Annotated in this window: 56 protein-coding genes (1 of these 56 only partly in view); 34 read left to right on the top strand and 22 right to left on the bottom strand. The window is 38.3% G+C overall.

Annotation, left to right across the window (positions count from 1 at the left end; all coding sequences use genetic code 11):
- Positions 1-54 precede the first annotated feature (54 nt).
- Positions 55-390 (top strand): hypothetical protein, encoded by a 336-nt coding sequence (locus MCBB_RS08675; protein WP_071907393.1) that lies wholly within the window; start codon positions 55-57, stop codon positions 388-390.
- Positions 391-995: 605 nt separating this feature from the next.
- Positions 996-1,541 carry a trypco2 family protein gene (locus MCBB_RS08670; RefSeq protein ID WP_071907392.1) on the top strand — a complete coding sequence of 182 codons (546 nt, stop codon included), beginning with the start codon at positions 996-998 and terminating at the stop codon, positions 1,539-1,541.
- Positions 1,542-1,567: 26 nt separating this feature from the next.
- Here the strand turns inward: MCBB_RS08670 and MCBB_RS08665 are convergent, their stop codons facing one another.
- Complete coding sequence (locus tag MCBB_RS08665; RefSeq protein WP_071907391.1) at positions 1,568-1,930, bottom strand: DUF5518 domain-containing protein; 363 nt, start codon at positions 1,928-1,930, stop codon at positions 1,568-1,570.
- A 147-nt stretch (positions 1,931-2,077) separates the two neighbouring features.
- Between MCBB_RS08665 and MCBB_RS08660 the strand changes: the two genes are divergently transcribed.
- Complete coding sequence (locus tag MCBB_RS08660) at positions 2,078-2,611, top strand: PRC-barrel domain-containing protein (protein ID WP_331709807.1); 534 nt, start codon at positions 2,078-2,080, stop codon at positions 2,609-2,611.
- 191 nt (positions 2,612-2,802) lie between these two features.
- On the opposite strand, the gene MCBB_RS08655 is transcribed toward MCBB_RS08660, so the two are convergent.
- The 3 genes from MCBB_RS08655 to MCBB_RS08650 form a co-directional block, all read right to left on the bottom strand.
- A complete protein-coding gene (locus MCBB_RS08655; RefSeq protein ID WP_197668938.1) occupies positions 2,803-3,147 on the bottom strand; it encodes a VOC family protein in 345 nt (114 codons plus the stop codon).
- A 143-nt stretch (positions 3,148-3,290) separates the two neighbouring features.
- The gene (locus tag MCBB_RS12145) at positions 3,291-3,446 is read right to left on the bottom strand and encodes a hypothetical protein (protein WP_171899119.1); all 156 of its coding nucleotides are present in this window, start codon (positions 3,444-3,446) and stop codon (positions 3,291-3,293) included.
- A gap of 130 nt (positions 3,447-3,576) precedes the next feature.
- Positions 3,577-5,484, bottom strand: a complete 1,908-nt coding sequence (locus MCBB_RS08650) for a MutS-related protein (protein WP_071907388.1) — start codon at positions 5,482-5,484, stop codon at positions 3,577-3,579.
- Positions 5,485-5,908: 424 nt separating this feature from the next.
- Between MCBB_RS08650 and MCBB_RS08645 the strand changes: the two genes are divergently transcribed.
- On the top strand, positions 5,909-6,745 hold the full coding sequence (locus MCBB_RS08645) for a sulfite exporter TauE/SafE family protein (protein ID WP_071907387.1): 837 nt from the start codon (positions 5,909-5,911) through the stop codon (positions 6,743-6,745).
- Positions 6,746-6,885: 140 nt separating this feature from the next.
- Here MCBB_RS08645 and MCBB_RS08640 read toward each other — a convergent pair whose 3' ends face one another.
- Positions 6,886-9,600, bottom strand: a complete 2,715-nt coding sequence (locus MCBB_RS08640) for a DUF3656 domain-containing U32 family peptidase (protein ID WP_071907386.1) — start codon at positions 9,598-9,600, stop codon at positions 6,886-6,888.
- Between the two features lie 396 nt (positions 9,601-9,996).
- Here MCBB_RS08640 and MCBB_RS08635 point away from each other — a divergent pair, with 396 nt between their 5' ends.
- Positions 9,997-10,839, top strand: a complete 843-nt coding sequence (locus MCBB_RS08635; RefSeq protein WP_071907385.1) for a UbiA family prenyltransferase — start codon at positions 9,997-9,999, stop codon at positions 10,837-10,839.
- 68 nt (positions 10,840-10,907) lie between these two features.
- The gene (locus MCBB_RS08630) at positions 10,908-11,819 is read left to right on the top strand and encodes a 3'-5' exoribonuclease YhaM family protein (protein WP_071907384.1); all 912 of its coding nucleotides are present in this window, start codon (positions 10,908-10,910) and stop codon (positions 11,817-11,819) included.
- Between the two features lie 163 nt (positions 11,820-11,982).
- Here the strand turns inward: MCBB_RS08630 and MCBB_RS08625 are convergent, their stop codons facing one another.
- Positions 11,983-12,282, bottom strand: coding sequence for a PadR family transcriptional regulator (locus tag MCBB_RS08625; RefSeq protein WP_071907383.1), 300 nt, complete (start codon positions 12,280-12,282; stop codon positions 11,983-11,985).
- Positions 12,283-12,717: 435 nt separating this feature from the next.
- On the opposite strand from MCBB_RS08625, the gene MCBB_RS08620 reads away from it, so the two are divergent.
- Together MCBB_RS08620 and MCBB_RS08615 are read left to right on the top strand one after the other, a co-directional pair.
- On the top strand, positions 12,718-14,457 hold the full coding sequence (locus MCBB_RS08620) for an MFS transporter (RefSeq protein WP_269454990.1): 1,740 nt from the start codon (positions 12,718-12,720) through the stop codon (positions 14,455-14,457).
- A 458-nt stretch (positions 14,458-14,915) separates the two neighbouring features.
- A complete protein-coding gene (locus MCBB_RS08615; protein ID WP_071907382.1) occupies positions 14,916-17,201 on the top strand; it encodes a CDC48 family AAA ATPase in 2,286 nt (761 codons plus the stop codon).
- A 114-nt stretch (positions 17,202-17,315) separates the two neighbouring features.
- Here MCBB_RS08615 and MCBB_RS08610 read toward each other — a convergent pair whose 3' ends face one another.
- Positions 17,316-18,128, bottom strand: a complete 813-nt coding sequence (locus MCBB_RS08610) for a TrmB family transcriptional regulator (protein ID WP_071907381.1) — start codon at positions 18,126-18,128, stop codon at positions 17,316-17,318.
- A 351-nt stretch (positions 18,129-18,479) separates the two neighbouring features.
- Between MCBB_RS08610 and MCBB_RS08605 the strand changes: the two genes are divergently transcribed.
- Complete coding sequence (locus MCBB_RS08605) at positions 18,480-19,913, top strand: MFS transporter (RefSeq protein WP_071907380.1); 1,434 nt, start codon at positions 18,480-18,482, stop codon at positions 19,911-19,913.
- Here MCBB_RS08605 and MCBB_RS12305 read toward each other — a convergent pair.
- From MCBB_RS12305 to MCBB_RS08585, 4 genes are all read right to left on the bottom strand, one after another.
- Positions 19,881-20,087: a hypothetical protein gene (locus MCBB_RS12305; protein ID WP_071907379.1), complete on the bottom strand. Its 207-nt coding sequence runs from the start codon at positions 20,085-20,087 to the stop codon at positions 19,881-19,883. The two genes, MCBB_RS08605 and MCBB_RS12305, sit on opposite strands and share 33 nt — an antisense overlap.
- 8 nt (positions 20,088-20,095) lie before the next feature.
- Entirely contained in the window at positions 20,096-20,383 is a 288-nt protein-coding gene (locus MCBB_RS12300; protein ID WP_071907378.1) for an MFS transporter, read from the bottom strand.
- Positions 20,384-20,579: 196 nt separating this feature from the next.
- Positions 20,580-21,143, bottom strand: coding sequence for a nucleoside/nucleotide kinase family protein (locus MCBB_RS08590; protein ID WP_071907377.1), 564 nt, complete (start codon positions 21,141-21,143; stop codon positions 20,580-20,582).
- On the bottom strand, positions 21,144-21,797 hold the full coding sequence (locus MCBB_RS08585; RefSeq protein WP_071907376.1) for a diacylglycerol/polyprenol kinase family protein: 654 nt from the start codon (positions 21,795-21,797) through the stop codon (positions 21,144-21,146). It lies immediately after the preceding gene.
- Between the two features lie 300 nt (positions 21,798-22,097).
- Between MCBB_RS08585 and tmk the strand changes: the two genes are divergently transcribed.
- Both tmk and MCBB_RS08575 read left to right on the top strand, forming a co-directional pair.
- Complete coding sequence (tmk, locus tag MCBB_RS08580) at positions 22,098-22,673, top strand: dTMP kinase (RefSeq protein WP_071907375.1); 576 nt, start codon at positions 22,098-22,100, stop codon at positions 22,671-22,673.
- Positions 22,674-22,818: 145 nt separating this feature from the next.
- Positions 22,819-23,166, top strand: a complete 348-nt coding sequence (locus MCBB_RS08575) for a hypothetical protein (protein ID WP_071907374.1) — start codon at positions 22,819-22,821, stop codon at positions 23,164-23,166.
- A 245-nt stretch (positions 23,167-23,411) separates the two neighbouring features.
- Here the strand turns inward: MCBB_RS08575 and MCBB_RS12295 are convergent, their stop codons facing one another.
- From MCBB_RS12295 to mcm, 5 genes are all read right to left on the bottom strand, one after another.
- Positions 23,412-23,759, bottom strand: coding sequence for a hypothetical protein (locus MCBB_RS12295; RefSeq protein ID WP_084789922.1), 348 nt, complete (start codon positions 23,757-23,759; stop codon positions 23,412-23,414).
- Between the two features lie 59 nt (positions 23,760-23,818).
- Positions 23,819-24,781, bottom strand: coding sequence for a tyrosine--tRNA ligase (locus MCBB_RS08565; protein ID WP_071907373.1), 963 nt, complete (start codon positions 24,779-24,781; stop codon positions 23,819-23,821).
- Between the two features lie 206 nt (positions 24,782-24,987).
- On the bottom strand, positions 24,988-26,031 hold the full coding sequence (locus tag MCBB_RS08560) for a 60S ribosomal export protein NMD3 (RefSeq protein WP_084790020.1): 1,044 nt from the start codon (positions 26,029-26,031) through the stop codon (positions 24,988-24,990).
- A gap of 257 nt (positions 26,032-26,288) precedes the next feature.
- Complete coding sequence (locus MCBB_RS08555; protein ID WP_071907371.1) at positions 26,289-26,699, bottom strand: translation initiation factor IF-2 subunit beta; 411 nt, start codon at positions 26,697-26,699, stop codon at positions 26,289-26,291.
- 218 nt (positions 26,700-26,917) lie between these two features.
- The gene (mcm, locus tag MCBB_RS08550) at positions 26,918-28,918 is read right to left on the bottom strand and encodes a minichromosome maintenance protein MCM (RefSeq protein WP_071907370.1); all 2,001 of its coding nucleotides are present in this window, start codon (positions 28,916-28,918) and stop codon (positions 26,918-26,920) included.
- 394 nt (positions 28,919-29,312) lie between these two features.
- On the opposite strand from mcm, the gene MCBB_RS08545 reads away from it, so the two are divergent.
- On the top strand, positions 29,313-29,747 hold the full coding sequence (locus tag MCBB_RS08545) for a hypothetical protein (RefSeq protein ID WP_071907369.1): 435 nt from the start codon (positions 29,313-29,315) through the stop codon (positions 29,745-29,747).
- Between the two features lie 258 nt (positions 29,748-30,005).
- Here MCBB_RS08545 and MCBB_RS08540 read toward each other — a convergent pair whose 3' ends face one another.
- Together MCBB_RS08540 and MCBB_RS08535 are read right to left on the bottom strand one after the other, a co-directional pair.
- On the bottom strand, positions 30,006-30,623 hold the full coding sequence (locus tag MCBB_RS08540) for an RlmE family RNA methyltransferase (RefSeq protein WP_071907368.1): 618 nt from the start codon (positions 30,621-30,623) through the stop codon (positions 30,006-30,008).
- 108 nt (positions 30,624-30,731) lie between these two features.
- Positions 30,732-31,265 carry a metallophosphoesterase gene (locus MCBB_RS08535; RefSeq protein WP_071907367.1) on the bottom strand — a complete coding sequence of 178 codons (534 nt, stop codon included), beginning with the start codon at positions 31,263-31,265 and terminating at the stop codon, positions 30,732-30,734.
- A 403-nt stretch (positions 31,266-31,668) separates the two neighbouring features.
- Here MCBB_RS08535 and topA point away from each other — a divergent pair, with 403 nt between their 5' ends.
- The 5 genes from topA (at position 31,669) to MCBB_RS08505 (ending at position 36,690) form a co-directional block, all read left to right on the top strand.
- The gene (topA, locus tag MCBB_RS08530; protein ID WP_071907366.1) at positions 31,669-33,810 is read left to right on the top strand and encodes a DNA topoisomerase I; all 2,142 of its coding nucleotides are present in this window, start codon (positions 31,669-31,671) and stop codon (positions 33,808-33,810) included.
- 101 nt (positions 33,811-33,911) lie between these two features.
- Positions 33,912-34,235: a hypothetical protein gene (locus tag MCBB_RS08525; RefSeq protein ID WP_071907365.1), complete on the top strand. Its 324-nt coding sequence runs from the start codon at positions 33,912-33,914 to the stop codon at positions 34,233-34,235.
- A 531-nt stretch (positions 34,236-34,766) separates the two neighbouring features.
- Entirely contained in the window at positions 34,767-35,348 is a 582-nt protein-coding gene (locus MCBB_RS11970) for a hypothetical protein (protein ID WP_145976031.1), read from the top strand.
- Between the two features lie 435 nt (positions 35,349-35,783).
- A complete protein-coding gene (locus tag MCBB_RS08510; protein WP_071907362.1) occupies positions 35,784-36,110 on the top strand; it encodes a hypothetical protein in 327 nt (108 codons plus the stop codon).
- Positions 36,111-36,324: 214 nt separating this feature from the next.
- The gene (locus tag MCBB_RS08505) at positions 36,325-36,690 is read left to right on the top strand and encodes a hypothetical protein (RefSeq protein ID WP_071907361.1); all 366 of its coding nucleotides are present in this window, start codon (positions 36,325-36,327) and stop codon (positions 36,688-36,690) included.
- Positions 36,691-36,779: 89 nt separating this feature from the next.
- On the opposite strand, the gene MCBB_RS08500 is transcribed toward MCBB_RS08505, so the two are convergent.
- Both MCBB_RS08500 and MCBB_RS08495 read right to left on the bottom strand, forming a co-directional pair.
- Positions 36,780-36,980 carry a helix-turn-helix transcriptional regulator gene (locus MCBB_RS08500; RefSeq protein ID WP_071907360.1) on the bottom strand — a complete coding sequence of 67 codons (201 nt, stop codon included), beginning with the start codon at positions 36,978-36,980 and terminating at the stop codon, positions 36,780-36,782.
- Positions 36,977-37,540, bottom strand: coding sequence for a hypothetical protein (locus MCBB_RS08495; protein ID WP_071907359.1), 564 nt, complete (start codon positions 37,538-37,540; stop codon positions 36,977-36,979). Before MCBB_RS08495 ends, MCBB_RS08500 begins: the two co-directional genes overlap by 4 nt.
- A gap of 525 nt (positions 37,541-38,065) precedes the next feature.
- Here MCBB_RS08495 and MCBB_RS08490 point away from each other — a divergent pair.
- The 16 genes from MCBB_RS08490 to MCBB_RS08415 all read left to right on the top strand — a co-directional run bounded on the left by MCBB_RS08490 (position 38,066) and on the right by MCBB_RS08415 (position 50,923).
- Positions 38,066-40,642, top strand: a complete 2,577-nt coding sequence (locus tag MCBB_RS08490; protein WP_231916343.1) for an STT3 domain-containing protein — start codon at positions 38,066-38,068, stop codon at positions 40,640-40,642.
- Positions 40,643-40,918: 276 nt separating this feature from the next.
- Positions 40,919-42,013: an OBG GTPase family GTP-binding protein gene (locus MCBB_RS08485; RefSeq protein ID WP_071907358.1), complete on the top strand. Its 1,095-nt coding sequence runs from the start codon at positions 40,919-40,921 to the stop codon at positions 42,011-42,013.
- Positions 42,014-42,139: 126 nt separating this feature from the next.
- Entirely contained in the window at positions 42,140-42,916 is a 777-nt protein-coding gene (locus MCBB_RS08480; RefSeq protein WP_071907357.1) for a sulfide-dependent adenosine diphosphate thiazole synthase, read from the top strand.
- A 190-nt stretch (positions 42,917-43,106) separates the two neighbouring features.
- The gene (locus tag MCBB_RS08475; protein WP_071907356.1) at positions 43,107-43,667 is read left to right on the top strand and encodes an adenylate kinase family protein; all 561 of its coding nucleotides are present in this window, start codon (positions 43,107-43,109) and stop codon (positions 43,665-43,667) included.
- Positions 43,668-43,987: 320 nt separating this feature from the next.
- Complete coding sequence (locus MCBB_RS08470) at positions 43,988-44,329, top strand: ribonuclease P protein component 4 (RefSeq protein ID WP_331709790.1); 342 nt, start codon at positions 43,988-43,990, stop codon at positions 44,327-44,329.
- Positions 44,322-44,555 (top strand): YhbY family RNA-binding protein, encoded by a 234-nt coding sequence (locus MCBB_RS08465; protein WP_071907354.1) that lies wholly within the window; start codon positions 44,322-44,324, stop codon positions 44,553-44,555. The genes MCBB_RS08470 and MCBB_RS08465 overlap by 8 nt, the downstream gene beginning before the upstream one ends.
- Positions 44,556-44,569: 14 nt before the next feature.
- Positions 44,570-45,010, top strand: a complete 441-nt coding sequence (locus tag MCBB_RS08460; protein WP_071907353.1) for a 30S ribosomal protein S19e — start codon at positions 44,570-44,572, stop codon at positions 45,008-45,010.
- Between the two features lie 13 nt (positions 45,011-45,023).
- Positions 45,024-45,371, top strand: a complete 348-nt coding sequence (locus MCBB_RS08455; RefSeq protein WP_071907352.1) for a DNA-binding protein — start codon at positions 45,024-45,026, stop codon at positions 45,369-45,371.
- Entirely contained in the window at positions 45,368-45,964 is a 597-nt protein-coding gene (locus tag MCBB_RS08450; protein WP_071907351.1) for a DUF7411 family protein, read from the top strand. Before MCBB_RS08455 ends, MCBB_RS08450 begins: the two co-directional genes overlap by 4 nt.
- Entirely contained in the window at positions 45,957-46,112 is a 156-nt protein-coding gene (locus MCBB_RS08445) for a 50S ribosomal protein L39e (RefSeq protein ID WP_071907350.1), read from the top strand. Before MCBB_RS08450 ends, MCBB_RS08445 begins: the two co-directional genes overlap by 8 nt.
- Positions 46,113-46,124: 12 nt before the next feature.
- Positions 46,125-46,370 (top strand): 50S ribosomal protein L31e, encoded by a 246-nt coding sequence (locus tag MCBB_RS08440; protein ID WP_071907349.1) that lies wholly within the window; start codon positions 46,125-46,127, stop codon positions 46,368-46,370.
- Between the two features lie 10 nt (positions 46,371-46,380).
- On the top strand, positions 46,381-47,055 hold the full coding sequence (locus tag MCBB_RS08435; protein ID WP_071907348.1) for a translation initiation factor IF-6: 675 nt from the start codon (positions 46,381-46,383) through the stop codon (positions 47,053-47,055).
- Positions 47,052-47,282, top strand: a complete 231-nt coding sequence (gene rpl18a, locus MCBB_RS08430; RefSeq protein ID WP_071907347.1) for a 50S ribosomal protein L18Ae — start codon at positions 47,052-47,054, stop codon at positions 47,280-47,282. The genes MCBB_RS08435 and rpl18a overlap by 4 nt, the downstream gene beginning before the upstream one ends.
- 4 nt (positions 47,283-47,286) lie before the next feature.
- On the top strand, positions 47,287-47,712 hold the full coding sequence (gene pfdA, locus MCBB_RS08425) for a prefoldin subunit alpha (protein WP_071907346.1): 426 nt from the start codon (positions 47,287-47,289) through the stop codon (positions 47,710-47,712).
- A 15-nt stretch (positions 47,713-47,727) separates the two neighbouring features.
- The gene (gene ftsY / locus MCBB_RS08420; RefSeq protein WP_071907345.1) at positions 47,728-49,005 is read left to right on the top strand and encodes a signal recognition particle-docking protein FtsY; all 1,278 of its coding nucleotides are present in this window, start codon (positions 47,728-47,730) and stop codon (positions 49,003-49,005) included.
- Between the two features lie 256 nt (positions 49,006-49,261).
- Positions 49,262-50,923: a PAS domain-containing protein gene (locus MCBB_RS08415; RefSeq protein WP_071907344.1), complete on the top strand. Its 1,662-nt coding sequence runs from the start codon at positions 49,262-49,264 to the stop codon at positions 50,921-50,923.
- Between the two features lie 68 nt (positions 50,924-50,991).
- Here the strand turns inward: MCBB_RS08415 and MCBB_RS08410 are convergent, their stop codons facing one another.
- Positions 50,992-51,672: a class I SAM-dependent methyltransferase gene (locus MCBB_RS08410; protein WP_071907343.1), complete on the bottom strand. Its 681-nt coding sequence runs from the start codon at positions 51,670-51,672 to the stop codon at positions 50,992-50,994.
- Between the two features lie 198 nt (positions 51,673-51,870).
- Here MCBB_RS08410 and MCBB_RS08405 point away from each other — a divergent pair, with 198 nt between their 5' ends.
- The gene (locus tag MCBB_RS08405; protein ID WP_071907342.1) at positions 51,871-52,329 is read left to right on the top strand and encodes a dCTP deaminase; all 459 of its coding nucleotides are present in this window, start codon (positions 51,871-51,873) and stop codon (positions 52,327-52,329) included.
- 147 nt (positions 52,330-52,476) lie between these two features.
- Here the strand turns inward: MCBB_RS08405 and acs are convergent, their stop codons facing one another.
- Positions 52,477-52,600, bottom strand: partial view of an acetate--CoA ligase gene (gene acs / locus MCBB_RS08400; RefSeq protein WP_071907341.1) — the 3' portion only. Its footprint extends 1,829 nt past the window's final position; 124 of the gene's 1,953 nt are visible here — the last part of the coding sequence; the start codon falls outside the window, past its right edge — the gene reads right to left on this strand; the stop codon is at positions 52,477-52,479.

Raw genomic sequence — 52,600 nt, 5'->3', positions numbered from 1 at the left:
TACATCTAATTGAAACCCCATGATCCAGTTAAGGGCATATAAAGGTGATTAAATATGGTTGAAAAGATGAAAAACAAGAAAAAGAATGATTGGGAAGAGGTTAAGGATCCGGAAGAGAGTATCTGGAGACCTGAAGCCGCAGGTGATGAAATCACAGGCAGATACATAGAAAAGGAGCGTGATGTAGGGCCCTACAAAAGCACCAAGTACACCCTTGAAACTGATGAAGGTGAAGTTTATGTTTTTGGTTCAACTGTTCTGGACCGTAAATTCGATGAGGTACCAATTGGATACGAAGTTAAAATAGTTTATCAGGGTGAAAAACCCAGTAAGCCACCAAAAAAGCCCTTCAAATTATTCCAGGTGTTTAAAAGGCCTGTTAAAAGTTGAGATCCCTAGAGAAAATAGAAAATCTTTGAACGTGGATACTTAAAAAATGGTGTATAAATGGGTTAAGGTTATAACCTACGAAGTACTATATCTGAATGTAACATCTTTTCAATGTCATATCTTTACAGACCAGTGCCTACGGTCCTTCCACGAGGTCGGCTGAGCCTTCGATGAATGGGAGAAACCCAGCGCCGGACAGACTGCCCGCTACGAGGGTTGCTAGGGGAGGGAAGGGTGAGCTACCTATGAACCAATGAGTTAGTGAGTGGGCAAAATTCATACTTATCACTGTCATTACTTCTGGTGAATATGACGATTTAAATTCTTCTTTTAAATAAACCCTTTTAAATACAAAATCATTTTATAAACCTAAAACCAGTTTATAAGCATAAAAATTATATGAAAATCATTAATTTCCTTTTTAATATTTAATTTTATAATTTAAACCACTCTTTTTAAGCCAAATAAAGAAAAAAATACAATAACTCCTTTGTTCTCACCATCTGTTCATACTCATCCACAATATTTATTACAAATTTATTTTATATTATGAAACACTGTTAAGTAAGTATGAGTTGATGAAAAGGTGTTGAGGGGAATACTAAATGTGCAGAGGATTCTTTAACGATAATAACAGCATGGTTGTTAAAAATACAGTTCCATTGGGAGAACTTGTGGAAAAGATAAAGAAGGTGATTTTTAAACTCCAGGATGAAATGTACTCATCTGAAATCAAGATAAAAACCGTGAAATTAACCATGAAAACCGTGGCAACTGGAGAACTGGGTGCTGAAGCCAAGTTCCAGATCCCGGTACTGGAGGGGCTGAAGATTGGCTCAAAGATTTCAAAGGAAACATTACAAACCACAGTTTTGAAGTTTAAACCTCCAGAACCTCATGAACCAAAAAAGGGCATTTCTAAAACTTCTTTTGAAGGCATAGAAGAACAGCTTGAAAACAGTATCAAGGCTATAGTGGATGCTGTGAAGGCTGCATCTCTTAATGAACCCCCACTTGAACTTGAAAGTGCATCAACAGAGTTCAACTTCCTCCTTAAAAGCAGCTCTGAAATATCTTTGATATTTAAAACGGATCTGGAATCTGAATTGGGTAACAACGTAAAAATCGACTTTGAAAAAATTAAAAATTAAAAAAGTAGGGGTTTAAAACTTCAGTATCATGTTTTACCCCTTAGCAACCCTCCAATGGCTCCACCAACTCCGCAGAGTATCAAAGAATAGATCAGGGATACTAAAACCATTATTAAACCTGTAGCTGCAGCTGTTATGAATCCAGGTATGCCTGCAATTATTGTACCGAATATTAGGAAAAGAACAGACAGTACAATGGTTCCAAAGGCACCTGCAACTGCTGCATTCCACGCACCATTTAAAACACCATTACCAACCATCAATCCTACGATGAACCCTGCTATGAACAATCCGAGGTTAGGACCCCAGTATGTATTGATGGTTCCAAAAAACCAGGAAAGAAGGATGGTCAATATAAATCCAACGATCACTGCACTCCACTTTACCATACACAAACCTCCAAATTTATATTAATAATTTTATTTCTGTTTAGATATAATATTTTTCAATTAAACTCAGTTTATTCTAGAATGAGGAGGTTATGCGCAAAACACATAATATCTCTTAAAAACATAAAATTAAAATGGTTATTATAAATTGTATTAGAAATTGGTGGTGTTATCATTAAAGCAAGCGATTTGATAGGAAAAACCGTGATAAACAATAAGGCTGTTGAAGTTGGTAAAGTTGCTGAAATAAGCATAGTCCTTAAAAAATGTCTGTTCGATAGGGTGGTTATCTCCACAGGTTCAACCTTGAGTAAAAAATACTTCGAGGTAACAGAATCTGAAATATCAAGTATTGGGGATTACATGCAGGTGGATCTGGATGATGCTGAAATTGAGGAGAAGCTAACCTCAGACAAGATGGACAACCTCATAAAACCAGAGTTCCAGTACAAAAAATTCCTGAGCAAGATTGTTCTATCAGAAGATGCAATGGAAGTTGGAAAAATCGAAGATGTGATGATAGAACCAGAGGGATGTTTGATAAATCAGTTGATAGTCACTGCAGGTCCTGCATTCCGCAAGAAACGGTTCATGCTATCCAAAGATGACCTAAAACACATTGGAGATTACGTTATACTCAAACTCCCTTCAACTAAGATAGGTGAACTTGAGGGTAAATAAAAACTAATTAACCTCTTCCCGAGGTTTTAATCCAATAAAATTCTTTTTTTTATTTAAATTATTTTTATGCAAGTTCAATCAAGTTCAATCAGGTTCATTCCAACATAATTCAAATCTATTCAAATCAAAATAACGTGAACGTACCATAACAATTGAAAATAAACAATTAAACACCTTGAAAGGGAGGATGTTCAAGTCTTAAACTCCACGTACTCAACCACAGTGCCCTCAGGGTGCCGAATCCTCATGTTACTCCCTGTTGGAACGGATTTTATTTCATCAATAACCTCCGCACCTTCAGCCGTGAGATGATCCCGGAATTCCTTTAGAGAATCAACGAGAATGGTTAAACTGGTGTTTTTAAATTTTTCAAGGATTTCATCAGGGCCTGAAATTAAAAGAACAGAACCTATTCCTGCAAGTTCCAACTTGTATTCCTCATACCTGAATCTAACATCACATTTTTCCCCAAAAAGGTTCTCGTAGAAGGAAATGGTGTCTTGGAGGAGTTCAGGTTTCAGAAAGATTCTTGTCATTACTTTGATTACTTTCATTTGAATCCTTGAGTAGTTTGTTTTTTTTAAAAATTATACGAATTATTAAATTTTATGAGTTTTTTTTAATGAGTTTCTGACGATTGAAACTGTTGTTAGTACCTAAAACGGTTGTTAGTATTCCTTCATACTCCTGAGTGAACGTTGAGTTCCTCCAGTATCCTTTTTCTCTCCCTTTTAAGATCCTCTAGGAGTTTAGGGTCACAGTTTCCACTTTTTTCAAGATGTGCTATGGTGTTGGTTACAGCCTCAAGGGTTGTTTCAAGCTGATTAACAGACATTTTAAACCTCCTGGTTTTAAAATCCACTTTCTATGGTATCGATTTTATATTTATGGATTTGAAGCGGATCATCTGATTTTTTACTTGTACCTCAACACTATTATACCTTCCACATGGTGATCGTTGTGATCTAAAACTTCTCAAGAACCTGCCTGTAAATATCCTTCAAACTTCCATCAGACTTCTCGTACATCCTGCGCAGTATCAATTCAGGAGTACTCCTTGCAAAGTAATTCATACGAGGTGTTCTATCAACCATAAGATTGTAATCTTCGTCCAGTCCCTTGGCTTCAATACCATCAACCCTTACATCTGTGTACTTCAGTATCTCCCGGGCCATGTGGGTTACAATAACCGCAAATGAATTTGAATCCCTTACAAAGTCCATGAAGCTTGATATGATCTTAACTGCAGCTTCCAGTTCAGTTATTGCCTCAAGTTCATCCAGGAGTATGAGTTTGTCTGTTTTTCTCGTTACAATTGGCATGAATGTTCTGAGGAATGATTCAAATGCTCCAGCATCAAGTGAATGTTTTTTGGAGAAGAAGTAAACCTCATCAACCAGTTTAACCCTGGCTTCAGTTGCACACACAGGCAGACCCATCTGGGTCATGATGGATATCTGGGCTATGGTTTCAAGGAGAGTGGTTTTACCTCCACTGTTGGCTCCAGTAAGCAGAACAACATTTTCAGGGTAATCCAGTTTGTAATTTATTCTCTGAACATTTTCTTCCAGTGCCAGGTTCAGATGCAAACCATCCCTGAAGGAGAATCCATCACCTATTGTAGGAGGGTTAAGATTGTAGTAGTATGCGAAACAGCCCACTGCAAACTCATAGTCAAAGAGAATGATCCTGTGGACTTCATCTTCAACATCATTTTTAAGCTGTGATAACACCTCTGCAGCTTTAACCTTCTTTTCAAAGGCCTTAACCTCCATTTTTGATGTTTCCTGTTTTTTTATCCTTTCAAGTTCAGTGTAGTCAATTTCAACAGGGTACTTCTGGATGAATGGGTCAAATGCACATCCTGTTTTATTTTTAACATATGCTTTAGCATCCTTCATCACAGCATCAAATATCTTCTGGATCTTCTCGGGCATTCCCTCATTTAAAAGGTCTAAAACTTCATCACCCTTTAGATCAACGTTTTTTATGGCTTCTTTGAGTCTTTTATCCGCTGTTTCTTTGGCAGTTTCAACGGCACCTGTGAAGACGGATTCATCAAAATCATCCATTCCAAGGGAATCCATAGCATCCACAACCCTCGGGAGTACAGATTCTTCACCTAAAATCTCATTTATCTTCAAAACGTTGACCAGTAAATCATGGTTATCCATGAAGTAGGTGAGTGTTGTTTCCGGAACGATCTCAAATATTTCAGAGTCGTTGCTGACCATTGCAACATTGTATGCATCCTCAAGTTCTATTAAACCTTCAGAATACACGTAAACAATGAATTCAAAGTCTTCAAGACTTCCAAGTTCTTCAGAGGTTATTATGGGGCAGTAACTGTTTAAACCCATTTCCATCATTCTGTGGTAATCTTCCCTGGATTCAACCAGAATTGCATGGGATGGATCGTACTCAACCTTTGGATTTTCCATTGGCTGGATTTTCTTGAGGAGTATTGAGATTTCATCTCGTGGAAGATGGCTTACAGTATCCTTGGCCTTCATTACAAAACCAAGGTTTTTCATGATGATCTCTTTGTTCTTTGTTGGGCTCATCAGGAGGATCCTGTTTTTTGCGTAGCTGGTACTGGCGAAGTCAAGGATCTTACGGGTTAAATCTTCATATATCTGAACAGCCCTTTCAGTTTTCAGAAAATCTTCGGTAGGATTTCCAAGAACAGAATTAACTATCTCCACAGCCTTATGCTGGCTTATTCCATCTATACTTGTGATCCTGTCCACTTCAAAGTTTTCAACAGCCCTGGTGAATTCTTCCTCTCCACCGAAGCTGCTGATGATCTTATCTGCCATCCTGTTTCCTATGCCCTTTATATCCTTGAGATCCAATTTACCACCTTTTTTCATGGATTTAGGGGAATTTCATTCTTAAAATGAATTTTGCTATTTCATATCCCTTTTCCATTTCACATCCCTCAAATTTCCCTTTTAACCACTTTCAACAATTTTTAGGATACTATCTACTTTGGAAGTATAAATGGTTTTAGAGACCGTGTGAGAAGTTTTAAGAACTGATCTGAATGTTATTTGTGAGTTTTATGGTCCTTAAACTCATTGTTAATCCTGCAAACAAAGACATGATCACTATGAAAACAACGAATGTTCATTTTTCAGCTTAAAACACCCTGTGGGTCTTGATTGGAAGTTAATTTCAATTTTCATTTAATTTCAATTTTTTATATTCACTGAAGGCCTTGAAAATGGAGGTGCTCAAGAAATGAGATATTTCAATATGCAAAAATTAGATAAATCCCACGGTTAAAATAAAAGCATGGAATTTTTAGTTTACATCACAATACTCATTATCACAGGCCTTTTTGTTGGATTTTTATCTGGACTTTTCGGTGTTGGTGGCGGTTTTATAATGGTACCAGTTCAGTTCTTCCTCCTGACATCCATGGGAGTTGATCCAACCATTGCAATAAGGGTAGCATTCGGAACAAGTTTAGCGGTTATTTTACCAACGGCGTTAAGCGGTGCAATAGGGCACAGTCGCAAAGGATACGTTATGCATCGCCCTGCACTATTCATGGGGATTGCAGGCTTCACAGGGGCGGTTACAGGGGCAATCATATCATCCCATGCACCAGAAACTATTTTAAGATTTTTATTTGGTTTTCTGGCGCTAGGTGCAGCCTTATGGATGTTAGCTTCAAATCCCTCCTCAGATAAACTCAAAACTGAGAAGAATGAAATCAAGTTTTATTCCTACATTTTTTGGGGATTTTTAGCAGGAATATCTTCGGGTCTTCTTGGAATAGGTGGTGGAATACTCATAGTCCCAATATTGATTATCTTAATGGGATTTGGAGCTCATAAAGCTGTTGGAACGTCTTCTGCCGTGATAATATTCACAGCAGTGGGTGGAATATTAACCTACATCTTCACAGGAATGAACACACCTGGTCTTCCCCAGTACTCCGTTGGATACATAAACATGGTTCAGTTTCTTGCCCTTTCAATTACAAGCATTCCAACAGCCCAGTTAGGTGTCAAGGCATCTCATAAAATCCCTGAAAAAGAGTTAAAGTATATATATGCTGCTTTGATGATTTACATTGCACTGAAAATGATTGGTGTGTTCCAATGGTTGAACCTTCCCCTTTAGAAGATCGATAAAACCTTTAGGCCAAAATAAAACTTCAGGATAACTTTAGGATAACTCAACTCTTCTTTTTCATTCTTTTATTTTTTTTATAAATCTTTAAAATGAACTTTTTTATAAATAAAATAATAATATCATCTATTTCAGATTTTAACTCCTCTTATAAAGTTTCCAGTGGTTATACCGCCTGCTGAAAACTTTTTAACATCACTTTTAATCATGTTGAGTTTCTTTTTTAATTCACCTTTACTTTTAGGTTTTTTACAGGATTCAAGTGCATCAACGTATGCTGAAACCATAATTTCTGCATACTCTGGGGGTTTTCCACGTGCATCAATTGCAACGGAGTCCATTCCCATGTTGATGATCTGTGGAAGGTGATCCAAGAGACAGAGTTCAACAGAATTCAGGATATGGGTTTTCAGGCTGCAGTCCCATCTAACTGGAAAAACACGATTCTTAACATCTTTGATACCCAAAAATTCCCTTTGAATTTCTTTAAAATTAGGTGTTTCAATTTTTTTTTCAGGTTTTAGTAAACAGGGGATACAGTCTTCAGTTGTCATAACCTCAAGATTTCCCTGAACCATGAGTTCCAGAGACAGTTTTACCCCTTTGTGTTCTGATTTTCTAAGGGGAGCAAAGCTTCTAACAAGATCAAAGATCTCTTCGCCTGAAAGTTCAGGGGACAAGGTTACAGCATCAAATGTTTCTGAGATTTCTCGTGCGCTGCGATGGTTCCAGAGGTTGATCCCCATGGATCCAAAGATCTTCAGGTCTTCAAACATATTTTTAAGAGATTTTGCAGTCCCGACATCATCAACCATAACTCCTGATAAATTTAACCTTTTATCTGCCGTTAATTCATTGATGATGGGCAGAGCATGGTTAATGTAACCTTCAGGGATGATGTTGGGCCACTTCCAAATCAAATCCACTTCGTAGCTCCTGCAGAGTTTACATGCATCTTTCAGCACATCTGAAACATCTTTGAAATAATTTTCATAATCTTTTTCACTGCAGGTTATTCCTGTGTTGGGTTCCAGGTAAATGCATTTACAACCAGCTTTGCATGCTGCATCAATGGCTTCAGCATTGTTGATGTAAATGGATAAGAAAGGAAAGGATGTATCACCTTCTTCAACCTCAAACCTTTTTTCATCTAAGTTACCAGTTAAATTTGATTTCAGGTTATGGTAACGATTTTTTGCAGCTTCTAAATCCCTTTCTGGGGTTTTAAATGACCCAAGCACTGTTTTCTCTACTTCCGTCAGAACATCCCTTCGTAACTGGTTCAACTTACTTACTGGTGCAAACAGATCTCCAGGATAACTTATGTCCAGTTTTTTGATTTTAAAGGGAGTTCCTCCAGTTTTTCTGAGCTGCTTTTTTATCTGTGAAGTTTCCAGTGGTTTTTTAATGGCTTTTTCAAATTTGAATGGAGAAACATATTCAACACTTCTTTCAATTCCATTAACACGAAATTCGCATGTTAAATGTGCAGCACGATCCTCATCCCAATGGATCTTCATGTCAACTGGAATGGGATGAGGGTAAACCTTGTGGATCAGAGAATCTGCAGAATCCATTAAATCTTTTCTACGGGTTATAAATAGTTTATAACCTTCTTTCAATGGTTTGTTAACATTTAGGGCTATTTTAACCTGTTTTGATTTGCCTTTTTTAGTTTTCCCGTACCTACCTAGAACCTTCACATCCTCATTTAAAACCATTCCATAGTCCCTTTCGCCAGCATATTTTCCCTTAAAAACAATACCATCACCCCTTTGGGGAATCATGACATTCATCACCTTGACTATGGCTTCCCTGCTCTTTGCTTTGTAACCAACCACGTCTCCAATGTAAAGACCTCGGTTACCAGGTTTACTCCGCCCCATAACCGATTTGAAACCTGTATCCATGAGGTAACCCTTTGTAAATCCTCTGTTAAAGGCAAGTTTCAGATTGGAAACATCTTCATCCTGGGGCAACCATTCCCCATCTGCAATGGCATCAAGAGCCCTTCTGTAGATATCCACCACGACTGCAACGTACTCTGGAGACCTCATTCTGCCTTCTATTTTGATGGAGTGAACTCCACTTTCCACCAGTTCATGGAGATGTCTGTAAACTGACAGATCCCTGGTGGAGAGCAGATACTTCTCTTCCAGATTCACTTTACTCAGTTTTGATGGAATTCCATGTTCATCCCTATCTCCATGAACCAGATGGTAAGGTTTTCTGCATGGCTGGGCGCACATGCCCCTGTTACCACTTCTCCCTCCAATGAAGGAGGACATGAGGCACTGTCCTGAGTAGGAGTAGCAGAGAGCGCCATGACCAAAGACCTCAACTTCAATGCTTTCTGCAGTTTTCTTCAGGATTTTTCTTATCTCACGGAGCTTCACCTCCCTTGAGAGTATCACCCTTTTAAATCCAAAGTCTCTGGCCCATTCAACACCCTCAAGACTGTGGATGGTCATTTGGGTTGAGGCGTGCATTTCCAGATCCGGCACCATCTCCATTACAAGGGATGCAACACCAAGATCCTGAATTATAACTGCGTCAACCCCAATCTCGTAGAGCCAGAGGAGGTAAACTGCAACAGAATCAAGTTCGGAGTCCTTTATAAGTGTGTTGACTGTGACGTAAACCTTCACACCATTTAAATGTGCGTAGTCCAATGCTTCCTTTAGTTCAGTATCTTGGAAGTTTGATGCGTAGTGCCTTGCACCAAAACGTCTGCCTGCAAGGTAAACAGCATCTGCACCCGCATTAACTGCTGCCCTAAGAGCATCCATGGAGCCAGCAGGTGCAAGGAGTTCAGGTAAAACAGTTTCAGATGATTTTTGAGCCATAAAAACGTGTCCTTTTCATTGAAGTTAGGGATATTTGAACCAAATCCCGGTATGTCCCTGGGGATTGAAAATATTTATCATAAGTATCGCTTGTTGTAAGTTTCTGTAAAGACTATCTATTATAACTATCAAGGATTATAACTATAAGGATACTACAAAACTTATCAACCGCTGTAACAAAACTTACATCTAACACACAAATACACATGAACCTATGAATTCTTCACGGAATTTTCTCAATTTTTCAAGGTCAATGGATTCATTAGAAGTCAGTGAATTCAGTAGTTATAAGATAGGTAGTTTCATATTCCAATTATTTTATTCAATCAAATTTATTGTTCAATCAAAAATTTAATAAAAAAAAATCATTGAAGTTTAACAGTTAACGGTGAATACATGAATGCGTATTTAGAAATATTAAGACCTGGAAATGCCTTAATGGCAGTTATAGCAATTTTTTTGGTGGCACTTGTTAATGGAGATTTTAACCTTAACGTTCTTTTAGCAGCTTTAGCTGTTTTCATGGCAACAGGGGCAGGAAATGCTGTGAACGATTACTTCGACCACAAAATCGATGCCATAAACAAACCACAGAGGCCCATTCCATCAGGCAGAATATCCCTTAAAAATGCAGGAATATACTCTGCAGCACTTTTCATAGTTGCAACAGCAACAGGATTTTATATAGGTGCTATACCCGGAATAATAGTTCTTTTAAGTTCATTACTCATGATATGGTATGCTTACAGCCTTAAAAGAAAATGTTTAATTGGGAACTTCAGCATATCCTTCCTAACAGGGCTCTGCTTTGTGTTTGGAGGAATTGTTGTGGGACATATCTATGTATCAATAGTTTTAGGGTTCTACGCCTTCTTAATGACCATTGCAAGGGAAATAGTTAAGGACATGGAGGATGTTGAGGGAGACAAGGAGGAAGGAGCAACCACACTACCAATAACCCATGGAAAAAAGGCATCATCCATACTTGCAGCTTTTTTCATGGTATTTGCGAGCTTAACAAGTCCTGTTCTTTACTTCATGGGAATATTCAACTTACTATACTTAATGGTGCTTCTGGTGGCGATAATTGTATTTTTGAGCTGTGCAGTTTCCATATTGAAAGATACTTCAGTTGAAAACACAGCAAAGGTATCCAAAAGGCTTAAAATAGGAATGGGAATAACCTTCCTGGCATTTGCATTGGGTTCACCATTCCTGGCAGGAATTTTAGGATTTTAACAAAGGATTTTAATAAAATTTTAGGATTTTAACTTTTTAATAGTGAAAAATAAGCAGGGGATATTGGTTTGACAAAGAAGTTAGAAAGTGATCTGGTTGAAAATCTGAATGAAATCTGCAGCATCAACTCCATGTTTGTTGTTGTGAATAAGTACCTCAAAAAATCCAGAAACGGACGTTACTACATGAATTTGACATTATCAGATAGAACCGGGCGAATAAAGGCAATGATGTTTGATGAGAATGCTGAAAATATTCTGGAATCAATAGATGTTGGTACCGTCTGCAGAGTGGAGGGAAACGTTAATGAATTTCCAAGGGACTCTAAAAACTTCAACATAATAATCAACAGTATAGTGGGCTTATCCGAGGGAGATTATGACCTTGATGACTTCATTGTGGCATCCCAAAGGGACAAGGAAGAACTCGTGAATGAGGTGCGCAAACTCATAAAGAGCATAGAAAGCCCTGAACTCAAAAAACTTCTAAGATCCTTCTTCTGTGACAAGGATTTTGCAGAAAAATTTTACACAGCCCCTGCAGCCAAATTTCACCACCACAACTACATTGGAGGACTTTTGGACCATACAGTAGAAGTTTTAAAGATTTCAATGACACTTTGCGAACTTTTCCCAGAACTTGACAGGGATATGCTCTGCACTGGTGTCATGCTCCATGACATTGGAAAGATACACACCTACAAATACGATCTGACCCATATAGACTTCTCAGAGAAGGGAAAACTTCTGGATCACATCTTCATATCCTCAGATATGGTGAAGGAGAAGATAAATACCCTTGAAATATCTGAAGATATCTCAGACAGGCTCCTGCACATGATACTGAGCCACCACGGTGATGTTAGCAATGGTTGGGGTTCTACAGTAGACCCAAAAACTCCCGAGGCAGTGGCACTTCACTACGCTGATAACTTGAATGCCAGGGTCAAGGATATACTTCAGAACGGGGCTAAAAGATAATCAAAGATTTAGGATAGGTTATTTTAGGATAAATTATTCTGGGATACGTATGGATTTCTTTGTTGATTTCATCTCACTTAATGAGCAATTGAATTTTAGCATGATCCATTAAAAATCATCACTAAAAATCAGTTGAACCTTCTAAACTGAAAGATGACTTTGATCATTTACAAAAATCGAACATGTCCTCAACATCGTAGAATGTTTGACAGAAGGACTTACACCCTACTTTAAGTCGTTCCTCACCTTCCTCTGTTAAAAAGTAGGTTTTATGTTCATCCACCCTTATCCATCCCCTTTCCCTCAGTTCCTTCAATGCAGGGTAGATAGTTCCGGGACTGGGCTTTTTACCTTTCCTTTTTTCGAACTCTGTTCTGATTTCGGATCCCTTCATTCCTTTCTGGTGTAGAATCCATAGTATTAAAAATGAGAGGTAACCCTTCATGTTGGCGGAACACTTCATGGTTAAATGATATTGGAAAATCGATATATAAAATTATGTTCCACAAGAAACCTCAGTATCGGATCACCGATATATTTAAATAGTGTATCGGATAAACGATAGAATAGAAATGGGAATCATTTCAGATACATAACAGATTCAGATACAAGAACAAGTTCAGAGGGTTTCTGAAGAAATCAGAAAAGAATCTTAAGGGTATATGGTATGTTTTCCGGCTTTAAATCTTTTATTAAAATTTGTTTTTAATAATTAAAGTTTTTTATATCTATTTTAGGATTTAATCGTTAATTGAAAAGTTGCTCTGGACGTTTTTAAATCTCCGGACGTTTTTAAATAGATCCCTATTCTGGATATAAAATATTTTAAAAAAATTATTTAAAAAATTTTAAAAACAAATTTTAAGAGTTTATTTTAACAATCAGAGGTGATTAAAACTTGAGTGTAACTGTTACTGGTCAAAAACAGAATAAAAATCGAGGAATTGACTATAAATGGATAGCATTATTGAACGTTATTATAGCAGCACTTATGGGAAGTATAAACGGTAGTATAACCTTAATATCACTTCCTGCAATCTTCAATGGAATCCACATAGATCCAATGACATCCTTTCAGTACCTTCTGTGGATACTCATGGGATACGGTCTTGTGACTGCCACCCTTCTTTTAAGTTTTGGAAGGCTTTCAGATATTTATGGAAGGGTTAAACTCTTCAGGCTTGGATTTTTGATATTCACGGTAGGATCCGTACTTCTCTATCTGACTCCCTCAACTGGAGATGCTGGTGCCATTGAGATCATAGCCTTCAGGATACTGCAGGCAATTGGAAGTGCCATGTTCATGGCTAACAGCTCCGCAATACTCACAGATGCATTCCCGCCAAATGAACGTGGAAGGGCCCTTGGTATCCACATGGTGGCTTTCATGTCTGGTCAGTTCATAGGGCTCATACTTGGAGGTGTGCTTGCAGTGTACGACTGGAGATATGTATTCCTTGTGAGTGTACCATTTGCAGTCCTTGGAACATTAATGTCCACCTTCAAACTCAAGGAAACATCCATCAGGTCACCAGATGCAAAAATCGATGTTTGGGGAAACCTGACCTTCATACTTGGAATCACACTCCTACTCCTGGGTGTAACATACGGCCTAATGCCCTATGGAAACGATCCAATGGGATGGAACAACCCATGGGTTGTAGTGTCCATGGTACTTGGGGTTGTATTCATGGCACTTTTCCTCTGGGTTGAAACCAAGGTTGAAGATCCAATGTTCCGACTTGACCTTTTTAAGGTGAAAATGTTCACCTACGCAAATGTGGCCGGACTCCTGAACTCACTGGGACGTGGAGGAATGATGTTTATGCTCATACTCTTGCTTCAGGGTATCTGGCTACCTCTCCATGGTTACAGCTATGAATCAACACCGTTCTGGGCAGGAATATATATGCTGCCCCTTACAATTGGGGTCATGATCATGGGGCCCACTGCAGGATGGCTTTCAGACAAGTACGGGCCAAGGTGGATTGCAACTGCAGGTATGCTCATAAACACCGTTGGATTCCTCATCCTTGCATCCATGCCCTACACCTTCAACTACCTTGAATTCGGATTGACCCTGTTCCTCATGGGTCTTGGAAGTGGAATGTTTTCATCACCAAACAGTGCATCCATAATGAACTCTGTACCAGCACAGGAACGTGGAGTGGCATCTGGAATGATGATGACCATGATGAACACAGCTTTCACAGCAAGTATGGCAATATTCTTCACCATAGTTATTGTGGGAATAACACAGCGCTTCCCAGATGCAATGACATCATCACTTGCAAGTATAGGTGCGGTACAGCTTGCACCAGTACTTTCAAACATCCCGCCAACAGGAGCGCTGTTCTCAGCATTCCTTGGATACAACCCAGTCAGTACAATACTGGCAGGATTACCTGCAAGTTTCTCAGCAGCAATACCACACAGCACGCTTGCAACACTCACAGGCACAACATGGTTCCCATCAACCCTTGCAGGAGCATTTGTACCAGCACTCCACATGTCATTTTACATAGGGGCTGTATTCACGGCCACAGCAGCAGTACTATCTGCTTTAAGGGGTGAAACCTATGTCCATGAGCTTGAGGTGCTGAAGGACACGAGATCAAAACCAGGGGAAGAAGATTAAATTGAGATACACAGTTAAAACTGTTTGATGTTAGAATAGTTTAACAGGAATGGTTTTTACCCTCTTTCCTCAACCTTTTTATCTTCCACTTCAGGGTATATTACGGTGAATGGGTTTAAATTTTTAAATTACTTTTTTTATCTATTTAAATTAATCTTAATTAAATCAATTTTAATAAAAGATTCATCGATCTAATATTTATCAATCAATATTTTTACAATCAATATCTTCAATTGAATAGGATGAACAGGACTTCTTTTAATATAATAATGATTTGTTCAATGAAATAAAAGTTATTCTAAGATTTTCAAGATAAAATAGATTAATTTTGACTGTATTTTGTGTTAGTTTTCCTTTAGAACTGAATTTCAATGCTTCTCACAAAATTTTATACCAATTTATAAACATATTTAGTAACAGCACTCTTTTTTTATTTTCATATGCATGGGGGGATTTTAGTGCCTGAAAACGGTGAACTTGAGTTAAAGGTTGCTGAAGCCTTACAGCAAGACGTTGGGAAAGGCATTGTGAGAATTGATAAGATTTTAATGGGTAAAATTGGAGTTGTACCTGGAGGTCTTGTTGAAATAATGGGAAAAAGAGTAACTGGGGCTATAGTTGGAGAAGCATATCTCACAGATGTTGGTCTTGAAATAGTGCGGATGGATGGTCTTACAAGGTCGAATGCAGGAACTTCCATAGGTGAAATGGTAACGGTAAGAAAAACTGAGCTCAAAGAAGCAAAAAAAGTTGTTCTGGCCCCTGCAGTAAAGGGTATACGGATAATGGCCCCTGGGGAGATGCTCAAGAAAAATCTCATTGGAAGGGCTGTTTCTCAGGGAGATGTACTAACCCTGGTATCTCCCAGAAGAACAAGGGAAACCTACAAAGAATTTCCAAGTGTTGAAAGCATATTCAGCGAGTTTTTTGAGGCATCAACACCATTTTCACTGGGAGAAATAAAATTCGTTGTTGTATCAACCAGCCCGGCCGGTATCGTTAGAATCACTGAAATCACTGAAATCGAGGTCAGGCCCGAGTCTGTGGAGATCATCGAAAAAAAGATTCCAGATGTTACTTATGAAGATGTTGGGGGAATGAAAGGAGAAATATCGAGGGTTAGGGAGATGGTGGAACTTCCCCTTCGTCATCCTGAGATATTCGATAGATTGGGTATTGACCCACCTAAGGGTGTTCTTCTACATGGCCCTCCAGGTACAGGAAAAACCTTACTTGCCAAGGCACTTGCTAATGAGAGTGATGCCAATTTCATGGCAATAAACGGTCCAGAAATCATGAGTAAATATGTTGGTGAAGCTGAAAAAAGAATAAGAGATTTTTTCCAGGAAGCAGAGGACAGTGCACCCTCAATAATATTCATAGATGAGATCGATGCCATAGCACCCCGAAGGGAAGAAGTCACAGGAGAAGTGGAAAGGAGGGTTGTAGCCCAGATACTTTCCCTGATGGATGGACTCAAAGAGAGGGGTAAGGTCATAGTTGTGGGGGCAACCAACAGACCAGATGCCCTGGACCCAGCACTCAGAAGACCTGGAAGATTTGACAGGGAAATAGGGCTTCGAGTTCCAGATAAAGATGGTAGATGTGAGATACTGCAGATCCACACCAGGGGCATGCCCCTTGATGATGACGTGCACCTCAGTGAATTCTCTGAGATCACCCATGGATTCGTAGGGGCAGATCTAGCTGCTCTCTGCCGTGAAACTGCCATGAATGCACTTAGGAGGGTTCTGCCAGATATAGACCTTGAAGAACAGACAATTTCCAAGGAAATATTGGAAAAGCTCTTCGTAACCAGGTATGATTTTCTTGACGCCCTGAAATTCATAAATCCTTCAGCGCTTCGTGAGGTTTTCATAGAGGTACCAAACGTTCACTGGAAGGATATAGGGGGATTGAATGAACTCAAACAGTCCCTAAAAGAGGTTGTGGAGTGGCCCCTGAAGTACCCAGATGCCTTCAAAACCATTGGAATCGAACCACCCAAAGGAATACTTCTATTCGGACCTCCAGGCACTGGTAAAACCATGTTATCAAAAGCTGTGGCCACAGAGTCCAAGGCCAACTTCATCAGCGTCAAGGGATCAGAGGTGCTCAGTAAGTGGTTCGGTGAATCAGAGAGAAAGATATCTGAGATATTTAACAAGGCCAAACAGGCATCACCATGTATAGTGTTCTTCGATGAGCTGGATGCCCTTGCAGCCATGAGGGGTACTGGAATTGGAGAACCACGTGTGGTTGAACGTATGGTGAACACATTACTGTCTGAAATGGATGGATTGGAAGAGTTGAAGGGTGTTGTTGTTCTTGGGGCAACTAACAGGCCGGATCTTCTCGATTCCGCACTTTTGCGACCTGGAAGGTTCGATGAAATAATTCTGGTACCTCCACCAGATGAAAGTTCCAGGCTGGAAATATTCAAGGTGCATACGGATGGAATGTCCCTTGATAGTGCGGTGAATATCCAAGAACTGGCTAAAAGGACAAATGGTTACTCTGGCGCAGATATATCTGCTTTGTGTAGGAAAGCAGGCATGCTTGCACTTCATGACAACATAGAAAACAAGGAAGTTTCTCCCAAGCACTTTGAAGAGGCAATGAAAAAGATAGGACCCTCAATAACTCCAGAACTCATGAGGAACTATGAAAACATAACCCAGAAACTTGAAAGGGGCCTGGAACCAAGGAGGGGAAGGGAAGAGTTCCCAAGGGAAGTAGCTTGAATAGGTCACTTTTCTATTTTTATTTCTTACTTTTTCTGTTTAAATTAATTCATAATGGGTAATTCTACTTGTATTGGGGGGAGCTGTGTTTTCATGTTGTTATCTGGATTATTTTCATAACTGCTTTGTAATGTCACTGAGCCCAATTTTCATAAGTATCGTCATTGCCTTATTTTTTGTATTGATGGCTGTGAGTGAGTCTGTAGACATGGGGGGCATGTATAATACCTCTTCATCATCTATGGCTAACATTATCATATTTCTGTATTCAACCATTAACAAAGCTTCTTTATATATTTCGAATTGTTTTTGATCCTTTGTTTTAGATGATGCAACGATGTTAAGCATATCCTCTTCATTTACAACCTTAAAATTGCCTTTTTTATCTTTAAAATGTTCTTTTAACGTTTCAAAGGAGGGTGTCTCTGAGAATAGGACTATGTCAAACTTTAAATTTGTATCTGCATTTTCAAGATATTTAATGTATTTGGGGGAGGATATCATGAATATGCTCTCTTTAGCATTTTGAATCATGTCTTTAATCTTATAATTTATGCTTTCTCCATTGAAAACAGTCCATAATGCCTCAGAAGATTTGGGCACGAATTTTTCTTTATCCATAATTGAAAAAATCTTTTTTGCTTTTTCTTTTGCATCAACATGCGTTTTTAATAAAACTTCCAACCCTATATCTGGAGGTAATGCTTGATATGCCATGGGTCTGGTATTGATTAAAGACACAAGCCCCTTTTCTTCTAGAAGACGAAGACTTTCGTATGTATTTGGTTTTGATAGACCTAAAAATTCTATAAGCGTTTTGACTTCGGAATTATTCATCATTGCGAGGGTTATGTATATTTTTGCCTCAGATTCAAGAAGTCCGAGGTCCATCAATGATTTAATTAGTTCATGAGGAATTTTATCCATATAAGATCTCCTGCCTTTTGTTGTTAGGTAATGAATTACTGTATAAATTTTGTATGAGCTGTGATATTTAAAGTTATTAGTTGTTATATATCTAACAACTAATTCCAAAAAATATAAATAGCAGAAAATATTACCTTAGTTGTAATGTATTTAACAACTAATTGAATTGTTTTTTTGGAAGATTAAAATACACTCAAATTTCAAAATCAAGTCTTGTCTGAGAATTTAAAAAGCATTAAATGGTTTTAATTGATCTATTTTTTACTATTCATATTATAATGGTGATTAAATGGGAAAAACCCTATGCGTAAACTCTCAGGGGCTTTAATTTTGTCATGAAAGGAGATAAAAATGAGCGAAAATATTAACAAAACAATAGAGAATAAAAAGGGTTTAGGGTCATCCACAATTTATGTGATGATAGTCCTTGCTTTAGGTGTATTCATGACAGCCATGGATGCCTATATATTCGTGCCTGCACTACCAACTATAATTGCAGACCTGCACACCTCACTTAATTGGGCAACATGGACTCTAACGATCTACATGTTGTTCATGACAGCAATTATGGCACTGGCAGGCAAATTATCTGATGTATTCGGCCGAAAAAAATTATACATCATTGGTGTGGCCACCTTCGTCATAGGATCAATTACAGCCAGCTTATCATGGGATATATATTCCTTAATAGCTTCCATGGGTTTACAGGGTATAGGTGCAGGTATTGTTCTGCCTTCGGCCTTATCCAGTATGAATGATTCTGCCCCTGAAAATCAAAAAGGAAAAACAATGGGTATACTCATGGCAATGTCATCCATTGCCACCATTGTAGGGCCAAACATAGGTGGTTTCTTGATCCAAAATTTTGGTTGGAGAACGGTATTCTATATCAACATTCCACTGGGAATCATGGCAATCCTCCTAGCTTTCAAGTTCAAAGAAACCTATGGGGATCAAGATCAACATATTGACTACATTGGATCAGCGTTACTTGTAGGAACAATAGCCTCAATGTTGCTAGGTATTATAGGACTGGAAAGCGCACCATTTACAGATGTAACTGTGTTCCCACTACTTATAGCTGCTGCGGTCCTATTCGTTGCACTCATTGCATACGAAAAACGTGTAGTAAAACCAATATTAGATATGGCTGTGTTAAAAAAGCCTAAAATTCTATCACTCAACTTCGCAATTCTGTTATCAGGGATTGGTACGTTTATGGCATTTACATACGTGCCAACATTCGCCCAGACCGTACTAAATCTGAATGTACAGGACAGTGGTACTGTGTTGACCCCACTTTCTGTGGCAGTATGTATAACCGCAATACTAGGTGGATTCCTTTTAGATAAATTTGGATCTAAACGTATGCTATTGTTAGGATCACCCCTCCTAATCGCAGGACTTTTCGGTTTGTCATATTTTGTCACGGATTCAACCGGATTGGCAATCTGCTTAGCAATAATAGGCGTGGGTGTGGGTTTCACATGGAGTGCATTCCAGCTTCTTATGATGTCTTTCATGCCAAAAGAAGAAGAAGCAACAGGTGTTGGAATATTAAATACTTTTAAAGGTGTTGGTTCTACCGTCGCACCAGTAATTGGAGCCTGCTTTTTGGTCAATGCCACAAGCGGAATGGGAAACTTAAGTCAATCCTTTTCTAATTTGTTCCTGTTCGGAGCAGTAACATCAATAATTGCTTTAGTATTGGTGATTATTGTTATAATAAATGATAAGGCAGACCCAACCAACTTAGGGGAATCTGAAGTTGTAAATGGAAAATAGAGTTCTAATTGATAAGAGATAGGTCACTGTAGAAATCATGGCCATTGAGCTCGTTATTCCCAGGGCAAAAACCCTTCTCTCACCTTCGTAGCTTCCAGTTACTATGGAAGTTGAAGCTGGTATCATTAGGGCTGCACCCACACCCTCAAGAACTGACCATCCAATGAAGAGCATTGTGCTGTTTATGCTGAGTGCAGCACAATGGTTCCCAAGCCGTATATCGAAGCCCCGGTTACGAAGGTTCTTCTCCTTCCCAGAACTTTCTGGAGCTTTCCCCCAAAGAGCATGAGTGAAGCCATTATAAGGGCGTAAACAGCAATGATTATTTGTATGGTTCCAATGTTAGTGTGTAGATCCCTTATAAGGGTGCTGATGGCAACGTTCATGAAGGTTTTATCGATAACAATGGTGAAAAGGGATAGAGTTATGATTATAATGGTTAGCCAACCTGTTTGCTCTTTTTCTACCAATTCGTGCACCTTCTGATATGGATAAAACTACTATTGATAAAAAATGATCATTACACTGCAATAAATGAAACTTTATAAAAAATTGTTTTTCGTTTTAATAAAATTTTAGTTAAACGTTAAAAAAAGAAGAGTTAGATAGATGATTTAGATTGGTATCTAGATTAAGATTTTTAGATAGAAAATTCAGTTTTGATTTTTAATCCTCCAAACCCTCAAGCACCCTGTTGATCTTCTCATGAACTTCTTCAATGGTTCCAGACGTATCTATAACGTGCCATCCATTCGTCAGTGATAAAGCTTTCCTTCGGACCTTCATGAGATCCTCCAAGTTTTCGAACATCTCCTCTGCATCCCTGTCCTCCATCCGGTGCAGGGATTCTTCAGGTGTGAGATCCAGGAAGAACATGTAATCCGAGGTGGGGAGGAAGGCAGTTAAAACCCAGTAAAGAATCTTTGCAAGTGGTAGGGGAAGATAGGCCACCCCCATAAGGTACCTGACAAATATGAGGGTTTCAACTCCACCGTAACCTGTTCGCACAGACTTTATAACGTCCATGGCGTAGTAAATAGTGGCTTTGGTTTTGTTCCATTTTCCCCTTCCAAGAAGAGCTTTCTTAGCTTTCTGCCCGTACTTGGTGTCATCCGATGGGTGGCTTCTCAGCACGACCTTTTTGCCCTTTTCAAGGTACTTCCTCTGGATTAGTTCGGCGTGGGTTGTTTTTCCAGAGCCGTCAAGTCCATCAACAACTATGAAGCGCACTCAGATCACTCCCATTAAAAGGTAAACACCAACTGCAGAGAAGCAAGCTGTGAGGTTGTCCAGTCCCTTGGGTGTTATTCCTTCAAAGACTGTTGCAGTAAATGCAACGGCGGCAACAACCATCAAGTTTAATGGTACAGAGTAGTAAACCAGAACAACTGACAGCATGACCATGAGAACAATGAACATGGCAATGGATCCCTCATAGCTCTTTTCATCACCGAAAACATTGTACTTGTGTCTTCCAATTTTCCCACCAACCAGTGAAGCCACACCATCACCGTAGGACATTGCAGCTATACCCACAGCAACGATCCATGGTTGTCCAAAGAAGATGTAGGCAAGAACTGTCCATGATATGGCGTAGTAAACAAGACCCATACCATGGCCAGAATTTGAAACCCTGTTTCTCAGTTTCAACGGGGAGTGTGGGCTTATAAGAAATGTTAAAAGTATGAATGGGGCTGCAGCAAAAAACGTGATTATGTAACGGCTTGTGAAAAGTGGTAAGATGAAGAGTATGTTTCCAACCATGATGTGGAGGAATTTTCTGCTGAAGTTAGGATATCTGTGAAGTACCTTCTCTGATACCACTAGTAAAATGGCCACGTAGCCGTATACAAACAATAAGCCAATTATGTCACTTGCAACCATAAACTTTAGTAGTTACTCTATGTATAAGAGTATTTGCTTTTTAATGTGAGTAATAAGGAATATCTAAACGCTCATCATCGGGTCATGTTCTGGAATTTGAATCCCAATCTTTTTAAATTCCTGAGGGGATATAAAAAGTCAAGACCGTAAACACTTGGAGTTTCAAACTTATTTAAAATTTTTAAAAAATAGTAATTTTTAAAATAATATCTGAGGGATTACCTAAAAAAATTAAAAAAATTAACTATCCCGGGATAAACCTATACATGATTGAGAATACTGTTATTTGGAGAATTCAGAATGTACGTGTGCCTTGAAGGAATAGATGGATCAGGAAAATCAACCCACACAGCAATGATTGAAAAATGGCTTAAAAAATGTGGAATTCAGGTTTTCAGGATATTTGAACCCACAGATTCTAAGGTGGGGCGGCTCATAAGGGAAATGCTCCAGGATCCTGGTGCAACAGATGAAAATTTTCAGAGGACACTCGCCCTGCTCTTTGCAGCAGACAGAACAATACTCATGGAGAAAATAGCCCAAGCAGAATCTGAAGGCAGGGTGGTTGTAAGTGATAGATGTTTCTACTCAAGCATGGTTTACCAGGACGGTCCAGAATGGATCGGGGAGATAAACAAATTTGCAAGAAAACCTGACGTTACATTACTTCTGGATCTCGACCCTGAAACAGCCATGACCCGCTGTAAAGGCAGTGACAGCTTTGAAGACCTGAAGTTTTTAAGTAGAACCCGTACCAGATACCTGGAACTTGCAGAAAAAGAAGGATTCTTCATTGTAAATGCTGATAATGGTATAAATAAGGTTCATGATGATATAAAACATGTTTTAGCCCCTAAACTTGGAATGTGCATCTGATGGATCGTACACCTATCTTTGAAACGTTTATTTTTTTTTGAATAATTTTTTCATGAAGAAACTGTCCCCATGAAACCCTTAAGTATGATTTTAAATAAAATATTAACTGTGATCCATGTGTTGAATCGATCCATGGGGGCCTTTTATGGATTTGGATAAACTCGTAGAGCAGATAATAGACACAGAAATTGAAAAAATTCCAGGAAACGAAGATAAATGGGAAAAACATATCTACATTAAAGAAAACGTTCTCATAGTAGGTTATAAAAAGAACGAAGGATTTTATGATGATGGAGAAGGTGTGGAATCATATGCATGGTACTGGGAACTTCGAAATGCAGATACATGGGATGTTCTGCACGAGAACCATGATGGGGACTTCACATTCTGCACGGATCCAGCCGAGTGCACATGGAGCGACCAGGATCTCATAGAGGACATAGCTGATGAAGTTGCAGAGGAATCCCTTAAATGGCTTGAACTTGAAAATTAGAGGGAAGTTCAAAGGAAAACTAAGCTATTCTTTAATTTAAAGATATTTTTTTCAATCTTTTTATTTATCTACACTCTGTTGGGAAACAATGAAAAAAAGCCTGTTGTTTATAAAAGAATTTTTAGCATGAACTTTTATCATTAAAAAACAGCAGATATGTCCTAGTTATATTTCTTAATCATGTCTGGTTATATCCTTAAAAATAAGAAAAATAGAGGTTAAATTTTCAGTTAAAAAAAGAGCTTTCACTCTTCTTCAAACTTACTTATTCTTTCATTCAGGGAATCCACTATGGATCTGCTTGCCTCATCAAGCTTGACTATGCTACCAATGAGTACAGGTCCGAAGTCCGTGTGTTCCAGTTCAAGTTCGTACTCTGTTATGGCATCTGCGAGTTCTCGCTGGTTTATTCCCAATGGAATTCGCATCCTGGCAGTTTCCTGGCTCAATCTCTCAAGTTTCTCCAGTTCACCCCGCACGATCATTCCTCCTGCAGTGTAGGCAACCTCCACATCGTAACTTGCAATGGTTTCTGAAAGTTCATCAACAATGATTCCCGGGGGAATTCTCAGATCATATTTCTCTTCTGCCATATCATTCACCTTCAAAATGTTTATCCCACTGTTTATCAACGGAATTAAATAATCATTGATTAATTTGATTTAAAATATTCACGTACCGGCTCTAAAACTTCAATCAAACCCTCTGCAACTCCATTTTTAAGGTCCAGGGGGTGAAGTTCGCCTGCGCCGTAAAGTTCTAAAAGCTCTTCATGGTTCAATTCAAGATTTCCACCAAATTTCTCCGGCCTTTTAATAATTAACGTGTCCATTTCAGGGAATATGAAATGTTCAGCTATCTCTATAACAGGGTTGTCCTCAACCTGACCTTGTGGACAGAAGCTTTTCTGTATCTTCTTCATTATAACTTCAGGTTCATCATCCACAGCTATGAAGTTGTTCTTACTCGAGGACATTTTATCCGAACCATCTGTTCCATGAAGAAGAGGAGTGTGTATGCATACAGGTGCTTTGATTCCCATTTTGGGCAGGTTTTCCCTTGCAAGCATGTGGATCTTACGCTGCTCCATACCACCAACTGCAACATCTGTCTCTAGAAAAACCATATCAATGGCCTGCATTATTGGGTAAATAACCTCTGCAACCTTATGATCCTCACTGTCCCTTGTGATCTGAGCCATACTTCTTTTAGCTCGGGCTAAACTTGTTATAATTGCTAGTTCGTATATTTTATGGGTGTAATCCATGTTCCTCCCAAACTCAGAGCCTATGATGAATTCAGTGTCCTCTGAGAGTCCAAGTGCCTTGAAACATTCGATGTTGTACTTGGATATTTCCTTAATTTCTTCCATGGTTCCCTTTCCATTGAGGTAGGCGTGCAGGTCTGCAAGAAGAATTTTAACCTTAAAACCTGCCCTCTGCAGATCTATCATCTTTTTAACGGTAATTGCATGGCCAAGGTGTATCTTACCCGAGGGTTCGTAGCCTATGTACGCTGTTGTTTTTCCAGTTTCAATTTTTTCCCTGAGTTCTTCTTCTGTTATGACTTCGAGTGTTCCCTTCTTTATCATTTCAATCTTTGAATCTGTATCCATCTGTATCACCGAAAGATAAAAAAATTACAATTTCAATTGTAATATCAATTTTAACTCTTAATTATGCTTAATCCTGTTTTTAATGTAATTCCTGAATAATAATCAAATGATCAGATCACTCAACATTTTTATAACAACATCTTTTTTATAAGTAAGTTGGGTCTGATCACATTTAATATCAATACATTTCATTGCACGGGGTGCATTCAATATAATATGTAAAGTTTTCCATTTATCTCAACAACATCCACCTCTACCCCAATCTCAAGGTCTGAGATCCCCTCGTGCAGATCAATATCCACAGGTTCGTAGGTTTCTGGATGTAATATCTGGATTGTTCTTGGAGTTTTAGAGGTTACAGTTGTCTTTTTAACGTCATATTCACCTGCAAGTAGTTCGATTTTATCGTAATCCCTCCAGCTCACAGATGAAGTTTTGTGTGAATCCAAGTCCTTCATGAAAACTTTGTTACCATCAAAACCTGAAACTCTACCGATATTTGTGCCATAACCTATAAAATCGCCCTTCTTAAAGGCTGCAAGACGCAGGGATATCCATATTCTATAGAGATCCTTTCCCGTGGATTTGTTCCGCCCTGCGATCTTAGGGGACTCCTTTACAACACCACCGAAAACATCCTTGATGGCATTTGTAATGCTCCGGGCGGCCTTGTAAGAGCCAACATAATAATCCACTCCCTCCTTCAGGGTCATAACCTCAGCTATGTAGGCCATCCTGTTCTTCTCTGAAAGTTTGCGGGTTCTGTTTCTGACGATATCATCAATGGCATGGATCTCCTCATCACCTGGAACCCTTTTATCCGCCCTTATCTGGATCACAGATTCGTAGTAGCCTGATGCAAATTTACTGCAGTCTGGACACATGGTTCTGTTCCTTTTAACCTCAACAGCATGCTCTTCAACGAGAGTTTCACCTAGAACCTCCCCCTCCACATGGATCATGCAGTCGAATATGGATCCCCTGACTGTGAGGATTTCAGGTATCACTTCCAGATCTTTCACAAGCTCATTTGCATCAATATTTTCAACCAGGGTCTTTTCAACGAGTTCTTCATCTCTTAACTCTGAATCGTACCATTTTCCATGGCTTAAGATTGAACCGCAGTGGGCGCATACTGTGAATTCCATTTCATTGCTTGGCTTCACCATCTGAAATTCCTTAAGAAAACAGGATTTGCACAGGCCCTTAAAAAGATCTTCATCTTCCCTTCCACATTTTGGACAGAACATTTTCATCATTAACTCACTTATTACATCATTAATGCACTGTTATAACTAAAAAACGGATTTAACACTAGATTACATCTAATGAATCTTATTTTAAATGCATTAGGTGAATGCATCTGTATTTTTTAAAAATTATCAGAATATTATTTTAAAAATATAAAATTAAAAATAGAAATTAGATTTCTAATAGATTTCTAAAATATATTAGATTTTAATTCTATTTTTTCAAATTCCACTTTAATTTAAATTATTTTTTTTGTTTAAAGTGTTTTTAATGGGGCTTTTGCACCACATGCCTCACACTTCAGGAGGAAGATCCGGTCTTCCCTTATGATCTTGGTATCTGGTCTGTTGCACTCATGGCACATTACGAATCGTTTAACGTAGTCATCGATCCTGTCGTTTATGAGGTAGTGGGTGAATTTTCCCTGCATAATTGCCCTGGAACCTTCTATGTTTCCTGCTGTACCAAGTTCTCTCAACAGGAACTTCAGAACGTGCTGCGGGTCCCTGTTAAGGGCGTCTGCAACTTCCCCAAAGTTCTGTATTATGGTTCTGTTACCCTGGATCACGGAGTAAGCCCTGGGTACTGTGAACCTTTTAGTTTCAAAGACCTTTTCTGGTAACTGGTCTATTGCCCTATCCAATAATTCATTGTAATCTTCATCCATACTATCTGACCTCCAAAATTCCAAAATTCCATGCATTTGTCGTGAATTGATCCACCTTTAAACATATTTTCAATGTTTACTGGCTTTATTTTTAATTTTTAATAATATTTTTAATAATTCACTTGATTAATAAAAATTTAATTGGTTAACAAAAGTTTAAATGACTGTTGTCCTGTTTTCAATAGTTGTAAAATGATATGAAAAGCAGAGAATTGCTTTCAGGCAACTTTGTAGTATCCCTGCTGTGGTTCGTATATAACGCCCTTTCTCTTGAGTACTCTGAGAATTTCATCTGCCTTCTCTTCACTCATATTATATCTATCTGCAAGTTCGCTTATAAGTATGTTCTTCGGTGTTTTTCCACCGTACTCATCCTCAAGTTCACCTATAACCTCACTCACAACACGAATCTTATCCCTCTCAGATTTAGGTGTACGGCCTTCAACCTTGTCAATATCCACTTTACCCGTTTCTGGGTCGTATCCCACCTGCTTCATACACTTCTGCTGTATAGTTATGGCACGTTTTGCATCGAATTCTGTTACTGTTTCCCCAAGCCTTATCCTAGCACTGGCCTCTGAAAGCCTCACAAGAGCCTCAAGCTGACGTGCAGTTATTGGTACCGGGGAATCCTCATCAACTGCACCACCCCTCATACCAACGTAGAACTCCTGGAGAACTTCACTGGCCTCAGGTGTGAGCTGTGGATGGAAATCACGCCTTGCATATGCAATGTACTTCCTTAGAAGTTCCGGTTCTATCTCGAAGGGTATGGTGTTGTCCTGGTGTATCCTCAGGATGTGGCCTGCAAGTTTTGTATCCCTCTCAACATCAGGTTTGTCTTCTACAACGAATATCAGATCGAACCTTGAGAGAATAGGTGATGGAAGGTCTATCTGTTCTGCTATTGATTTGTAACGGTCGAAACGACCGAATTTTGGGTTTGCTGCTGCAAGCACTGAACAACGGGAGTTGAGTGTTGCCATTATACCTGCCTTTGCAATGGATATTGTCTGCTGTTCAAGGGCCTCGTGTATTGCGGAACGGTCCTCAGAACGCATCTTATCCAGTTCGTCAACACAAACGTTACCACGGTCACCAAGGACGAGTGCACCTGCTTCAAGGCTCCAACCACCGAATTCGTCACGAACAGCTGCAGCTGTAAGTCCAACACCACTGGTACCCTTACCACTTGTGTATATACCCCTTGGTGCAAGTTTTGAAACGTACTTGAGCATCTGGGACTTACCAATACCAGGATCTCCCACAATGAGTATGTGAATGTCTCCCCTCAATCTGGTTTTATCCTCAAGTTCCTTTGAAGAACCCCCGAATAGCTGCAGGGCAATTGCTTCCTTCACTTCCCTGTAACCCTGTATTGAAGGTGCTGTGGAACTTATAATCTTGTCGTAAACGTTGGGGTCTGCTGCAAGCTCCTTTATCTTCTGTTCATCATCTTCACTTATCTGAAGTTCCTCAAATTCCTGTTCAAGGGGTTCTATGTAGTTTCCGTAGATGTAATTTTTGAAGCGTTTGGTTTTATCGTCCCGCACTGTTTTCATGGTTCCGGTTATTCTGACTATATCTCCCGGTGTCAGGGTGTCAACCAGGTCATCTTCAAGGACAACAGATATCTGCCGAGGTTCTTCACCACCAGAGAGGTTTTCAAGTGGCTCCTGGAGCTTGGTTGTTTGGGTATCCATGAATTCAGATTCTTCCTGAAGCAGTCTGAAGGATCTGCCCCCGCACTCCTGACAGAGGGCAGGTTCACTTATGAGGTTACTTGTCTGGGGCACTTCCTGCAGTCTCATACAGCTTCTGCACTCGAAGAGGGCATTCATTATTCTAGGTCGGATTTCATCGGTTTTACGAACGATACCATCCACTGCAACGAACTTTCCAATGTACTTACTTCTGAGGTACTTCAGCTGGATGTTGTTTCGAACGTTCTCGAATCTTATGTTGAGATCAGCATTTTTACCCAGGGGATCGATGTTCTTTATGGCCTTCTGGGATGCCTTAAGAACCTCCTCAGGTTTTTCAATTAGAAGATCTGCAAGGTCCGGGTCGAACATCTCAAGTTCTGTGTAATCCACAACCACAGATCTCACATCAGGATATCTTTCAAGGGCTTCAAAGACCGTGTCTTTGTACTTTGCACTGAAAAACTCTTCAAATTTTGATGTTGATGTTTTCGTTTTGTCTGTTGAAGATGTCATTGTTCAGATATACTCCTTTTGTTATAAAATAATATTCGGCACTTGGATATGTGATTTAAAATTAAGAAATTAAAATCAACAAAATGTATGTTTTAGGTTTGAACCCATCAAAGATATACCTTCCTACAATTCATATTACAATTTATTAAATTTATATTACTTAAATTTTGGTGCAACATATATATTAATACAAAGATCTCTACATGATGTACTGAAACAATTAGATGAACTTATCAATATCAGATAGTATCAAATAGGGGTCATGATGTAATAAAATTTGAACTCACACTCATTTGAGTTGATATTAATTTTGACAGTACCATTCAATAGGAAATTTCTTTATAGATTTATCCAATTTATATTACGAATTCTTCAATTGAATATCGGTGATAAAATGAAAAAATCAAGATTAAACTTATTTAAGGTAACATCCATGAGTATATCAGTCCTTGGAATCCTCATGATAGTTGCAACAATTGCAATATTCGCTTACATAGGTATATCTTCCCTTTCATCCACTATCTCTTCAGATGTGGACAGTGGATCAGCCTATGATAAAATAGCATCTTTAAACTCGGATTACTCCACGTTAAGTGGCCAGTACGATAAAACCAAGACCCAAGTGGATAGTTCAGGAAATGCAAATATAACTGCAGAGTACAATGATGCAAATCTCCAACTTGTGAAGGCTAAAAATGCCATTAACGATGCTCAAAGCGCAGTTTCTGCAGGTAAATCCTCTGATGAGATCAACAGCAGAATAAGTACTGCGGAATCCCAGCTTCAAACAGCTAAAGAAAGTTTGAGCAAGGTTAATGCAATGTTTTAAGGGATTAAAAATCAGATGGCTTTGAATCAGATTGATAAAAATGAATCAATCAAACCATTGAGTTACATCTTCATTCTGATTCACATTTTCTTTTTTTTAACTGAGTACGTGCTTAATTCAAGAGATCTTTCATTTTTTTTAATTAAACCGATTCAAAATCAAATCAATCAACCTTAAAATCAATTCAAGAATCTATTAAACTGGAATTGATTGAAATAAGTTCAGCAGTTCCTTAAAATAAGTTCAACAGTGTTTAAATCAGGATAAATCCTTCTTGAAACCCTTTGCAACCACGTACATCTCAGTACTTGCTTTGCGTGAGGATGCAGGTTTGGTTGTTTTAACGATCTTGAACTTCTGCTTTATTTCCTTGAGAATTCTTTCAAATTCTTCGCCCTGGAAAACCTTCATTATAAGGCAGCCGTTTCTTTCAAGGGTTAGATCACATATTTTAAGCACGGTTTCAGCAAGATCTGCAGAACGGAGATTGTCAATGTCTTTTATCCCTGAAAGCTTGGGTGATGCATCTGAAAGCACGACCTCAGCAGTTCCTTCCATGGCCTTTCTTATCTTGGTGATAGTGTCTTCACTTGTGAAATCACCCTTTATTCCAATGAAATTCTCATTTTCAAAGGGTCTTATGCGCTGCAGATCCACACCAACAACCAATCCATCTTCTCCAATGATCTCAAGGGCAACCTGGGACCATCCACCTGGAGCAGCTCCAAGGTCCAGGACGTAGCTCCCCTTTCTGATTATTTTGAACTTGTTGTTCAATTGTTTGAGTTTGTAGGATGCCCTTGACCTGTAATCATTTTTCTTGGCCATCTTGTAGTAATGTTCGTGTTTACGTTCAGCATTCCATTTTTTAGTCATAATACACTTTCCTTTTATTAATCTAAGCTTTATTACGGGTATATTTCCTTTTTAATTAATTTAAAAAGATTGATATTTTAATTATTATTTTTATGGATCTTAGATGATTCAAACCTTCTCAAGATTTCCCTGAAAGTTCAGAGCCTTGCAGACTGGAGATCCAACTTTGATGATTTCACTGTCGATCTTCTGATTTTCTATTTCAAGGAGCATTACCGAAGGGTCTGAAAGCCTGGGAACAGTTGGACTCCCTGGATTTAAAAGCAGAACACCGCCAACGTCCTTTATAAATGACCAGTGGGTGTGTCCACTGATGAGGATCTTAACACCAAGTTCCATGGCTATGTACTTCAACTGTTGGGTGTCTCCACGTGGATAAACCTCACCATGGTTCAAACCGATTTTAATTCCCTCAACTTCAATAATTTCGCTTTCAGGAAGCTTAGTATGGTACATGCGGTCCATGTTTCCCTGAACACATTTCATGGGTGCTATCTCGCTGAGCACATCAATCACATCGGAGGATACGAGATCTCCTGCGTGTAAAATCATATCAACATTTTCAAAGGTTTTAAAAACTGTTTCAGGAATTTTAGATGCTCTTTCAGGTATGTGGGTGTCTGATATAACTCCTATTAACATTCAATCTCCTTCCTGATCTCTGAATTATCATAATATTTGTTTTTACAGGATTTTAATGCTTTTAATTTCCAATTGAAATCTTTTTCACCTAGCTTTAAAAAACTATAAAAGTCATGTTTTAAGATACAATACCTTTACTATATTATTGATTCCCATCTTATTATATTTCATAGGATGAAATTACAAAGATGAAATTACAAAAGTATTAGTACCCACCTTTCACACACTTGGATGATAATATTTATGAAGTTCATGAACTGAATCTATGAATTTGGTAACATGGATTAAAATATGGATTTCAAACATGGATTAAATCATATTGAATGGAAATCTTAAATGGAGATCTTACACCTATAAAAACAATTTTGAAAATTTGATGAAATAATTCTGATAAAGTGATACAATGCATGAGGTCATAATCTGCGAGAAGCCAAAGGCATCTGAAAAGATATCTGCTGCACTTTCAAAAAATGCAGTAAAAAAAAGTTATAAAAAGGTTCCCTACTATGAATTTGAAGAAAACGGCAAAAAAACAACGGTTTTAACTGCGGTAGGTCATCTTTACTCCCTTTCACCTAAGGACCGGAAGCAAAAAAAACTCTTTGATGTGGAGTGGGTGCCCCTCTACGAGAAGGACAAAAAGAAGAAGTACGTTAAAAACTACGTTGATGCCATAAAGAAGTTATCAAAGAATGCTGATAGATTTGTACATGCATGCGATTACGATATAGAGGGAACACTTATTGGATACAACGCTCTTAAGTACGCCTGTGGTGAGAAGAGCCTGGACAATGCAGTGAGGATGAAATTTTCAACCCTAACAGAAGAAGACCTCATTGAAGCCTACGAACATCCATTGGAGATAGATTTTAAACAGGTTGACAGTGGTATTGCAAGACACGTCCTGGACTTCTTCTTTGGTGTGAACATGTCCAAGTACCTCACAGACTCGGTTATGAAAGCCACGAAGAGGTACATACAACTCTCAGCAGGACGTGTTCAAACACCAACCCTTTCAATCCTCGTTGACAGGGAAAAGGAAATCAGCAAATTTGTTCCTGTTCCATACTGGCTTATAAAGGCAGATCTGGATGTCTCAGGTGTTGATGAGATCATAACTGCGGATCATAAAAAGGGCAAGATCATGGAGAGGAAGGATGCAGATGCCATCCTCTCAGAATGTGAAGGTAAAGACGCCCTTGTATCAGGGGTGGATCTTAAAAAGACCAAGAAAACACCTCCAGTTCCATTCGATCTGGGTTCCCTGCAATCTGAAGCCTACGCAGTTTTCGGATTCAGCCCAAGAAAAACCCAGCAGATAGCCCAGAACCTTTACACTGAGGGATACACTTCCTATCCACGTACATCATCCCAGAAACTGCCAAAGAGTATAGGATACGATAAGATACTCAAGAAGCTGAGCTACAACTCTGCATTTGGAAAGCAGATCTCCAAACTCAAAAAACCCTACAAACCAAATGAGGGTAAGAAGACAGATGAAGCACACCCTGCTATACACCCAACAGGCCTTCTTCCAAAGGAGATAAGTACGGATTACAGGAAGATCTACGAACTCATAACTTACAGGTTCATAAGCGTCTTCGGTGAAGATGCCCTTTTAGAGACCATGAAAACCCGTCTTGAAATAGGTAAGGAGGAGTTTTCATTCAGCAAGAAAAGAATGGCTAAAATGGGATGGATGGAACACTACCCCTTCAAGAAGGTTGAAAACGATGAATTCCCTAATATCACTGAGGGAGAAACCATCGATGTCAAGGAGGTCAGGGCTGAAGATAAGGAAACCAAACCTCCAGCACGCTACAACCAGGCATCTCTCATACGTGAACTTGAAAAAAGAGGGCTTGGAACCAAATCAACCCGTGCAAACATCATAGACATCCTCTACAACAGAAAATACGTTGAAGGTAAGAAGATAGTTGTCAACGAACTTGGAGAACATCTCATAGACACCCTCAAAAAGTACTCCAGCAAGATCACAAGTGAGGAGCTTACAAGGGAGTTTGAAGAGAAGATGGAAGGAATAATGGAAGGCAACACCAAAAAAGGTGAAGTTATTAAAGAGGCAGAGGTGGAAGTTGCATCCATACTCGACGACATTGAAAGTAACAAGCTGAAGATAGGTGAAGAACTCTACGCAGCCTACAGGGAAAGCAGGGTTGTTGGAAAGTGTAAGTGCGGCCATAACCTCATACTCATAGACTCTCCACGGGGAGGTAGTTTCGTTGGATGTTCAGGCTATCCAGACTGTAAATCAACTTACTCCCTTCCAAGGGGTGCAAGTATCCTTAAAACTACCTGTGAAAAGTGTGGCCTTCCAATGATATCCTTTGGAAAGCCAAGGCAGAGGGCATGTCTTGACCCAAAATGTGGTAAGGAAGGAAAGGAACCTACAAACGAGGTTGTGGGTAAATGTCCTGAGTGTGGCAGTAACCTCATAAAGAGATCCGGGCGTTACGGTGAATTCATAGGTTGCTCCGGATTTCCAAAGTGCAGGTTCACCCAGTCCATAGAGAAAGGGGATTAAATTTTAAGGAATATTTTTTTTTAATTTTTATTATGGGGAATTCTGGAAAACTCTTTAAATTGATTAGGGGGTATGATTCATTGGAATAAAGAGTGAAAATAATGCTTGGAAAAACCGATTTTATAGAATTAGGTTTATTTTTTATGGAGACCTTACTTGCTGGCTTGTTGTGGGTTACCTTTAAATCGTTTTTAGCAGTTTCTGCGGGATCAGTAGGATTGATTGCTCTTATAAAATTTATCTATGAACATAAAACTCAAAAAGAAAATAATCTTATTATCCCGGTAGGGTTTTATTTTATACTATTATTCCAAACTGTTCTAATTTGGGCTTATAACACTTACCTATCTTTTATTTTTGGATTAGTAGGAACTTTATCTTTTATAGGACTTATCTATAAAAATATAGAATTTAAGAAAGAATAATTATTTATTACACTAGAACTTGATGAAGTGAATGAAAATGCCAAAAATTTAAAACAGAATTTTTTTTTATCTTTCAATCTTCACGGCATACTTTAATTTTTTAATTTTATTTTGTAGGTGATTATTTTGAAAAACTCGGTAAATTGGTTAGAAAATAAATGGTTTTTGTTAGTATTTTCATTGGTATATCTGGATATAGTAGTTACTAACTCAATTTTTTGGATAAGTATTCCTTTATTTTTAATGATTCCTGTTACTTATGTTATGAAAGCTAAAGGTTACGGGTACAGGTTGTATTATGCTCTTATTTTTTCATTGGTGGCCTTAGAAGCATTACTGTTAATTTGTCTTTACTTAGTCTATCCTGCGTATATTAGAAACCCAGTGAATTTTGGTTGGTTTTTATTTTTTAGCTTTTTAACCCTATTCACCATATTTCTATATGCTCGTTTATTAATTAATGGAAAAATAAAACTATCAGAGGAGTAATTTAAGGTTAATAAAGCACATTAAAGGAGTAGTGTATGATTTATGAATAAAAAAGAGGGTATCGGGGTTTTAAGTGGAGTATTTATAATGTTAATCCCTTTTTTGTCGTTTTTATCTGTTTTAAGTTATAGTGATGTTTATAGTTATTTTAATGCGGTTATTAGTGATTATTCCGCATTCTTGTGGATGATTGGTGGTTTTGTTGCGGCTTTCCTTGCTGGAAAAAATATTAAAGATGGAATTTGGACTGGATTTTTAGCAGTTTTAATCTCAAATATCCTATTCTTTAGTTTAGGATCCTCAATTCTCGACGGTTTTAACCTTTCTATAATCTTTTTCATAATTATGGCAGGAATTTTCGGGATCCTGGGAGGAGTAATGGGTGGATTGGTAAACAGATGGAGATCTAAAACAATAACAAAGGAAAACTTTATATTAAAATTTACTTTAGCTTCATCTCTATTTATAAGCTCCTTCTTGTTCATTGTTCCATCTCCAGCAAATGAGCTTTATGGTTACAGTTTAGAGGTTATATTATTCCTTGGCGTCTTTCTACCCTCCATGATCTTAATAACGTTATATGGTGATCTACTAACCCCCTTCGGATATTATAAAAAGGACTAATTAAATGGCTTTCAGAAGAGTAATTTAAGCTTAAAAAAATAAAGCACAGTAAATAAATAACAAAGGGATATGTCTAAAAATTCAAAACCTCTGAAAAATTTAGATAATGTCACTACATTGGCTGTTGCTTCAACATTTTTAGTTATAACAGCTAAAGCCCTTTACTATGGAATGAGTTTTTTGAGTATTATAGTAGTGATTGCTGCTATTTTTATTTATTTAATATGTTTTTACTGGTTATTTAAAAGAAGAAACCATCCGGAGTTAAAATTAGAATTATATTGACATTAATCTTAATTATTCTAACAATATGGACTTATGTGGATCTTTGGTTTAGTATCAGATCATGACGCCTGAATGCACATGTTTTTTTGTAAAACAATGACTAATGGTTTAGTTAGTGATAGAAATAAATGATACATGGAAGTGGGTTATATGATAAAAAGGGAGTATTTTATAAAGTTTGTTTTAGGTATTATAATATTTGTACTTGCCTTTTTGATATGGATTGAAGGAGATACAAACTTAGCAGCTATTACGGGAGTACTGGGATTTTTGTTCTTGGGACCTGTTATTTATGGATGCAAAAACTACAAATATGAAGTAGTGGGTTTGAATGTTATGATGTATGGTTTAGGATTAATATTATTCCTACAAATCATTTTATCTTGGAGATCTAACCCTGTTTTATCAGTTATTTGTGGAATATCTGGAGTTATATTCTTCATAGCATCAACATATGACAAAAAAACAAAAAAATAGAGATGGTGCATATTCCAATAATTAAATGAAATTCTAATTGATTTGGACTGTTGATAACCAACAGCTCAAGTGGATATATAATTGAAAGGCTTAGAACTACCAATGGCGCTTATGGAGATCAATCAATTATTCGATGTACAGAAGTTAGTCTCTGTCTAAAATTTATGATTTATTTTTTTTAATTTAAAATTTGAACAGTTGTATGAGGTAAATAATGAAAAACGGAATAGTTACTATAATGAAATGGATTCCATTTTTATTTTTTTTGTTTTTAATGGGTCTTAGTAAAAATCATTTATTTTTAATTCTTCCTTTGTCAGCAATTCTTCTTATTGTGACTTTTTTATTTCAAATAAAAAACTGGAAAGAAAAATGGTATTGTGTTGTTATTTTCCCTATTTGTGTAACCGAAGCTGTGGTGCTTGTTTATGTTTATCTATTTAGAACGGTATATCTACAAAGTTTAATTCTAAATGTTATATTCGTTAGTTTTATTTTAATAGTTGGAATGGAGCTGGGTTTATGTATCCTCAATATATTTAATTCTTGGAGAATAGGTTTTAAAGATAATTTTTCTTAAGTTTACTTCAATTTACTAACTGTAAACACAGAATAAGTTCGGGATCTATGGGTGAGCTACTGTTAATTCAAATAATCCAAGATCCTATTCTATTCCGTATCCTCAAATATGAAGATTTCTTCAATGCTTCCATTTAAAACCACTGCAATTTTATGGGCCAAATTGAGGGAGGGATTGTACTTTCCTTTTTCAAGAAATACAATTGTTTCTCTGCGGACTCCAACTTTATCTGCAAGTTCTGCCTGTGTGAGGTCGTACCTTGCTCTGTATTCCTTTATACGGGTTTTCATTCCACATCCCCCTTCATCTGAAGGTAGGTGTTTGTGATGAGCATGGTTGAGACCATGACGAATATGGTGACACCAAGTAGTTCTGCAGGGTTGTGCCATCTTCCAGCCCATTCTTGGGTTACAAGGAGAAAAGATACGAATACAAGGGTTATGTACCATGAGTAGGTTGCTGCAGTTGTTCCTATTTTCCTAACCCTTTCATCTGCTGATGTTTTATCCATGCCCATGTAGGTGAAGAAACCTGTCATTATGATGGTTATCCCCAGAAGAATTGCCACTGCCACAAGGTCGTTCATGGTCTTCAAGATGATTAGGGTCAGAGAAGCTGCGATCAGGCATAACGATCCTAACCATATACTCACTGTGTGCCATTCAAGATTTTCAAGCCATTTAAATCTGTTATTTTCGCCTTTTTTTGGAGATACTGCTTTTTTTGCCACGGGTTGTAAGAAGAACATGAAGAAAACGAAGAATACATAATAGTTGGGATCCTCCAGAATGTATCCTAAAACTCCTAAACATCCTAATATTCCCCAGTAAGCATTGACCTCAATTTTCATAACCTTTTTCCTCCTTTAAATTCATTTTTTCATACTTAATTTGGTATTTCAAAGAGTATTTCCTTTTAATTGTTCCTTTTACTGCATCCTGTATGATGCGTACCAACCGTGTTATATATCTCCAATAATTTGTTAGATTTATATAACATAATGTTAATTATATCTAACATACATCTAATTTAAATGTTTCTTTGTAGAAATATTCTAAAAGGTTAATTCTAAAGACGGATTATTTTCTTTAAAACATGGTTCACTTCGTTTTAAAAGGAGGTTCCTATGAATTGAACAATTAAAGAACAAAAAAGAACAAATAAAAAAGAGATATTTAAGAGAGAAGGTATTGTAACAGAGATACAAAAAAATGATGTACAGTTAAAACTTTTTTTGATGTTTCATTGGATCTGCAGTGATTCCATTGACCAGATTCAAGTGTCTTCCACGAACTTCATAATCTTACCTATTGAAGCATATGTTTTTATAAGATTTTTTTTATATAATACTTAGTTTAGAAAGAGATAAACTGGATTGTGCCAGGATGGGACTACTTACACAGTATCTTACATAGCACAGTCCCATAGAAAATCCATGATGTATTGGGTCCTGAAAGGGGTCATGGAATCATCAATAGAAAATAAAAAAATACTGGAGGATATAATGAATGCAAGAAAAGTTTTTTCCAAATACAAACCTTTAATAATCATTATCCTGCTGTTTTTGCTGGTCTTTTCTCTCCGAGCAGAGGCAGCTAATATTCCAGGCGTTCCAAGTTCAATGAAAGCCTACTATGAGGATGCAAACGGACTTCCATATTACAGTGAGATGGATTCCTACTACAACTACCGTATGACTCAGGACCTACTTACAAATGGGCATCTGGGTGATACTGTGATAAACGGTACAAATTGGGACTTGCATTCCTATTATCCTTCTGGAAGGTCTGCAGACTACCCACCACTCATAGCTTATGTAACAGCCTTTGCCTACAAAATAGCCAATGCATTTGCTGATGTTCCGTTGACACAAGTTGCCTTCTGGATTGGAGCATTCATAGCATCCCTCTGTGTCATACCAGCTTACCTGCTTGTAAGGAGGATTACAAATGATTATGGTGGAATCGTTGCAGCTGTACTTGCAGGACTGGCACCATCCTACTTCGCACACACATTTGCAGGGTTCTTCGACACGGACATGTTCAACATATTACTGCCACTTCTGGTGGTTTGGTTCTTCATTGAAAGCGTGCGCGCCCACAACCTGAAAAACAGGACAGTATTCGCAGTATTATCTGCCTTATCCCTGCTTGTTTTCGCAAAGGCATGGGAAGGATGGTGGTACCTATTCTATATGCTCATAGGTACAGTCGTTGTTTACCTACTGGCATCCCAGTACCTTTTCAACATGAAAACCATCAAACCCCTGGGTGATTATCCAAGCAAACTTGAATGGTTCAAGGATCAGCATGAAATCTTCTCCATTGTGGTATTTCTGCTTGTAAGCCTAGTTGCAATGTTAATATTCCTTGGAGCATCAGGATTATCCTCTGCACTTCTTCAACCATTAGGTGCCAGCCAGTTACAGTCCGCAGTGCAGAACACAGCCTATCCAAACGTTTACGTTTCAGTATCTGAATTACAGGTACCTAGTGTAAGCAGTGTTGTGGCAGGTGTTGGTGGAGTTGTTCCATTCCTCTTTGGAATATTAGGTGTGTTCCTAATGTTCTGGCAGCTGAAGCCTAAAACAAAAAAGGAAGAACCTAAAAATAAGGATAAAAAATCCCGTAAAAAAAGGAATAAACGTAAAAAAGAAGCAAAACCAGTTGAAACTGAAGATAAGAATAATATCAAGGAAGCAATGGAAAAAGAAAGAAGGAACTATCTCCTCTATGGAATATTGTTTTCAGTATGGCTTTTAATACTTGCTTATGCTATGACTAAGGGTGTAAGGTTCATAGAACCGTTCACATTACCTATAGCTCTTAGTGCAGGTATATTCGTAGGACTGCTCCTTGGATACGTTAAGGACCATATAAAAACCAATGGGTACCAGTATGTGGCAATGGCCATTGTGGTGGCTCTGGCAGTTTACTCACCGATCGTGAGTGCCTATGCAGTTTCAAGTGCTGTAGTACCGGGTACGGATGATTCAATGGTTTCATCCCTTACATGGATAAATAACAACACCTCAAACGATACCATAATAACGTCCTGGTGGGACTACGGACACCTCTTCACTGCAGTTGCAAACAGGCCTGTAACCTTCGACGGAGGATCACAGAACAGTCTAAGGGCTTACTGGGTTGGAAAAGCAATGTTAACGAGTAATGAGACGTTATCTGCAGGAATTCTCAAGATGCTTGCAACCAGTGGTGATCAGGGTCCATTGACACTTGAAAATTACACCAAAGACACTGGTAAAAGTGCAGAGATACTGAACAACATCCTTGGTGTTGATAAAGCTCAGGCTCAGACCTTACTCACAACGAAATATGGTTTAACAGCTGAACAGGCTCAAAATGTTCTCAAGTACACCCATCCTGATAAGGCGGCTCCACAAGTGTTTGTAACAAGTTCTGACATGGTTGGAAAAGCTTTGTGGTGGTCCTACTTTGGAAGCTGGAACTTCACATCACAAAATGGAACCTCCTATGGCTACTCAGTTGCACAGGCAAATACAACCAAAGTTGGAAACAACACTCTCTTTGTGGGTTCTAATGCAGTTGTCGGTCTTGTGAATGGAAACAACATCTCTGCAGGAGTTATGAATGTGAATGAAGTTCAAAGTGAGGTCAATCAGACGGGTTCATCACAGGTACTCAGCAGTATAGCAACTGAACTGCAGACAGGTAACGGTAGCCTGGTTCAGGAACCGCATAAACTTCTCGTGATAAACAATGGAAACTTGACCCAGAATCAGACGGTATCTGCGGATGGTACTTTCTCAATATACCTGTTTGTACAGAACAACACTTACATAACCGTTGCAATGAGCAGGGAACTCGAAGATTCAATGTTCACCAGGATGTTCTTCCTGAATGGATATGGTTTAACCCATTTCACGGCAAAACATGCAGATGCAGGAGTTACTGTTTGGAGTGTGACCTAAACTTCCACCCTTTTTTTATTTTTTTGGGGTTTTTCTAAGTTTTTTTAAAATTGTCATGGCTCATCACACTACAAAACCAGACCATCAAAAAATATATACAATTAAAAACTTTTTTAAGTGTAAAGGAATTAACTAGATATAATGAATTGACTGATTCTCTTGATGATTCATGAAAATGAATTGGATGGAATATTTGAATCATTAAAAATGGATTATAATAAATTTTATTAATCATTCATCAAATATACGTACTTTAACTAATTTTATGTGAGTTTTATGGCTATTGAAGACAGAATCAAAGACATTGAAGATGAGATCAAGAAAACCCAATATAACAAGGCCACATCCCACCATATAGGGAAACTTAAGGCCAAATTATCTAAACTAAAGGAAGAATCTCTTACAAGGAGCAGTTCTGGAAGTAAAGGAAGGGGTTTCAATATAAAAAAGAGTGGAGACTCCACAGTGGTTCTTCTGGGCTTTCCGTCAGTGGGAAAGTCCACGATACTGAACCAGCTCACCAATGCAGAGTCAAAAACAGGAGCTTACGAGTTCACAACCCTGGACATAGTTCCTGGAATAATGGAGTACCGGGGAGCTAAAATACAGATACTTGACATACCCGGAATAATAACCGGCGCATCCAAGGGAAAGGGAAGGGGAAGAGAAATACTTTCTGCTGCAAGAAATGCAGACCTCATACTCATGGTTCTTGATGTGTTCAACCCCCAGCACATGCACGTTATAATAAATGAGCTTAGAAACATTGGAATAAGGCCCAACGAATCTGTTCCAGACGTTACAGTTAAACCAAAGAAGATGGGCGGACTAAAAGTTTCTTCAACAGTTGAACTCACCAAGATTGATGAGAGAACCATAAGATCCATATTAACTGAGTATGGAATACACAGTGCAGATGTTCTTATACGTGGTGACGTTACAATGGACCAGTTCGTTGACTCAATGGATTCAAGCTGCTGCTACGTACCCATGCTCCTTGTTATAAATAAAATAGACCTTGCAGACCCAGATTACATTGCAGAAATAAAATCCAAATATCCAGATGCCCTTTTTATAGCTGCAGATAAGGGTCTGAACACAGAAGAGCTTAAAGATGATATATTTGATGCCCTGAAACTTATAAGGGTTTATTTAAAACCCCAGGGAAGAAAGGCGGACATGAAAGATCCTCTTATAATAAGGAAGGGCTCAACTGTTGGTGATGTTGCAGGTAGACTCCACAGGGAGTTTGTGCGCAACTTCAGGCATGCCAAGATCTGGGGAACTTCAGTCAAATTTCCAGGCCAGAAGGTTGGCCTTGACCATGTTTTAGATGATGAAGACATTTTAAGGATAATCCTTAAGAAATGAGATAATTTTATCATTTAATTTATAATTCTTTTCATGTTCATTCTGAAACAAATTAAAAACTTGAAGTTTACATTACTGGAAAAGAATTTTTATAGGATGAAATACTATATTTGAACTGGTGAAAAAATGAAACTGGACGATATAACAGTGTCAAAGGCGATAATTGAAGGATTTATGAATGATTTCCTTGATTACACTGATATGGATGTTGCAATAGGTGGTGGAGGTCCATCTGGACTTACAGCAGGATACTACCTTGCAAAGGCAGGCTACAAAGTTGCCCTATTCGAGAGAAAACTCAGTATGGGTGGGGGAATGTGGGGCGGCGGTATGATGTTCAACAAGATCGTTGTCCAGAGCGAGAGCAAGCACATCCTCGATGAATTCGGAATAAAAACAGAGGAGTACCAGGAAAACTACCATGTTGCAGATTCCATTGAATGTGTTTCAACCATCTGCTCAAAGGCATGCCAGGCAGGACTCAAGGTCTTCAACCTCATGTCCATAGAAGATGTAATGATCCATGAAAAGGGAGTTGAAGGTGTTGTACTCAACTGGAGCGCAGTTGAAATGGGAGGTCTCCACGTTGACCCATTAACAGTACGTGCAAAGGCAGTTGTTGATGCAACAGGACACCCATGTGAGATCGTCAAGATCATCCAAAGGAAGATGGGAGCTGAACTCCAGACAGAAACAGGTAAGATCATGGGTGAAAAATCCATGTGGGCAGATGTTGCAGAAAACAGGATAATGGACAACGTTGGTGAAGTTTACCCTGGAATGTACGTTACAGGAATGGCAGCAAACGCTGTACACGGTTCTCCACGTATGGGTCCAATATTCGGTGGAATGCTTCTCTCTGGTGAGAAGGTTGCCCAGATGCTTGCAGAGAAACTGGGATAAATCCTTTTATCCCAATTTTAATTTATTTAGGTTAATGATACGATCCAATTTTCCAATTAAATGGATGGCTTACGTTTAAATGTTTTAAATAAATTCTAGAAAGGAAGTCTTTTTAATCATAAATAATTATAAAAAATAGATAATTATAGAAACATTCTAAGCTCCTATAAAACATAATAATGGAATTAAAATGATAATACTCATCACAGGAACTCCTGGAACAGGTAAAAGCACAGTATCAAAGATTCTCAATGATAAACTCCATTTGGAGAATTTTCAAAGCACACTGGTACCTGTAAACGATCTCATCTATGAAAAACATCTCTACCATGGAGTGGATGAAGAAAAGGGTTACAAAATAGTGGATATTGAAGATATGTGCCTTGAAATTGATCATCTACTTGAAGATTCAAAGGATCCTATGAATCCCATGGTGTGGATCATTGAGGGGCACCTGTCACATTACCTCCAGGATGCAGATTTTGTGATAGTACTTCGTGCAAACCCCCATGTTCTAAGGCAACGTCTTAAAACCCGAAATTGGAAGGATTCAAAGATAAAAGAAAATGCAGAAGCAGAAGCCCTTGCTGTATGCACCTGTGAAGCTTACCAGATCCATGGGGAACGGGTGAACGAGATAGACACAACGGATATCTCGCCGGAGGAAACTGCAGAGCTCGTAATTGATGTTATCAATGATAAAAAACATTTCCCTGCAGGAAGTGTGGATTTCCTTCAGGACCTCCTGTGATATTGAAAATTTCATTCAACACTTGAATAAATTTAACACTTGAATAACCTTCAACTTATGCTTAATCAGAGGATATTCATGGTTGATCATCTGAAGATTTCCTTGGTTTTTCCATCTTAACTGGTTTGACACAAAGGTTTTTAAATGGAAAAATCAATAGACTATAATATTATTCTTAAGTACATTACCTGAATTATGGATGAATCCCTTTTAGATGTAATTCCAAATTCAAGCTGATAACTTAAGACCTGTATTTCTATATTATCTGATATCTTGTAGGTTGAGGCTAAACTTTGAGACGGGGAAGAAGACCAAAATGGATGTTAAAAATAGCAGAAGAGAGAATAAACATCCTGTTTGAGATGGCTGATGAAGAATTCGCCCAGCACCCTGAAAGATCCAACCGATACGTGCAGATGGCCAGAAACATTGCAAAAAAGTACAACATAAAGATGCCTGCACTCTGGAAGCGAAGGTTCTGCAAAGAATGTAAGAGCTTTCTTAAACCCGGTGAAAACTGTAGAGTAAGGCTTTCAAATTCATGTGTTACCATCAGATGCCTTGAATGTGGGAATACAATTATAATACCCTATGTAAATGAACAAAAATATAGAAGGAGAATGAAAATTGAACATACCTCCCAAGAAGGAACTGATGAATAGATCACTTTCAACTATCACCATAAACATTGGAAAATCTGGAGTAAATGAAAGCGTTATAGAAGAAATAAAAAGACAGCTTAAAGCTCATGAAGTTATAAAGATTAGATTTTCAAAAGGTATATCCACAGAGAAACAAAACTTTATTAAAGAGATCACTGAAAAATCAAAGTCTACACTTATTGATTTTAGAGGTAACGTTGCTGTATTATTCAAAAAAAAGAGGTAATTAGGAGGATAAATATGACCACAATTTACGATGTACCAGCAGACTCGCTCATCAGCGAAGTTGCAAAGGAGTTAAGCGAAAACAAAAAAGTAAACCCACCAGAATGGACAAGCTTTGTTAAAACGGGCGTCCACAAAGAGAGGAGACCAGAAAATCCTGATTGGTGGTATGTTAGATGCGCGTCCATACTCAGAAAAGTTTACATGGATGGTCCTGTTGGAATAAACAGCCTAAAAACATACTACGGTGGTAAAAAAGACAGGGGAACCAATCCTGAAAAATTCAAGAAGGGAAGCGGTGCCATAATAAGAGGAGCCTTACACCAGCTTGAAGATGCAGGTTTCGTTGCAAAAGCAGGTGATGAAGGAAGAATCATAACTCCTGCAGGCAAATCCTTCCTTGACAAAACATCCAACCAAATCATAAAAGACATTCCAGAACTTTCAAAATACTAAATGAGGGTTTTAAATGAGCGATATAGAGGAACTGCGACGTAAAAGGATGCAACAGCTCCAGCAGCAGGCCTCACAGCAAGCTTCACAGCAGGCTGCTCAAGCTGAATCCCAGGAACGTATGAGGCAGGAGTTAGAAGCTCAGAAAAGACAGGCAATGATGCAGATACTGACTCCAGAAGCCAGAAGCAGACTTGCAAATATACGCCTCACAAAACCAGAGTTCGTTGACCAGATAGAGCTTCAGCTCATCCAACTTGCACAGATGGGACGTATAAAATCCCAGATAAGTGATGATGAGCTCAAGGTACTTCTTACAAAACTCGCTGGTCAAAAAAGAGAGATCAAGATCACAAGAAAATGAACGCATGCGTACTCTACAGCGGGGGAAAAGACAGTTCCCTCATGGCTGTGATACTTCAAAGGCTTGGATATGAGGTTGAACTTGTAACAGTTAATTTCGGAACCTTTCCCTCATGGAAAGCTGCAGCAGAATCAGCTTCAAACTTAGGATTCAAACACAGGGTTCTTGAAGCAGATAAAAAAGTGCTGGAATCTGCTGTTGATACCATAATTCAGGATGGTTTTCCCAATAACGGTATAAACCATGTACACCTTCATGCACTTGAAGTGGCCTCGTTGAATTACGATCTTATTGCAGATGGAACGAGACGTGACGATAGGGTTCCAAAACTGAGGCTCAACCAGATACAGAGCTTTGAAGATAGAAATCATGTTCAGTACATGACACTTGCAGGCTTTGGCCATAGAACCATAGAAGACCTTTCAAAAAGACTTTTCACAGTTAAAAAAGAGTTAACAAGCATGAAGAATAATTCTGATTATGAGATTGAAATAAGGCATATGATAGGGGAACGTGAAGGAGAAGAAGCAGCATTCAACATATTCCCGGAGCATGTGCAATCAAGAGTAATAGGATGGAGAGAAAATGAGTAGAAACAAACCATTAGCTAAAAAATTAAGGCTAGCAAAAGCAGGCAAACAGAACAGAAGAGTGCCTCTATGGGTCATGCTTAAAACATCAAGAAAAGTAAGGGCTCATCCAAAAATGAGACAATGGAGAAGAAGTAAGGTTAAAGCATAGGAGGATTAACCAATGGAAAGAGTCTACGTTATCCCATTAAGGGATGTGAAAAAAGTACCAAGGACCATAAGGTCTCCAAGGGCAGTAAGATACATCAAAACGTTCTTAGAAAAACACATGAAATCTGATGACATAAAACTAGATGCCTCTGTCAACGAAAAAGTTTGGGAAAGGGGGATCCAGAAAATACCTTCACGAATAAAGGTCAAAGCAACAAAAGAAGAGGATGGTTCTGTATCAGTCACCCTAGCTGAATAGGTGTGGACTTATGATAAGAAGAATCAACATGGGCGGAAGCCCAAACCTCGGTGTTGCATTATCAGTAACAGAGAAAGTTGCAATAGCCCCACAGAACATCCAAGAAGGAATGGTTGACCTCATAAAGGAGTGCCTGGATGTTCCAGTTATCAAAACTCCAGTGAGCGGGAGTAACCTTCCAGGGGCATTAACCTGCGGTAACTCAAATGGGTTCATAGTTTCGAAGTACGCATTCGACAGTGAGATAGAAGCAATAAAAGCATCTGGAGTTGAAGTTGAAAGGATACCTGACAAACTCACAGCAGTTGGTAACATAATCCTTGCAAACGATTTCGGAGCAATTGTAAATCCATTACTATCTGATAAATCAGTTGAGTTAATTGCAGATGTCCTTGATGTTGAAGTTCAAAGGGGAACCATAGCAAACTTTAAGATCACAGGATCTGTTGCAGCTGCAACAAACAAAGGAGCTTTAGTACATCCTTCCACAACCCAAGAAGAAATGGAAGTAATTGAAAGAGTACTGAACGTTCCTGCAGATGTTGGAACAGTAAACAGCGGAACAAAACTCGTTGGCGCATGCACAGCTGCCAATTCCAATGGAGTTATTGTTGGCATCAACACAACAGGTCCAGAACTTGCAAGAATAGAAGAAGCATTCGGCTTTCTTGAGGGATACTTATGAAGACAAAAATATTTAGAATTCAGGGAAAATTCATGATGGGCAACGACTTAAAACCTTTCACAAGGGAGTTAAAATCCATCAGTGAAGATGACATACGTGAAAAGATATACTCAGAATTTGGAAGCAAACACAGGATAAACAGGAAAAAAATATTCATAGATGAAATAGCCGAAATCACAGCAGAAGAAGCTATAGATCCTTTGATAAAAGCTTTATCCCGTGAGTGATCACATGGAAGATAGACAAAAGCTTCAGGCATTGGTGGATGAGCTCAACATGTACCAGGGCCAGGCAGAGCTATTACAACAGCAAATTGAAGGTTTACAGGCCACAATTACTGATATCACCATAGCAAAGGATACATTGAAGGCTATAAGTGGTAAAGATGACACTGAAACAATGGTACCAATAGGTGCAGGTTCCTTCGTCATGACAGAACTTAAAAATACTGATGAAGTTGTTGTAAGCCTTGGAGCTGGTGTGGCTGTTAAAAAGAAAATAGCTGATGCAGAAGAAACCCTTGAAGACCAGAAGAAGGAACTTGAAGGAGTCCTGCAGAAGATGAATTCTGACCTTCAGAAGATCACCAATTACATAATGAAGAAGAGTCCAGAGGCTGAAGCCCTCCTACAGAAAGTGGAAGGCCAAGACCAGTAGGGATGTGAACACCACTTGTTTGAATCACTTAAAAAGAAACTTTCAGGTACAGTAGGAAAGATCTCAGACAAATTAGCAGATGAAATTCCTGAAGAAACAGAAGAAAAAATTGAAGCTAAAGAGGAAGCTTCAAAAACAGTACCTTCTGAGGATACTTCTGAGATTCCTTCTGAAGAAAGTTCTCTTGCAGAAGAAACAGAAGAAAAACCTTCTGTAGATGAAAAAACTGCAGAACCTGAGGAAAAACCCTCTAAAAAATCAGGTTTAATGGGATTTTTAAGGGGTAAAAGTTCTTCTGAAGAAGATGAAACAGCTGGTGGAGATGTGGAATCTCAGGTTTCATCTGAAGCTGAGCCTGATACTTCAGGAGCAGATTCAACATCCTCCGAAATCATTGAGGAAGCTGAAGAAAAATCAGGCATACTCTCCTTTGTAAGTCACAAAACCATTTCAGAAAAGGATATAGATGATATATTGTTTGAACTTGAAATGGCCCTTCTTGAAGGTGATGTGGCCCTTGAAGTTGCAGAGAAAATTGTTTCCTCTGTCAAGGAAGACCTTGTGGGTCGTAAGATCCGAAGAAGAAGTGATGTTGCAGATTTCACAAAGGAAGCTCTTAAAAATGCTATTTCTGAAATTTTAAATGTTGAAACCCCAGATATAAATGAACTTCTTCTTAACAGTCGTGAAACTGGCGAACCACTCAAACTCATGTTTGTGGGAATCAATGGAACCGGTAAAACCACGACCATAGCCAAGGTTGCAACCCACTTCATTGAAAAGGGTTACACTCCAGTTATAGCAGCTGCAGATACATTCAGAGCAGGTGCAATTGAACAGATAACCCACCACGCCGATAAAATTGGGGTTAAAATCATAAAGCACCAGAAGGGTGCAGATCCAGCTGCAGTTGCCTTTGATGCAGTTGCACATGCACGTGCAAAGGGAAAGGAACTGGTCCTCGTTGACACAGCTGGGCGTATGCAGACCAACACCAACCTTATGGATGAAATGAAGAAGATAAAACGGGTTATAAAACCTGACATGATCATATTCGTTGGTGATGCACTTACAGGAAACGATGCAGTTGAACAGGCCCAAAAATTTGATGATGCAGTTGGAGTTAATGGAATTATACTCACAAAGGCAGACGCAGATGCTAAGGGTGGTGCAGCACTTTCCATAGGATACGTTATCCAGAAACCAATACTATTCTTAGGCTTAGGTCAAAGTTATGGTGACATAATGGAGTTCAAACCTGAATGGATGGTTGAACAGATATTCGGCGAGTAATGCTATTAATTCTACTTTTAATAAAAATCCGCCAAACCCATTTTATATTTCACCTCAAAAGTACTGATTTTTGATTTAAATCAAATATTTCACTAATTTTTTTAATTATAATATTTTTATGAATTTTTTAATTATGTTCTATGTTGTTTGAACTTTTTTCATCTTAAATAGGGATCAAATCCAGTTTATATATTAATTTGTACATGGAAAGTGTTATTAAAGATGGGGTTTAACATGGACTTGGGGGTGCAGTACTTTGGAAGACAGAACCATGTCTCAGGGGTATGCTAAAATGTATGGCTTGGATTTTTGTGATGAAAACAATTTTAAGTCCATCTATAGTTCGGGAATACTGGATCTTATGGATGATGCAATTATAATTCTTGATGAAAACTTCGATATAACCTACTGGAACCTTGCAGCTGAGAAGATGTACGGATGGAAGGCTGAAGAGGTGAAGGGTAAAAACATTGACATGTTATTCTGCAAGAATTTCGATGCCCAAAAGAAGAAGGACTTTCTGGATAAAATGCTTAAAAAAGGGAAATTTGATGTTGAAATAACTCATAAAACTCGGGATGGGACTGTTATAATTGTAAATTCCAGAATAATTACAATTAAATGTATGGAAACCATCCGGGGGTACGTGGTTCTTAACAATCCTACCATCATCAATGAATTCGTGGATGATGTCAAAAAAAATTACAGCATCGTAAAAACCATCTTTGAAAACACCACAGATTCAATTTACCTCAAGGATATCAATGGCCATTACATCATGATCAACAAGGCAGGGGCAGATGCATTCCGCAAAAAACCTGAAGATATAATTGGATTGGGCGACAGACAGCTTTTTCCTGAAGAAGAAGCAGCAGCAATCATTAGCTGTGACAAGGAGATAATGGAGAGTGGTAAAACCCGAACCTTCGAAGAAACCAACCACTTTCAGGGAATTTCAAGAACTTATCTCTCGACCAAGGGACCTTACAGAGATTCTGAAGGTAATATAAAAGGATTGTTTGGAATATCTAAGGATATAACTCGTATTAAAGAAGCAGAAAAGGAAAGGACATACAAAGCCTTAATGCTCAGCCAGGTGAACGATGCAGTTGTCATGATCAACAATGAAAAATGTATAACTTACTGGAATAAGGGTGCAGAACTCATATACAACCTAAAATCTGATGAGGTAATGGGAAAACCTCGAGAAGATGTATATAAATGGTCCACCATTGAATCTGAACGATCCGCCTACCATAAACTGGAAAAAAATGGATACTGGCATGGGGATAATGTTCATGTCCGCTGGGATGGTAAGAAGATCTACGCAGAAACAACCCTAAGCACGGTAACAAATGACAACAATGAAAAAATAGGCATCCTTGCAGTGATAAGGGATGTTACAGAAAGGAAGTACTTGGAGAAGAAGTTACAGAAAAGTGAGGAAAGATACAGGATAATGATTGAAAAAGCTAAATCTGGAGTTCTCCTCATTGGATCCAAGGGTAATGTAAAATATATAAACAAAAAAATGACTGAGATGTTGGGTCTCACGGCTAGAGAAGTGTTCAATCGGAGCATATTTGATTTAATAGATGATAGAACCGTAAGGGCCTTTAGAAACCATTTTAGATTGGACAAGGGAAATCCATTTGAGGTGAAATTCATAAGGAAGGATGGTTCTTATATGTGGGCTTTAGTCTCAACCAAAACCCTTTTTAAGGATAACAAAGAATATATGGGTTCTATTTTAATTGTGAATGATATAACTGCCCGTAGGGATATGGAAAAATCATTGATGGATGCAATGATTGAAAAGGATAGAAATTTTAAGTTAATAGTTGGTAACATGGCCGAAGCACTGAAACTTTTAATGAAACAGGAATACTCCGAGGATTATGATAAGGAGTACACATGAGTTTATGAAGACGTGTGTAACCTTCAAAATCCAAGCTTTAAACTCCTATTCCTACCATTTATTACCCGTTATTTTCTACCACCAAAGACAGCAAATCCATACCACTTCCATACAACATCCACATCTTTAAATCCAGATTCCTGAAGCCATTTCAGATGTTCAGCAATTGTTGCAGGAAAATCTTCCTCTTCATGTTTTGGCAGCCATTTACCTGCAACCTCATCTTCACTGAGGCTTTCAAGCATGTGCTCCGTCCATTTTGTTTCATTCAAATCCTCAAGATATTCATCTGCACCCAGAATAGTGTCTGCATTGTAAAAAACCCCACCATCACTAAGGCAATCATGAATTTTATTGTAAAGCTCTTGTTTTTCACCCTCAGATGAGAGATGATGCAGTGCAAGGGAAGAAACCACGGCATCGTAACCATCTCCGAAATCGAAGTCACGGAAATCCCCTGTGTGGTATTGGATATCAATGTAATCTGAGAGTTTGTGTTGTGCCATTTTAATCATGCTATCTGCAAGATCCACACAATTTATCCTTGCTTTTGGAAATTTATCCTTAACTGCCTTTGAAATGTTACCTGTACCGCACCCAAGATCCAGAACCTTAATTGGTTTGGAACTTTCAAAGGGAAGTGCAGATATCATAAAACTTATCATGTCCTTGTAGAAGGGTATGAGTTTCAGTATATTACTGTCAAATTCATTTGCTTCTTCTTCGAAGTGTTCTTTAACGTTGTCCATTTTTAGGACCTCCACTTAAAATTTTAGTGCATTTGTGTTGTTTTTTCAGTTGAGTTTATCTTCATGGATTTTAAGCATAACTTTACCTACACTACCATATATTATTTCAACTTGGGAATTAATAGTATGTAAAGAATCTGTAAAAAATCCCCATAAAACGTGACACCACTTTTATGAAAGAGATTAGAGGTAAATGAAATGTTAGGTGAAAAAGAACTCATAAAATTGTTTCCAGATTTCAAAGAACTTGTACAGCCCTCAGGAATCGATCTGAGGCTTGATGAAGTTTTCAAACAGATGGGCCCTGCTTCCCTTATTGACAACCAAAAGGATCTGCCTGAACTTGAGAAGCTTGAACCCCCAATTTACACATTAAAACCCAAAACAGCTTATCTTGCAACAATAGATCGTAAAATAAAAATTCCAAAGGGATGTTCAATGCTCTACCTGCCAAGATCAACGCTGCTTAGATCATTCGTGTCTGTTCACACTGCAGTTGGTGATCCAGGCTTCTATGGAACCCTTCAGTTCATGCTCTACAACTACGGAGAGTTTGACTACACCATAAAACAGGGTGAAAGAATAGCTCAGGGTGTTGTTTTTAATGTAACTGGCTCTGGAGAGTACAACGGAAGTTACCAGGAAGAAGAAAACTAAAAAAAGAAGAAGACTAAACAAATCTTTTTTTATCAATTCCCTTTTTTATCATTTTATTTTTATCATTTTAAATTTAAATTTTTAAATTAAGAGTTTTTTTAAATTAAGAGTAACGTTTTAAGAACAATTTTCATTCATTTAATCCATTCAAAATGCTTTCTTAAGTTCCGAAACAGCTTCTGGATTGGCAAGGGTACTCACATCTCCAACATCTTCTCCCCTAACAATGGCCTTTATCACTCTCCTCATTATTTTACCAGAACGCGTTTTT

Origin of the sequence: Methanobacterium congolense (assembly GCF_900095295.1) — an archaeon.
GTDB lineage: Archaea > Methanobacteriota > Methanobacteria > Methanobacteriales > Methanobacteriaceae > Methanobacterium_C > Methanobacterium_C congolense.
The sequence above is the reverse complement of the archived record's forward strand: the minus strand, read 5'-3'. Positions and strand labels throughout refer to the sequence as shown.

Excerpts from the sequence above, each read along its gene's own strand:
- MCBB_RS08675 (WP_071907393.1), top strand. The coding sequence starts at position 55 with ATGGTTGAAAAGATGAAAAACAAGAAAAAGAATGATTGGGAAGAGGTT.
- MCBB_RS08670 (WP_071907392.1), top strand. The coding sequence starts at position 996 with ATGTGCAGAGGATTCTTTAACGATAATAACAGCATGGTTGTTAAAAAT.
- MCBB_RS08665 (WP_071907391.1), bottom strand. The coding sequence starts at position 1,930 with ATGGTAAAGTGGAGTGCAGTGATCGTTGGATTTATATTGACCATCCTT.
- MCBB_RS08655 (WP_197668938.1), bottom strand. The coding sequence starts at position 3,147 with ATGACAAGAATCTTTCTGAAACCTGAACTCCTCCAAGACACCATTTCC.
- MCBB_RS12145 (WP_171899119.1), bottom strand. The coding sequence starts at position 3,446 with ATGTCTGTTAATCAGCTTGAAACAACCCTTGAGGCTGTAACCAACACC.
- MCBB_RS08650 (WP_071907388.1), bottom strand. The coding sequence starts at position 5,484 with ATGAAAAAAGGTGGTAAATTGGATCTCAAGGATATAAAGGGCATAGGA.
- MCBB_RS08645 (WP_071907387.1), top strand. The coding sequence starts at position 5,909 with ATGGAATTTTTAGTTTACATCACAATACTCATTATCACAGGCCTTTTT.
- MCBB_RS08640 (WP_071907386.1), bottom strand. The coding sequence starts at position 9,600 with ATGGCTCAAAAATCATCTGAAACTGTTTTACCTGAACTCCTTGCACCT.
- MCBB_RS08635 (WP_071907385.1), top strand. The coding sequence starts at position 9,997 with ATGAATGCGTATTTAGAAATATTAAGACCTGGAAATGCCTTAATGGCA.
- MCBB_RS08625 (WP_071907383.1), bottom strand. The coding sequence starts at position 12,282 with ATGAAGTGTTCCGCCAACATGAAGGGTTACCTCTCATTTTTAATACTA.
- MCBB_RS08610 (WP_071907381.1), bottom strand. The coding sequence starts at position 18,128 with ATGGATAAAATTCCTCATGAACTAATTAAATCATTGATGGACCTCGGA.
- MCBB_RS08605 (WP_071907380.1), top strand. The coding sequence starts at position 18,480 with ATGAGCGAAAATATTAACAAAACAATAGAGAATAAAAAGGGTTTAGGG.
- MCBB_RS12305 (WP_071907379.1), bottom strand. The coding sequence starts at position 20,087 with ATGCTCTTCATTGGATGGTCAGTTCTTGAGGGTGTGGGTGCAGCCCTA.
- MCBB_RS08585 (WP_071907376.1), bottom strand. The coding sequence starts at position 21,797 with ATGGTTGCAAGTGACATAATTGGCTTATTGTTTGTATACGGCTACGTG.
- tmk (WP_071907375.1), top strand. The coding sequence starts at position 22,098 with ATGTACGTGTGCCTTGAAGGAATAGATGGATCAGGAAAATCAACCCAC.
- MCBB_RS08575 (WP_071907374.1), top strand. The coding sequence starts at position 22,819 with ATGGATTTGGATAAACTCGTAGAGCAGATAATAGACACAGAAATTGAA.
- MCBB_RS12295 (WP_084789922.1), bottom strand. The coding sequence starts at position 23,759 with ATGGCAGAAGAGAAATATGATCTGAGAATTCCCCCGGGAATCATTGTT.
- MCBB_RS08565 (WP_071907373.1), bottom strand. The coding sequence starts at position 24,781 with ATGGATACAGATTCAAAGATTGAAATGATAAAGAAGGGAACACTCGAA.
- MCBB_RS08560 (WP_084790020.1), bottom strand. The coding sequence starts at position 26,031 with ATGTTCTGTCCAAAATGTGGAAGGGAAGATGAAGATCTTTTTAAGGGC.
- MCBB_RS08555 (WP_071907371.1), bottom strand. The coding sequence starts at position 26,699 with ATGGATGAAGATTACAATGAATTATTGGATAGGGCAATAGACCAGTTA.
- mcm (WP_071907370.1), bottom strand. The coding sequence starts at position 28,918 with ATGACATCTTCAACAGACAAAACGAAAACATCAACATCAAAATTTGAA.
- MCBB_RS08545 (WP_071907369.1), top strand. The coding sequence starts at position 29,313 with ATGAAAAAATCAAGATTAAACTTATTTAAGGTAACATCCATGAGTATA.
- MCBB_RS08540 (WP_071907368.1), bottom strand. The coding sequence starts at position 30,623 with ATGACTAAAAAATGGAATGCTGAACGTAAACACGAACATTACTACAAG.
- MCBB_RS08535 (WP_071907367.1), bottom strand. The coding sequence starts at position 31,265 with ATGTTAATAGGAGTTATATCAGACACCCACATACCTGAAAGAGCATCT.
- topA (WP_071907366.1), top strand. The coding sequence starts at position 31,669 with ATGCATGAGGTCATAATCTGCGAGAAGCCAAAGGCATCTGAAAAGATA.
- MCBB_RS08525 (WP_071907365.1), top strand. The coding sequence starts at position 33,912 with ATGCTTGGAAAAACCGATTTTATAGAATTAGGTTTATTTTTTATGGAG.
- MCBB_RS11970 (WP_145976031.1), top strand. The coding sequence starts at position 34,767 with ATGAATAAAAAAGAGGGTATCGGGGTTTTAAGTGGAGTATTTATAATG.
- MCBB_RS08510 (WP_071907362.1), top strand. The coding sequence starts at position 35,784 with ATGATAAAAAGGGAGTATTTTATAAAGTTTGTTTTAGGTATTATAATA.
- MCBB_RS08505 (WP_071907361.1), top strand. The coding sequence starts at position 36,325 with ATGAAAAACGGAATAGTTACTATAATGAAATGGATTCCATTTTTATTT.
- MCBB_RS08500 (WP_071907360.1), bottom strand. The coding sequence starts at position 36,980 with ATGAAAACCCGTATAAAGGAATACAGAGCAAGGTACGACCTCACACAG.
- MCBB_RS08495 (WP_071907359.1), bottom strand. The coding sequence starts at position 37,540 with ATGAAAATTGAGGTCAATGCTTACTGGGGAATATTAGGATGTTTAGGA.
- MCBB_RS08485 (WP_071907358.1), top strand. The coding sequence starts at position 40,919 with ATGGCTATTGAAGACAGAATCAAAGACATTGAAGATGAGATCAAGAAA.
- MCBB_RS08480 (WP_071907357.1), top strand. The coding sequence starts at position 42,140 with ATGAAACTGGACGATATAACAGTGTCAAAGGCGATAATTGAAGGATTT.
- MCBB_RS08475 (WP_071907356.1), top strand. The coding sequence starts at position 43,107 with ATGATAATACTCATCACAGGAACTCCTGGAACAGGTAAAAGCACAGTA.
- MCBB_RS08470 (WP_331709790.1), top strand. The coding sequence starts at position 43,988 with ATGTTAAAAATAGCAGAAGAGAGAATAAACATCCTGTTTGAGATGGCT.
- MCBB_RS08465 (WP_071907354.1), top strand. The coding sequence starts at position 44,322 with ATGAATAGATCACTTTCAACTATCACCATAAACATTGGAAAATCTGGA.
- MCBB_RS08460 (WP_071907353.1), top strand. The coding sequence starts at position 44,570 with ATGACCACAATTTACGATGTACCAGCAGACTCGCTCATCAGCGAAGTT.
- MCBB_RS08455 (WP_071907352.1), top strand. The coding sequence starts at position 45,024 with ATGAGCGATATAGAGGAACTGCGACGTAAAAGGATGCAACAGCTCCAG.
- MCBB_RS08450 (WP_071907351.1), top strand. The coding sequence starts at position 45,368 with ATGAACGCATGCGTACTCTACAGCGGGGGAAAAGACAGTTCCCTCATG.
- MCBB_RS08445 (WP_071907350.1), top strand. The coding sequence starts at position 45,957 with ATGAGTAGAAACAAACCATTAGCTAAAAAATTAAGGCTAGCAAAAGCA.
- MCBB_RS08440 (WP_071907349.1), top strand. The coding sequence starts at position 46,125 with ATGGAAAGAGTCTACGTTATCCCATTAAGGGATGTGAAAAAAGTACCA.
- MCBB_RS08435 (WP_071907348.1), top strand. The coding sequence starts at position 46,381 with ATGATAAGAAGAATCAACATGGGCGGAAGCCCAAACCTCGGTGTTGCA.
- rpl18a (WP_071907347.1), top strand. The coding sequence starts at position 47,052 with ATGAAGACAAAAATATTTAGAATTCAGGGAAAATTCATGATGGGCAAC.
- pfdA (WP_071907346.1), top strand. The coding sequence starts at position 47,287 with ATGGAAGATAGACAAAAGCTTCAGGCATTGGTGGATGAGCTCAACATG.
- MCBB_RS08410 (WP_071907343.1), bottom strand. The coding sequence starts at position 51,672 with ATGGACAACGTTAAAGAACACTTCGAAGAAGAAGCAAATGAATTTGAC.
- MCBB_RS08405 (WP_071907342.1), top strand. The coding sequence starts at position 51,871 with ATGTTAGGTGAAAAAGAACTCATAAAATTGTTTCCAGATTTCAAAGAA.